This is a genomic window from Actinomyces bowdenii, assembly GCF_017592395.1.
Lineage (GTDB): Bacteria > Actinomycetota > Actinomycetes > Actinomycetales > Actinomycetaceae > Actinomyces > Actinomyces bowdenii.
The window spans coordinates 1-54,372 of the sequence record NZ_JAGFOU010000023.1 but is presented as its reverse complement, the minus strand read 5'-3'; the positions used below and the strand labels follow the sequence as shown (position 1 = coordinate 54,372).

General features: G+C 72.5%; 45 protein-coding genes. 14 read left to right on the top strand and 31 right to left on the bottom strand.

The features are described 5' to 3' along the window. Positions 1-132 (top strand): integrase core domain-containing protein (locus tag J5X07_RS10345; protein ID WP_208479285.1); only part of this gene is annotated, 132 nt, incomplete at its 5' end. 9 nt (positions 133-141) lie between these two features. After that, the gene (locus J5X07_RS10340; protein ID WP_208479743.1) at positions 142-1,263 is read left to right on the top strand and encodes a 1,4-dihydroxy-2-naphthoyl-CoA synthase; all 1,122 of its coding nucleotides are present in this window, start codon (positions 142-144) and stop codon (positions 1,261-1,263) included. 183 nt (positions 1,264-1,446) lie between these two features. Here the strand turns inward: J5X07_RS10340 and J5X07_RS10335 are convergent, their stop codons facing one another. The 3 genes from J5X07_RS10335 to J5X07_RS10325 all read right to left on the bottom strand — a co-directional run bounded on the left by J5X07_RS10335 (position 1,447) and on the right by J5X07_RS10325 (position 4,627). Beyond that, on the bottom strand, positions 1,447-2,298 hold the full coding sequence (locus J5X07_RS10335; protein WP_243896733.1) for an anti-sigma factor: 852 nt from the start codon (positions 2,296-2,298) through the stop codon (positions 1,447-1,449). Continuing rightward, complete coding sequence (locus J5X07_RS10330; RefSeq protein ID WP_208479742.1) at positions 2,295-2,849, bottom strand: sigma-70 family RNA polymerase sigma factor; 555 nt, start codon at positions 2,847-2,849, stop codon at positions 2,295-2,297. Before J5X07_RS10330 ends, J5X07_RS10335 begins: the two co-directional genes overlap by 4 nt. Positions 2,850-2,944: 95 nt before the next feature. Continuing rightward, complete coding sequence (locus tag J5X07_RS10325) at positions 2,945-4,627, bottom strand: cytochrome c biogenesis protein CcdA (RefSeq protein ID WP_185732009.1); 1,683 nt, start codon at positions 4,625-4,627, stop codon at positions 2,945-2,947. A gap of 206 nt (positions 4,628-4,833) precedes the next feature. Here J5X07_RS10325 and J5X07_RS10320 point away from each other — a divergent pair, with 206 nt between their 5' ends. Together J5X07_RS10320 and J5X07_RS10315 are read left to right on the top strand one after the other, a co-directional pair. Beyond that, positions 4,834-5,127: a hypothetical protein gene (locus J5X07_RS10320; RefSeq protein WP_124933554.1), complete on the top strand. Its 294-nt coding sequence runs from the start codon at positions 4,834-4,836 to the stop codon at positions 5,125-5,127. 259 nt (positions 5,128-5,386) lie between these two features. Next, positions 5,387-5,974 (top strand): YagU family protein, encoded by a 588-nt coding sequence (locus J5X07_RS10315; RefSeq protein ID WP_208479741.1) that lies wholly within the window; start codon positions 5,387-5,389, stop codon positions 5,972-5,974. A gap of 84 nt (positions 5,975-6,058) precedes the next feature. Here the strand turns inward: J5X07_RS10315 and J5X07_RS10310 are convergent, their stop codons facing one another. After that, complete coding sequence (locus J5X07_RS10310; protein ID WP_124933556.1) at positions 6,059-7,042, bottom strand: 1,4-dihydroxy-2-naphthoate polyprenyltransferase; 984 nt, start codon at positions 7,040-7,042, stop codon at positions 6,059-6,061. Further along, entirely contained in the window at positions 7,039-8,742 is a 1,704-nt protein-coding gene (locus tag J5X07_RS10305; protein WP_243896731.1) for an AMP-binding enzyme, read from the bottom strand. The genes J5X07_RS10310 and J5X07_RS10305 overlap by 4 nt, the downstream gene beginning before the upstream one ends. 96 nt (positions 8,743-8,838) lie before the next feature. Between J5X07_RS10305 and J5X07_RS10300 the strand changes: the two genes are divergently transcribed. Further along, positions 8,839-9,360: a PLD nuclease N-terminal domain-containing protein gene (locus J5X07_RS10300; RefSeq protein ID WP_208479740.1), complete on the top strand. Its 522-nt coding sequence runs from the start codon at positions 8,839-8,841 to the stop codon at positions 9,358-9,360. Between the two features lie 190 nt (positions 9,361-9,550). Here the strand turns inward: J5X07_RS10300 and J5X07_RS10295 are convergent, their stop codons facing one another. Then, entirely contained in the window at positions 9,551-10,381 is an 831-nt protein-coding gene (locus J5X07_RS10295; protein ID WP_341769453.1) for a hypothetical protein, read from the bottom strand. Beyond that, entirely contained in the window at positions 10,378-11,112 is a 735-nt protein-coding gene (locus J5X07_RS10290) for a histidine phosphatase family protein (protein ID WP_208479739.1), read from the bottom strand. Before J5X07_RS10290 ends, J5X07_RS10295 begins: the two co-directional genes overlap by 4 nt. A gap of 177 nt (positions 11,113-11,289) precedes the next feature. Here J5X07_RS10290 and dapD point away from each other — a divergent pair, with 177 nt between their 5' ends. From dapD to J5X07_RS10270, 4 genes are all read left to right on the top strand, one after another. Next, positions 11,290-12,273, top strand: a complete 984-nt coding sequence (gene dapD / locus J5X07_RS10285; protein WP_124933560.1) for a 2,3,4,5-tetrahydropyridine-2,6-dicarboxylate N-succinyltransferase — start codon at positions 11,290-11,292, stop codon at positions 12,271-12,273. Positions 12,274-12,422: 149 nt separating this feature from the next. Beyond that, positions 12,423-13,211, top strand: coding sequence for a succinate dehydrogenase cytochrome b subunit (locus J5X07_RS10280; protein ID WP_208479738.1), 789 nt, complete (start codon positions 12,423-12,425; stop codon positions 13,209-13,211). A 233-nt stretch (positions 13,212-13,444) separates the two neighbouring features. Then, the gene (locus tag J5X07_RS10275) at positions 13,445-15,322 is read left to right on the top strand and encodes a fumarate reductase/succinate dehydrogenase flavoprotein subunit (RefSeq protein WP_243896737.1); all 1,878 of its coding nucleotides are present in this window, start codon (positions 13,445-13,447) and stop codon (positions 15,320-15,322) included. Continuing rightward, positions 15,319-16,074 (top strand): succinate dehydrogenase/fumarate reductase iron-sulfur subunit, encoded by a 756-nt coding sequence (locus tag J5X07_RS10270; RefSeq protein WP_124933562.1) that lies wholly within the window; start codon positions 15,319-15,321, stop codon positions 16,072-16,074. Before J5X07_RS10275 ends, J5X07_RS10270 begins: the two co-directional genes overlap by 4 nt. Positions 16,075-16,168: 94 nt before the next feature. Here J5X07_RS10270 and J5X07_RS10265 read toward each other — a convergent pair whose 3' ends face one another. Both J5X07_RS10265 and J5X07_RS10260 read right to left on the bottom strand, forming a co-directional pair. Continuing rightward, on the bottom strand, positions 16,169-16,615 hold the full coding sequence (locus J5X07_RS10265) for a DUF2087 domain-containing protein (protein WP_124933563.1): 447 nt from the start codon (positions 16,613-16,615) through the stop codon (positions 16,169-16,171). A 262-nt stretch (positions 16,616-16,877) separates the two neighbouring features. After that, positions 16,878-17,741: a class I SAM-dependent methyltransferase gene (locus J5X07_RS10260; protein WP_208479737.1), complete on the bottom strand. Its 864-nt coding sequence runs from the start codon at positions 17,739-17,741 to the stop codon at positions 16,878-16,880. A gap of 173 nt (positions 17,742-17,914) precedes the next feature. On the opposite strand from J5X07_RS10260, the gene J5X07_RS10255 reads away from it, so the two are divergent. Together J5X07_RS10255 and J5X07_RS10250 are read left to right on the top strand one after the other, a co-directional pair. Then, entirely contained in the window at positions 17,915-18,433 is a 519-nt protein-coding gene (locus tag J5X07_RS10255) for a hypothetical protein (protein WP_208479736.1), read from the top strand. 89 nt (positions 18,434-18,522) lie between these two features. Beyond that, positions 18,523-20,658, top strand: coding sequence for a GDSL-type esterase/lipase family protein (locus J5X07_RS10250; protein WP_208479735.1), 2,136 nt, complete (start codon positions 18,523-18,525; stop codon positions 20,656-20,658). A gap of 88 nt (positions 20,659-20,746) precedes the next feature. On the opposite strand, the gene J5X07_RS10245 is transcribed toward J5X07_RS10250, so the two are convergent. Next, positions 20,747-22,168, bottom strand: a complete 1,422-nt coding sequence (locus tag J5X07_RS10245; RefSeq protein WP_124933566.1) for a citrate synthase — start codon at positions 22,166-22,168, stop codon at positions 20,747-20,749. Between the two features lie 522 nt (positions 22,169-22,690). Here J5X07_RS10245 and J5X07_RS10240 point away from each other — a divergent pair. After that, on the top strand, positions 22,691-24,373 hold the full coding sequence (locus tag J5X07_RS10240; protein WP_208479734.1) for an ATP-binding protein: 1,683 nt from the start codon (positions 22,691-22,693) through the stop codon (positions 24,371-24,373). A gap of 262 nt (positions 24,374-24,635) precedes the next feature. On the opposite strand, the gene dapC is transcribed toward J5X07_RS10240, so the two are convergent. From dapC to J5X07_RS10175, 13 genes are all read right to left on the bottom strand, one after another. Beyond that, positions 24,636-25,793: a succinyldiaminopimelate transaminase gene (gene dapC, locus J5X07_RS10235; RefSeq protein WP_208479746.1), complete on the bottom strand. Its 1,158-nt coding sequence runs from the start codon at positions 25,791-25,793 to the stop codon at positions 24,636-24,638. A 296-nt stretch (positions 25,794-26,089) separates the two neighbouring features. Further along, on the bottom strand, positions 26,090-26,428 hold the full coding sequence (fdxA, locus tag J5X07_RS10230; protein WP_124933569.1) for a ferredoxin: 339 nt from the start codon (positions 26,426-26,428) through the stop codon (positions 26,090-26,092). 121 nt (positions 26,429-26,549) lie between these two features. Beyond that, entirely contained in the window at positions 26,550-29,387 is a 2,838-nt protein-coding gene (locus tag J5X07_RS10225; protein ID WP_208479733.1) for a VanW family protein, read from the bottom strand. A gap of 14 nt (positions 29,388-29,401) precedes the next feature. Further along, a complete protein-coding gene (gene typA / locus J5X07_RS10220; RefSeq protein ID WP_124933571.1) occupies positions 29,402-31,324 on the bottom strand; it encodes a translational GTPase TypA in 1,923 nt (640 codons plus the stop codon). Positions 31,325-31,729: 405 nt separating this feature from the next. Beyond that, positions 31,730-32,509, bottom strand: coding sequence for a hypothetical protein (locus J5X07_RS10215; RefSeq protein ID WP_208479732.1), 780 nt, complete (start codon positions 32,507-32,509; stop codon positions 31,730-31,732). Between the two features lie 136 nt (positions 32,510-32,645). Next, positions 32,646-34,316 carry an ABC transporter family substrate-binding protein gene (locus J5X07_RS10210; protein ID WP_208479731.1) on the bottom strand — a complete coding sequence of 557 codons (1,671 nt, stop codon included), beginning with the start codon at positions 34,314-34,316 and terminating at the stop codon, positions 32,646-32,648. Positions 34,317-34,570: 254 nt separating this feature from the next. Next, positions 34,571-36,760 carry an ABC transporter ATP-binding protein gene (locus J5X07_RS10205; protein WP_424924125.1) on the bottom strand — a complete coding sequence of 730 codons (2,190 nt, stop codon included), beginning with the start codon at positions 36,758-36,760 and terminating at the stop codon, positions 34,571-34,573. Beyond that, positions 36,757-37,707 (bottom strand): ABC transporter permease, encoded by a 951-nt coding sequence (locus tag J5X07_RS10200; protein WP_208479730.1) that lies wholly within the window; start codon positions 37,705-37,707, stop codon positions 36,757-36,759. Before J5X07_RS10200 ends, J5X07_RS10205 begins: the two co-directional genes overlap by 4 nt. Positions 37,708-37,709: 2 nt before the next feature. Then, a complete protein-coding gene (locus J5X07_RS10195) occupies positions 37,710-38,669 on the bottom strand; it encodes an ABC transporter permease (protein ID WP_208479729.1) in 960 nt (319 codons plus the stop codon). 388 nt (positions 38,670-39,057) lie between these two features. Further along, positions 39,058-40,293, bottom strand: coding sequence for an MsnO8 family LLM class oxidoreductase (locus J5X07_RS10190; protein ID WP_124933576.1), 1,236 nt, complete (start codon positions 40,291-40,293; stop codon positions 39,058-39,060). A 135-nt stretch (positions 40,294-40,428) separates the two neighbouring features. Continuing rightward, on the bottom strand, positions 40,429-41,037 hold the full coding sequence (locus J5X07_RS10185) for a biotin transporter BioY (RefSeq protein ID WP_208479728.1): 609 nt from the start codon (positions 41,035-41,037) through the stop codon (positions 40,429-40,431). A 136-nt stretch (positions 41,038-41,173) separates the two neighbouring features. Next, the gene (locus tag J5X07_RS10180; RefSeq protein ID WP_208479727.1) at positions 41,174-42,247 is read right to left on the bottom strand and encodes an alpha/beta hydrolase; all 1,074 of its coding nucleotides are present in this window, start codon (positions 42,245-42,247) and stop codon (positions 41,174-41,176) included. A 20-nt stretch (positions 42,248-42,267) separates the two neighbouring features. Further along, positions 42,268-42,852 carry a P-loop NTPase family protein gene (locus J5X07_RS10175; RefSeq protein ID WP_208479726.1) on the bottom strand — a complete coding sequence of 195 codons (585 nt, stop codon included), beginning with the start codon at positions 42,850-42,852 and terminating at the stop codon, positions 42,268-42,270. Positions 42,853-43,111: 259 nt separating this feature from the next. Between J5X07_RS10175 and J5X07_RS10170 the strand changes: the two genes are divergently transcribed. Next, entirely contained in the window at positions 43,112-43,651 is a 540-nt protein-coding gene (locus tag J5X07_RS10170; protein WP_208479725.1) for an NUDIX domain-containing protein, read from the top strand. Between the two features lie 57 nt (positions 43,652-43,708). On the opposite strand, the gene J5X07_RS10165 is transcribed toward J5X07_RS10170, so the two are convergent. Beyond that, complete coding sequence (locus J5X07_RS10165; RefSeq protein WP_208479724.1) at positions 43,709-44,665, bottom strand: VOC family protein; 957 nt, start codon at positions 44,663-44,665, stop codon at positions 43,709-43,711. A gap of 196 nt (positions 44,666-44,861) precedes the next feature. After that, positions 44,862-45,947, bottom strand: a complete 1,086-nt coding sequence (locus tag J5X07_RS10160; RefSeq protein WP_243896729.1) for a patatin-like phospholipase family protein — start codon at positions 45,945-45,947, stop codon at positions 44,862-44,864. Between the two features lie 113 nt (positions 45,948-46,060). On the opposite strand from J5X07_RS10160, the gene J5X07_RS10155 reads away from it, so the two are divergent. Then, entirely contained in the window at positions 46,061-47,167 is a 1,107-nt protein-coding gene (locus J5X07_RS10155; protein ID WP_208479723.1) for an oxidoreductase, read from the top strand. Between the two features lie 377 nt (positions 47,168-47,544). Here J5X07_RS10155 and J5X07_RS10150 read toward each other — a convergent pair whose 3' ends face one another. The 6 genes from J5X07_RS10150 to J5X07_RS10125 form a co-directional block, all read right to left on the bottom strand. Further along, entirely contained in the window at positions 47,545-48,174 is a 630-nt protein-coding gene (locus tag J5X07_RS10150; protein ID WP_124933583.1) for a response regulator transcription factor, read from the bottom strand. Beyond that, entirely contained in the window at positions 48,171-49,382 is a 1,212-nt protein-coding gene (locus J5X07_RS13435) for a sensor histidine kinase (RefSeq protein ID WP_208479722.1), read from the bottom strand. The genes J5X07_RS10150 and J5X07_RS13435 overlap by 4 nt, the downstream gene beginning before the upstream one ends. Before the next feature lie 112 nt (positions 49,383-49,494). After that, positions 49,495-50,436, bottom strand: coding sequence for an ABC transporter permease (locus J5X07_RS10140; protein ID WP_208479721.1), 942 nt, complete (start codon positions 50,434-50,436; stop codon positions 49,495-49,497). Positions 50,437-50,490: 54 nt separating this feature from the next. Further along, positions 50,491-51,483 carry an ABC transporter ATP-binding protein gene (locus J5X07_RS10135; protein ID WP_208479720.1) on the bottom strand — a complete coding sequence of 331 codons (993 nt, stop codon included), beginning with the start codon at positions 51,481-51,483 and terminating at the stop codon, positions 50,491-50,493. A gap of 505 nt (positions 51,484-51,988) precedes the next feature. Continuing rightward, complete coding sequence (locus J5X07_RS10130) at positions 51,989-52,456, bottom strand: YchJ family protein (RefSeq protein ID WP_208479719.1); 468 nt, start codon at positions 52,454-52,456, stop codon at positions 51,989-51,991. A 2-nt stretch (positions 52,457-52,458) separates the two neighbouring features. After that, positions 52,459-53,877, bottom strand: a complete 1,419-nt coding sequence (locus J5X07_RS10125; RefSeq protein ID WP_208479718.1) for a M18 family aminopeptidase — start codon at positions 53,875-53,877, stop codon at positions 52,459-52,461. Positions 53,878-54,372: the final 495 nt, after the last annotated feature.

Here is a 54,372-nt window from a genome sequence, read left to right as displayed (position 1 = left end):
ACCAGCCAGACCCAGCGCGAGACCGCCTACCAGGACTGGCTGCACTCCTACAATCACCACCGCCCCCACACCGCCCTCGACGGCCAAACCCCCGCCAGCCGCGTCCACAACCTCACGGGGAAGTACACCTAGGCTGGGCCCATGTCTGAGGCCAGCATCGACGCCGCACCCCTCCACCCCGTGCCCGCCCGGGTCTCCGAGATCTTCGACCCGGCCCGCTGGCGGGAGGTCCCCGGCTTCCCCCATGCCGGCGCCGGACCCGCAGGCGCGAGCACCGGCGCCGCCGGCCCGGCCGGCGGGCGAGGCCCCGAGGCGGCCCTGACCGACGTCACCTACCACCGCGGCTGCGTGCGCGACGCCTCCGGTGCCTGGCTGCGGGACCTGCCAGTGGTGCGGGTCGCATTCAACCGCCCTGAGGTGCGCAACGCCTTCCGCCCCCGCACCGTCGATGAGCTCTACCGGGTCCTGGACCACGCACGGATGAGCGGCGATGTCGGCGCCGTCATCCTCACCGGCAACGGCCCCTCCCCTCGCGACGGAGGCTGGGCCTTCTCCTCCGGCGGCGATCAGCGCATCCGCGACCGGGACGGCTACCGCTACGAGTCCGACCCGGCGCAGGGCGACCAGGCCGAGGCGGGGGGTGACGTTGAGCCCTACTCCCATGAGGCGGATGTGGCCGCGGCCCGCGCCCGCGTGGACACGGCCCGCGCCGGGCGCCTGCACATCCTGGAGGTGCAGCGCCTCATCCGCACCATGCCCAAGGTGGTCATCGCCGCGGTGCCGGGCTGGGCCGCGGGCGGCGGGCACAGCCTCAACGTCGTCGCGGACCTGTCCCTGGCCTCGATCGAGCACGCCCGCTTCAAGCAGACCGACGCCGATGTGGGCTCCTTCGACGCGGGCTACGGCTCGGCCCTGCTGGCCCGGCAGGTCGGGGACAGGCGCGCCCGGGAGATCTTCTTCCTGGCCCACACCTACGATGCCGCCACCGCTGAGCGCTGGGGCGCGGTCAATGCGGCGGTGCCCCACGCCGAGCTGGAGGATCGGGCCCTGGAGTGGGCGGCGATCGTGGCGGGAAAGTCTCCCCAGGCCATCCGCATGCTCAAGCTCGCCTTCAACCTGGCCGATGACGGGCTGGCGGGCCAGCAGGTCTTCGCCGGGGAGGCCACGCGCCTGGCCTACATGACCGATGAGGCCGTCGAGGGCCGCGACGCCTTCCTGGAGCGCCGCGACCCCGACTGGTCGCCCTTCCCCTACTACTTCTGACCCGCGCCTGGGCAGCGCCGCCCCGTCTCCGGGCCCGATGGGGCGCGGCGGTGTCCAGATCCCTGACAAACGGCCCCCGGGCGCCCGCCGCGGCCGTCAAGAACCGCATGATTCCGCGGTTCCTGCCTCAGCCCCCTGAGTGCGGCACGGGCCTTTGTCAGGGATCTGGACAGGAACCGGGTTTCAGGTGCCCTGCGGCCCCGCGGCGCCCACGCGCAGCACCACGAGGGGCTCGCTGGTGGGCTGGTCCGAGCCGCCGGCCGGCTCCTGGGTGATGACGATCTCCTGGCCCGGCTCGGGCATGATGTCGAGGAAGAAGAAGCCGTCCCCCGAGTCGGGGTCGTAGACGCCGAGGGAGGCCAGCTCCTGCCCGTCGCGCAGCCAGACCTGGAGGCTGCGCTGCCCGGCGGCCTCCATCATCTCCGAGGGCAGGCTCAGTGCGGTCATGCTCTTGTCCTGCGACCAGGTCAGGGTGGCCACATGCCCGTCGGGCATGGTGTCGGTGACCCGCTGGACATCCTGGGCCTGGTTGAGGTCGGCGTAGTACTCGGTGGTCTCCATGGACTCCATGGCGCTCCACCGCCCCGTCCCGAAGCCGGCGCTGATGAGCACCAGGACGGCCGCCGCCCGCATGATCCAGGCGCGCCGGCGCCGCGGGCCCAGGGCGAGCACCCGCGCACCCTCCTGGGGGCCGGGGGCCTGCGGCGGCTCGGCCGCCGGCCGGGAGCCGTCCTGCGAAGGCACCGGCGATGCCCCCACCGGCTCACCGGGACGAGCGGCAGCGGGCCGGGCCGCCGGGCGGACGGGCTCCTGGCCGACAGCGGCCAGGAGGCGGGCGCGCAGGTCCTCCGGGGGCGGCACGGGCCTGAGGCTGGCGCCGAGCATGGCGGCCGCCTCATCGCTGAAGCCCTCGGCGGTCCCACCGCCCTCGATGCCCTCAGCGCCCGCGAGCGCCTCCGCCTCCTGCGGGCCGGTGCGGAGGCCGGGGTCCTGCCGGCCGGGCGCCCCCGCGCCGCTGCGATGATGGTCTGTCATGGCTCCACCCCCAGTTCCTTCCTCAGTCGTGCCATGCCGCTCCGGATGCGGGACTTGACAGTCCCCAGGGGGACGCCGGTGCGCCGGGCGATCTCCTGGTGGGTCAGGCCCGTGAAGTAGGCCAGCTCGATGGCGGAGCGGTGGGGCTCGCCGACGGCGGCCAGCGCCCGCCTGACCTCGGCGGCCTCGATGCGCTCCTCGACGCTGTGGAGGGTCAGGTCGGTGTCGGGCATGTAGCCCCTCCAGCGGCTCTCGCGGTCCCGGGCGGCCTGGGCGGCGCGCACCCGGTCGATCGCCCGTCGTCGCGCCATGGTGACCAGCCAGGCCCGGGCGCTGCCCCGCTGGGGCGAGAAGGAGGCGGCGGTGCGCCACACCTCCAAGAAGAGCTCCTGGAGCACCTCCTCGCTCTGCGCACGATCCACCACGATCTGGAGGACGAGGGCGAAGAGGCGACCCGACCACCGGTCGTAGAGCCGGGCGAAGGCCTCGGCGTCACCCGCCGCCACCTGCTGGAGGCACTCCCCGTCCTCATCCGCGTTCTCCTTGGTCACGCCGTGATCCTAGACCCCGCCGGTGGCGGGCCCGGGATGCGGGCCCGCCACCGTGGGGAGCGGGGCTCCTCACCCGAAGGTGAAAGCGGGGCTCCTCACCCGAAGGTGAAGGAGTAGAGGTGCAGGCCCTCGGTGGCCGTGATCTCGATGACCCCGGCCCGGGTGTCCTCGGTCCTCACCAGCTCCAGACCGTTGGGCACCCCCGAGACGTGCATGGTGCGCTCCTGGCCGTCCACGGTCCAGGTCAGGTCGCCCTCGCCGGAGACCACGAGGTTGACCTGCTTGCCGTGGTAGGACAGCCGCACGCGGCCGGGTCCGTCGACCGGCTCGATGAACTGGCCCTCGACGTTCCAGGTCCCCTCCAGGGCGAAGGTGTCCTCGGCGAGCCGGTCGGGGAAGGCCAGGGCCTGGCGCCCGGGGTCCAGGTCGCCGCCGGCGTAGGCCGAGACGCGGTTCGAGCCCAGGTAGAGCTCGGGGGTGCGCGGCCCGGTGGCCAGGGGGGCGTCGTCGGTGAAGATCGGGGCGGGCAGGGAGACGCCGGGGTCGGCCTCGGTCAGCAGCTGGCGGATGAGGCTCTCAGTGGTGGCCAGGCCGCCCTCCCCGTAGCTGACCTGGCGCAGCGTCCCGGTGGAGTCGGCCAGGTAGTGGGCGGGCCAGTAGTGGTTGTCGAAGTTGGTCCAGGTCACGAGATTGGAGTCGACGGCGACCGGGTAGGTGATGCCCAGGTCCTCCACCCCGCCGCGCACGTTGTCCACCTCCTTCTCGAAGGCGTACTCCGGGGAGTGGACGCCGAGGATCTGGAGGCCGGAGTCGGCGTAGGCCTCGTGGAGCCTCTCGATACCGGGGATGTTGCGCTGGCAGTTGATGCAGGAGTAGGCGAAGAAGTCGACCAGGGTGACCTTGCCCTCGCGGTCGGCGGCGCTCAGCGGCGCCTCGTCGGGGGTGTTGAGCCATGCCACGGCGCCGTCGATCTGGGGCAGCGCCCCGCAGTCGGCCAGGGCGTCGGCCCCGGGCACGCAGCCGCCCAGGCCCTCGCCCCGCCCCTGCTGGAGGAGCTCGTCGGTGCCGGCCTGCAGGGAGGCGGTGTAGTCGGGCAGGAGGCGCTGGAGGGCGGCGGGGGCGTTGGTGACCAGGGCGAGGGCCAGGCCGATCATGACCACGCCGGCGGTGACCCGGATGGCGCGCTGGCGGGTGCGGAAGGCCTTGATGCGCTCGGTGATGCCGCGCCCGGCCAGCGCGAAGGCCAGCAGGGGGACGGCGGTGCCCAGGGCGAAGGAGATGGCCAGGACCAGGGTGTCGGCGCCGATGCGCCCGGTGGAGCCCGCCACGGCCACCGCCGCCAGGACGGGTCCGGCGCAGGGCACGTAGGCGGCGCCCAGCACCAGGCCGAGGAGGAGGCCGTTGGAGGGGTTGGCCGAGCCGAAGCGCTGGAAGCGCAGGAAGGGCCTCTCCATGATCTCCATGACGCGGGGCACGATCATTCCCACACCGATGGCCGCGAGCAGGACGATGCCGGTCCAGCGGATGAAGTCCTGGGGCAGGTGCAGGAGGCTCAGGAGGGTGGATCCCAGGAGGGTGAAGACCGTGAAGCTGATGACGAGCCCGGCCACCACCAGGTAGGGCCTCAGCCGTGAGGGCGGGGGCGCCCCGTCCCCGCCGTGCGCCCCCTGGGCCCCCGACAGCAGGATGACGGGCAGGACCGGCAGGACGCAGGGGGAGATCCCCGTGATGAGTCCCCCGAGAAGGCCGATCAGGGCAAGGCTTGTCATGGCGTGCATCCTCTCGTTGAGCGTGTCGCGAGGGGTTCGGAGCCGGGGGGCCGCCGGATCACCATGAGGACCGGGACCAAGGGTATGACGATGATCACCACGCACTCGGGGCGCCGGGACGATCCAGGGGGCCACGGGCTCCGAATCACTCCTCGGACGGGCACGGGGCCCGCGCTCACATCTGAGAACCACGAAGAACTCACAAGGAGATTCCCATGCGACTGACCACCTCCACCACCAGGACCCTGGCCACGGCGCTTCTCGCGGCCGGGGCCTGCCTGGGCCTGGCCGCCTGCGGGGGCGCCTCGGACTCCGGGGACGACGAGCGGGTCGAGGCCACCCCCTACGCGTCCGAGTCGGCCATGAGCGACGACAAGATGTCCGACGGCGCCATGAGCGACGAGGACGGGGCGATGAGCGACGACAAGATGAGCGACAAGGACGGTGCCATGCACGATGACAAGATGAGCGATGGCGCCACTGACGGCGCGATGAGCGACGGCAAGTAGCACTCGCACCGGCTCCCCGAGCGGGGCCGGATCCCGTGCGCCGGCCCGGCGCCGCGGCTCACTGGGCCCGGCGGCCGGGCCGGCGCGGTGCCGATGGGGCACTGGCGCTGCGCCGGCAGGGCTCTGGACCCCGGGGCGGGTCTCATGACACAGTCGGCCGGGTCAGCTCGCGCCCTGTCGCGAGATCGACGGGCCCCGGGGACCCGGGGCCCGTCCGTTCCGGCGGCCCCTGGCCGCCCTCCCCCCTGGAGGTTCCACCTTGTCCAGTGCCCGCCCCTCCCTTCTGGAGACCACCGACCCGGCCCGCAGACGGCTCGACGTGGCCGTCGTCGTCGGCATCATCGGCGGCCTGTTCTCCGCCATCGTCAAGTTCGGCTGGGAGGTGCCCTTCCCTCCCCGCACTCCCGAGCGCAACGCGACCAACCCGCCCCAGACGATGCTGGAGTGGTTCGGGATGACCCCGGAGCAGTCGCACACGGCCGTGTCCTTCAACGCCAATGACGGCCTGCCGATCTACTCCTTCATCGTCCACTTCGCCTTCGCCATCGTCTTCGCCCTCGTCTACTGCGTGGTGGCCGAGTACTACCCGAGGATCAAGCTGTGGCAGGGCGCGGCCTTCGGCATCCTGGTGTGGATCGGGGCCCATCTGGTGGTCATGCCGCTGCTGGGCTGGGTGCCCTCCCCCTTCCCGTGGGTGGCCGGGGGCCAGACCTGGGCCGAGCACTTCTCCGAGCTGCTCGGCCACGTCATCTGGCTGTGGGCCATCGAGATCGTGCGCCGCGACCTGCGCAACCGCATCACCCACGAGCCCGACGCCGAGGTGCCCCTCAAGGACGCCACCCGCTGAGCGCCCCGGCAGCCGTCAGGGCATAGGGCCGGGGATGGCTCCGGCCTGGAGCAGGCCAAGGGGAGGCCCCGGGACCCACGGGCCTCAGAGCAGGACGGCGGCCAGGCCCGCCACCAGCAGCAGGCTGTAGGCCAGCTCCAGGAGCCCGGTGTCGCGGAGCACGGGGATGAGCGCGAGCCCCTGCGCCCCGCCGACCACCGGTCTGAGCGCCCTCCAGGCCATGACACCGTTGAGCGCCAGGAAGACCACCACGGTCAGACCGAGCACCAGGCCCCCGCCCGCCCCCCGGTCCGGGTTCAGGGAGCCGGCGGCCCAGGCCAGGCAGGCCGCCCCCAGCACCAGGGGTGCCGTGATCATGAGCACGAAGGCCCCCCGCGCCCGGGTCTGCCCCAGGCGCACCGCCAGAGTGCGCTTGCCGTGCGCGGGGTCGGTGCGGATATCGCGCAGGTTGTTGACCATGAGCAGGGAGCAGGCGATGAGGCCGATCCCGCAGGCCGCCGGCCACAGCCACGGCGGCACCGAGCCGGCCTGGACGTAGGCGGTGCCGGCCGTGGCCACCAGCCCGAAGAACACGAAGACGAAGACCTCCCCCAGGCCCGCGTAGCCGTAGGGGCGGGGGCCGCCGGTGTAGAACCAGGCCGCGGCCACGGCGGCCAGGCCCACGGCCAGCAGCCACCACTGCCCCGAGAGCGCCACCAGGGCCAGGCCCAGCAGGCCCGCGGCGCCGAAGCAGCCGAAGGCGGCGAGCTTGACGGTGCGCGGCTCGACCTGCCCGGAGGCGGTCAGCCGGGGCGGGCCGGTGCGCTCGTCGTCGGTGCCCCGCACCCCGTCGGAGTAGTCGTTGGCCAGGTTGGAGCCGATCTGCAGGGCCAGGGCCACGCCGGCGGCCAGCAGGGTGCGGGGCGCGGAGAAGGCCCCCAGGGCCCAGGCCGCGCCGGCCCCCAGGATGACGGGGGCGGCGGCGGCGGGCAGGGTGCGCAGGCGAACGACCTCGCTCCAGCTGGTGGCCGAGGGCTGCGCTGCGGGCCGGGCGTCACCGGGCCGGGCTGCGGGGCGGCCTGTGGTCATGGTGTCCTCTCATCGTCATGGGCCTGGGGGGAGCCCGGGGAGCCTACCCCGCCACCGGGGCCGCCCGCCCCCAGCCGCGCGGCCAGGCCGCGCCGATCGACCTTGCCCGGGCCCAGTCGCGGGAGGGCATCGACGAGGATGACCCGCTTGGGGGCGTGGGCGCCGTCGAGCCGCTGACGCGCGCCGCGCCGGAGGGCCTCGGGCAGGCCGGGGCGGCTGGCCGCCTGCGGCTGGGGGACCACGACGGCGGTGACCGCGGCACCCCAGCGGGGGTCGGGCAGGCCCAGCACGCAGCACTCGGCGACGCCGGGCAGGCGGGCCATCTCGGCCTCGACCCGGGCCGGGTCGACCTTGATGCCCCCGGTGATGATGATGTCGTCCAGGCGCCCCTCGACGATGAGGCGGTGGCGCCCATCGGGGCCCGGCTCCAGGCGGCCGCGGTCGGTGGTGGCCAGCCACCGGCGGGCGCGGCCCCCGCCCGACGGTGGCTCCGCGGGTGCCGCTGGCGCGGCAGGCCCCCCGGGCGTGATCGCGCGCGCCGGCCCCGCGGCCCGCGCGCCTTCCCCGGCGCCGGCGACCCCCTCCCCCTGGGGGCCATTCCCGGCCAGCAGGGTGCTGGCGCCCTCGGCGGCACCCCGCCCCCTCTCGGCATAGCCCGCGAACAGGGTGGGGCCGGACAGCAGGATGCGGCCCTGATGGAGGCGCACCTCAACGCCCTCCAGGGGCAGGCCGTCGTAGACGCAGCCGCCCGCGGTCTCACTCATGCCGTAGGTGGTCACCACCCGGATACCCGCCCCGCGGGCGCGGCTGAGCATCCCGGCGTCGGCCGCCGCCCCGCCCACCAGGACCGCCCCCAGCCGCGCCAGGGCCGCGGCGGCGCGTTCCTGCCCGGGGGCCAGGACGGCCAGGAGCTGGGCGGGCACCAGGGAGGTGTAGACCGGGGCCGGGCCGGCGGCGGCCAGGGCCCGGTCCACGCCCTCGGCCAGGGCCATGGGGTCGAAGCCATCCGTGGTGTCGACGACGGTGGGGGCGACGGTGGGGGCGACGGTGGGGGCGACGGTGGGTGCCTGGAGGAGTGGGCCGGCCCCGGAATCCTGGGACCTCACGGGGCCGCCGTGGGCCCCGGAGCCCAGGTCGGGCCCAGGGCCCCGGAGCGGCAGCCCCGCGATGAGGCTGCGCAGGATGACCTGGAGGCCCGCCACGTGATGGGCCGGCAGCGCGAGCACCCAGTGCCCGGGGCCCCCCAGGCGCTCATGGGCGGCGCGGGCCGAGGCGAGCATGGCGGCGGCGCTCATGGCGACAAGCCGCCCGGTGCCGGTGGTCGAGCCGGAGGTGCGCAGGAGCAGGTCGGTGCCGGGGTCGGCGGCGGGGCCGTGGGGGTCGAGCCGCCGGGCCAGGTCGGCGCGGATCCCGTCCGGGTCCTCCGCCGGGCCGATGGGCACGATGAGAGCCGGCCCACCCCCCGGGGGCGGGTCGGCCGGGCCGCCCCGGGCAGCCTGGCAGCCGGATGCGCCCGGGCCGCTCATGGCGGCCGGCGCATCGGGCCCACTGCCCTGATGCGCCCGGGCGCCCCCGGCAGGCCACAGCCCGCGGTCCCGCAGGCGCTCGGCGAGGGCCCGGCTCAGCCGGGCGACGTCGTCGGGCCGGGTTCCGCCGCGCAGCAGCAGCAGGGGGCGGGTCGGGGCGGTCGGGGCACTCATCGCGCCACAGCATGTCACCACGGGCCTCCGAGGAGTAGGAGGGCGCCGGAGCGGGCGGGCCGCCGACCCCCTGGCGGGTTCCTCTATGGTGTGCCCATGCGCATCGTGCTCATCGTCCTGGCGTTCGCCCTCGTCCTGTACTCGCTGCTGGACTGCGCCCGCACTCCCGAGGAGAGCATGCCCGCCCGGATGCCCAAGTTCCTGTGGATAGCGCTCATCATCCTCTTCCCCACGGTCGGGGCGATCGCCTGGATCATCGTCTCGCGGGTCAAGGCCGCCGAGGAGCGGGGCGGGTATGTGGAGCCGACCGTGTGGTCCTCCAAGGAGGGCACCGCCTTCCGCCGCCCCGACCGTCCGCGCCCGGTGGCTCCCGACGACGACCCGGAGTTCCTGCGCGGCCTGGAGCAGGGCATCCGCCGCCGTCGGCACCACCCGGAGCAGGGCGACCAGGCACCGGGGGGCGCGCAGCCCGGGCAGGCGGGCAAGGCCCCCGGCACCGGCGGCACCAGGAGCCAGGGCACGCCCGCTGCGGGTTCCGAGGGCCCGGGGGGCCCGGCCAACGGCGCAGGCCCGACCGGCGAGGAGCCCGAGGATCCCGCTGCCCCACCGGCGCCCTGAAGGGACGCCTCGGCACCCGCCCGCGCCGGGCGCAGCGCCTCGGCCTGAGGGCCCCACTGCGGTCCTCCGCCCTTCCTACCTGCACATCTTCAGCGCCACGTCGGGCCGCAGATCGGCGCCATCCCAACAACCAACCACCACCAGGCCCCCCGCCCGGGCCCCGAAGATGTGCAAGGGGCGAGGCACGGTGTCAGGGCAGGGCGGCTCCGCCGCGGGGCCAGGGGCCGGTGTCGACCTCATAGCCGTGGGCAGCGGCGTGGGCCAGCCAGTCGGCAGGCAGCCAGCTGCGGGAGACCAGCTGGGGGTGGTCGGGCAGGTGGCGCACCGCCCACAGGACCAGGACGAGCTCGGCCCACTGGGCGCGCAGCTTCCACCGCGCTGAGCCCGAGGCGTTGGTAGCGGCCATGACGATCTCGCCGGGGGCGGTGATCCGGGCCTCCTGGACCTGCTCGAAGGGCACTGGCATGATCCCCTCCCCCGTGCCCAGGTAGATGCCGTGGGTGGAGACCGTGAGGCGGGCGCGCGCCAGGTGCCGCCACTTCTCCACGGCGTCGGCCTCAGCCGTCCTCTTGCGCCGGTGGTTGAGGTAGGCCTGCCCGCCGAAGAAGGCGGCCGTCAGCGCCAGGCCCACGGGCCCCCCGGCCAGGAAGAAGCCCCGGGAGGGGTTGTAGGTGGCATCGCCCCGCCGCCACATGAGCAGCTCGGCGTCGCAGGTGGCGAGCATGGTCTCGTCAGCGGCGAGGACGCGGCGCACGGGGTCGATGCGCGGGGAGACGGGGCTGGGCCGGTAGCCGCGGCGGGTGGCGGTCAGGACGGCGGCGGTGTTCCACCACACGAAGTCCTGCCCGGTCCAGGGCCGCCGGGGGGTGGGCCCGCCCGCTGCGGCGGCCAGGTCGCGCGCGCCGGCGCGCACCACCTCGCCCCCGGCGGTCCCGACGCCGCTCGGGCCCCGGCTGCTACCGCCACTGCCGTGACCGCCGCCTGCGCCGCCCGTCGGCCGTGAGGGCGGCTGCTGGGTCACTCCGGGGCTCCCTGAGCGCCGGGCTCCCCCGCGGCGTCGTGCGGGGCCGCATAGAGGCCGGTGCCGGCGGCGGTGGCGGCCGAGGAGGTGCCGGGGACCATGTCGCGGGCCACCCGCAGCAGATCGCCGGCGGGCTCCCAGTAGGCCATGCCCACCAGCGTGCGCCCCTCGAAGGTCAGGGAGGTCAGGGAGGCCAGGGAGCACTGGCGGTGGCAGGGGTCGTGGGCCAGGGGCCGGCCCTCCAGGAACAGCCGCAGGGACCACACGGGCAGCTGGTGGGAGACCAGGAGGGCCTCGTGGCCGTGGGCGGTGGTCAGGGCGGAGACGACGGCGGCGCGCATGCGCGCGACGATGTCGCGGTAGGGCTCGCCCCAGGAGGGGCGCATCGGGTTGACGTAGTAGCGCCAGTACCGGGGGCTCGCCAGCAGGCGGCGGTCGTCATTGACGGCGAGGCCCTCGAAGTGGCTTCCGGCCTCGATGAGCCGCTCGTCGACGGTGGGGGTCAGGCCGAAGGCGGCCGCGGCCGGGGCGCCGGTCTCGCGGGCGCGCTCCAGGGGCGAGGTGATGACATGGGTGAGGTCGTGGCCGGAGGCGGCCAGGACGTCGGCGACCTGCTGGGCCATGCGGGAGCCGAGGTTGGACAGGTGGTAGCCGGGCAGGCGGCCGTACAGGACGCACTCGGGGTTGTGGACCTCGCCGTGCCGCATCAGGTGGATCGTCGTACGCGCCATGCGGTGATTCTCGCACGCCCGGGCTGCGGGCAGCGCAGTGGGCGCCGCCCGGGAGGCCGCGGCGGCGAGGCGGGCGGCCGCGCCCGGCCCCGGCGACCGCCTCCCGGCCCCGCCCCTCCGGCGCCCGGATGGCGGGCCGGGCGACGCCACGGGCGCGCCTGCCGTATCGTGGCCGCCATGACGATTCGCAGTGCATGGGGCCTCGGTCTGGCGACCGTGACCGAGGACGGCAACACCCTCGACGTGTGGTACCCGCGTCCGGTCCTGGGCGAGGAGCCCGAGGACGGCCACGCCGGCCTTCTGGAGACCCTCAGCGCCATGGAGCGCCGTGACGAGGCCCGCGGGGTGCGCACCGCCGTCGTGCGCACCTGGGCCGATCTCGACGACGCCCCCCTGACGGTGGCCGGCGCCTACCTGCGCCTCCACGTGCTGTCCCACCGCCTGGCCCAGCCCAACACCGTCAACCTCGACGGCATCTTCTCCCGCCTGCCCAATGTGGTGTGGACCTCGGCCGGCCCCTGCCCCGCAGAGGACTTCGAGGCCACCCGCACCCGCCTGCGCGCCGCCCTGGGCCGCCCCGTCCAGGTCAACTCGGTGGACAAGTTCCCCCGCATGACCGACTACGTGCTGCCCTCGGGGGTGCGCATCGGCAACGCGGCGAATGTGCGCCTGGGGGCCTACCTGTCCGAGGGCACGACGGTCATGCACGCCGGCTTCGTCAACTACAACGCGGGCACACTGGGCCGCTCCATGGTCGAGGGCCGCATCTCCCAGGGCGTGGTCATCGGCGATGGCTCGGATGTGGGCGGGGGCGCCTCCACTATGGGCATGCTCTCGGGCGGCGGGCGCCAGCGCGTGACCCTGGGCGAGCGGTGCCTGCTGGGAGCCAACTCCGGCCTGGGCATCCCCCTGGGCGACGACTGCGTGGTGGAGGCCGGCCTCTACCTCACGGCGGGCACGAAGGTCTCGGTCATGCCCCAGGGCGGCGTCGTGCCCGGAGCGCACGGCCTGTTCAAGGAGCCGCGCGTGGTCTCGGCCCGCGAGCTGGCGGGGGTCTCCAACGTCCTGTTCCGCCGCAACTCCCAGTCCGGCGCCGTCGAGGCCCTGGCGCGCGGGGGCAAGGGCATCGAGCTGAGCACAGCCCTCCACACCAACCAGTAGCCCACCTTCGACAATTTGCATGAGATCGGCCTTTTCCGGCGCTGGAGAAGGCCGATCTCATGCAAATTGTCGAAAGGAAGGGGGTTCGGGCACGCGCTGCTGTGATTTGCGATACACTTGTTGTCCGCGGGATCGATGGAGCGTGGGCCATGAGGAGCACCAGTCAGGAACCAGCAGCGCCTCCCCTGGGGGACTCCCTGCCCGCACGCTCCCACGCCTCCCGCACCTCCCACCCCTTCCCCGCCGCCCGGCGCCTGCCGCACGCCGTCCTGAAGACCACCATGGCGGTGACCGGCTCGATCATGGGGCTCTTCGTCCTGGTCCACATGATCGGCAACCTCAAGGTCTTCCAGGGCCCACAGGCATACAACGGCTACGCCGCCATGCTGCGCAGCTTCGCCTACCCGCTCCTGCCCCATGAGGGGCTGCTGTGGGCGCTGCGCGTCGTGCTGCTGGCCTGCATCCTGGCCCACGCCGCAGCCGGGACCGCCCTGTGGCGCCGCGCCCGCCTCGCCCGCGGCCCGCACCGGCGCCGGGGCCTGCTGCCGCGCTCCTTCGCCGCCCGCACCATGCTGCTCTCCGGCGCCGTCATCGGGGCCTTCGTCGTCGTGCACCTGCTGGATCTGACCCTCGGCCGCCTCGTGGCCTCCCCCGACTACCAGCACCCCTCCGGCCACGGCCCCCACCTCGAGGTCCACGCCTACGCCAACCTCGTGGCGAGCCTGTCGCGCCCCTGGATGGCGCTGCTCTACACCGCCGTCATGGTGGTCATCGGCCTCCACCTGGCCCAGGGCCTGTGGAGCGTCCTGCACGACCTGGGCGGCACCGCGCCCCGCCTGCGCCGCATCTGGCTGGCGCTGGCCCTCCTGGTGGCCCTGGCCATCACCGCGGGCAACGGCGCCCTCCCCCTGCTCGTCCTGACCGGAGTGATCTCATGAGCCGCCTGCGCTGGGTCCTCGACGCCGTCCGCCCCCACGGCACCGCCGAATCCGGTGAGCCCACTCCCGGGCCCGACGGCGCTCCCGCCACCGCGAGCGGCCGCGGCCCGGCGGCACCTCCAGCCGCCGCTCCCGCGGCCCGGACCCGCCCCGCGCCCCGCCCACCGGGCCCCGCCACCCCCGACTACCGCGTCGGGGAGGACCTCGACCCCCGCCTTCCCGAGGGCGACCCGATGGACGCCTGGCAGTCCCGCCGCGACTCCTACCGGCTGGTCAGCCCCGCCAACCGCCGTCGGCTCACGGTCATCGTGGTGGGCACGGGCCTGGCCGGCTCGGGGGCCGCCGCCACCCTGGGGCGCCTGGGCTACCGGGTGGAGTGCTTCAGCCTGCACGACGCCGCCCGCCGCGCCCACTCGGTGGCCGCCCAGGGCGGTATCAACGCCGCCCGCGCCCGCAAGGTCGACGGCGACTCCCTGCGCCGATTCATCAAGGACACCATCAAGGGCGGGGACTTCCGGGCCCGGGAGGCCGACGTCGTGCGCCTGGCCCAGGAGTCGGGGCGCGTCATCGACCACATGCACGCCATCGGGGCGCCCTTCGCCCGAGAGTACGGCGGACAGCTCGCCACCCGCTCCTTCGGCGGCGTGCAGGTCTCGCGCACCTACTACACCCGCGGGGAGACCGGTCAGCAGCTGGAGGTGGCCTGCGCCCAGGCCCTCCAGGAGCAGGTGGCCGCCGGCACCGTCAACCTGCACACGCGCACCGAGATGCTCGACCTCATCGTGGCCGACGGCCGCGCCCAGGGCATCGTCACCCGCGACCTGCTCTCCGGGGAGATCCGGGCCTGGAGCGCGCACGCCGTCGTGCTGTGCACCGGCGGCTACGGCTCGGTCTTCCACTTCTCCACCCTGGCCATGGCCTCCAACGCCACCGCCGCCTGGCGGGCCCACCGCGCCGGTGCCGCCTTCGCCTCCCCCAGCTACATCCAGTTCCACCCCACGGCCCTGCCGGTCAGCTCCCACTGGCAGTCCAAGACCACGCTCATGAGCGAGTCCCTGCGCAACGACGGGCGCATCTGGGTCCCGGCCCAGCCCGGCGATGAGCGCGCCCCGGGCGACATCCCCGAGGAGGAGCGCGACTACTACCTGGAGCGGCGCTACCCGGCCTTCGGCAACCTCACACCGCGCGATGTGGCCTCGCGCAACGCCCGCGAGCGCATTGAGTCCGGCCACGGCGTGGGGCCGCTGCGCAACTCGGTCTACCTGGACTTCCGCGACGCCCTGGAGCGGCTGGGGCGCGAGACCATCGCCGCGCGCTACGGCAACCTGTTCGCCATGTACCTCGACGCCACCGGCGAGGACCCCTACGAGGTGCCGATGCGCATCGCGCCGGGGGCCCACTTCACCATGGGCGGCCTATGGGTGGACTTCGACCAGATGACCACCATCCCCGGCCTCTTCGTGGGTGGGGAGGCCTCGAGCAACTACCACGGGGCCAACCGCCTGGGCGCCAACTCGCTGCTGAGCGCCTGCGTGGACGGGTGGTTCACCCTGCCCCTGGCCGTGCCCGACTACCTGGCGGGCCTGGTGGGCGCCCCGGTCCTGGAGGCGGGCGCCCCCGAGGCGCTCGACGCCGTCGAGCGGGCATCGGGGCGGGTGGCCCGGCTCCTGGCGGTGGGCGGCACCCACCGGCCGGTGTGGTTCCACCGCCGCCTGGGGGAGGTCCTCTACGCCGGCTGCGGGGTGAGCCGCAGCGAGGAGGGGCTGATCGAGGCCCTGGCCCGGGTGCGGGCGCTGCGCGAGGAGTTCTGGCGCGATGTGCGCGTGGTGGGCGGGGAGCACCGGCTCAATCAGGAGCTGGAGCGGGCGGGCCGGGTCGCGGACTTCCTGGAGCTGGCCGAGCTCATGGTGATCGATGCCCTGGATCGTCGCGAGTCCGCCGGCGCCCATTTCCGCGAGGAGTTCGCCACCGAGGGCGGGGAGGCCCGGCGCGATGACGAGGCCTGGCGCACCGTGTCGGCCTGGGTCAGCGGGCCCGACGGCGTCCCGGTGCGCCGCAGCGAGCCCCTGGACTTCAGCGTCGTCGAGTTGCAGGAGAGGGATTACCGATGAGGATCACCCTGGAGATCTGGCGGCAGGACGGGCCCCGGGCCGAGGGGCGCTTCGAGACGCATGTGGTGGAGGACGCCGCCCCGGAGATGAGCCTGCTCGAGCTGCTGGATCGGCTCAACGACCAGATCATCGAGGCCGGTGGGGAGCCGGTGGTCTTCGAGTCCGATTGCCGCGAGGGCGTGTGCGGGGCCTGCGGGTTCCTGGTCAACGGGCGCCCGCATGGGCCGGTGGACAACACGCCGGCATGCCGCCAGCACCTGCGGGCCTTCCCGGGGGTGGCCGCCCTGCGCCTGGAGCCGCTGCGGGCCGGGGCCTTCCCGGTGATCCGGGATCTGGCGGTGGACCGCACGGCCCTGGATGAGCTGGTGCGCGCCGGGGGCACGGTGGATGTCATGGCGGGCACGGCCGCGGATGCCGATGCGGTGGCCCAGCCGCGGGCCGATGCCGAGGCGGCGCTGGATTTCGCGGTGTGCATCGGCTGCGGGGCCTGTGTGGCGGCGTGTCCCAATGGTGCGGCGATGCTCTTCGCGGGGGCCAAGCTCGCCCATCTGTCGCTGATGCCGCAGGGCGCCCATGAGCGCTCCCGCCGGGCGCGGGGGATGGCCCGGGCGCTGGACGAGTATTTCGGGCCGTGCTCGGTCTACGGGGAGTGCGTGCCCACCTGCCCGGCGGGCATCCCCCTGGAGGCGATCGCGGCGGCGAACCGGGAGGTGCTGCGTGCCGCCTGGCGCGGCCCCACCCACGACGACTAACCCCCTTCTTTTCGACAATTTGCATGAGATCGGCCTTTTCCGGGCCCGGAGAAGTACGATCTCATGCAAATTGTCGAAAATAGGGGGCGGCGGGTCAGGGCTTGCGGGCAGCGGCGGCGAAGCGGCGCTCGACGTCGTGAGGAAGCTCGCTGATCACGTTGCCCTGCGCCTGCGGAAGCTCCTCGGCCACGCGGTAGATCGAGGCGCTGCGGGTCATGAAGCCGTAGTCGACCAGCTCGCGGCGCAGGTAGGCGACGTCGTCGTGCACGGGGCGCAGGATGTCGCCGACCTCGGCCTCGGTGTAGTCGCGGCCGGCCTCGAACAGGCTGAGGAGCTCCAGGAGGATGACGACGCGGGCCCGCCGCTTGGCGGGGATGGAGACCAGCCGCCCCTGGCGCAGGAAGGAGCGCAGGGTGCGGCGGTGGAAGCGCTCGGCCTCCTGGCGCTGGGAGAGCAAGTGGGCGCGGGCGGTCGTGTAGTTCTCGCCGGTGTCGGCCATGCGGGCGCGCACGAGCCTCTTGAAGTCATGATCGGTGGTCATGGTCAGCCCTTCGGGCGGTCGCGATCCCGGTCATCGCCGCCACGGGTGGAAGGACTCGGAGCGGGGTGCCGGAGGATTCGCTCCCCTTCGCGGGATCGCCGACAGGACCGGGCTGTCGTCCGCTCGGCGTTGGCTCGCCGTGACGGACATGGTAGCAGCCCGGTGCGGGCACCCCTCCCCCACTTTCGACAATTTGCATGAGATCGGCCTTTTCCGGGCCCGGAGAAGTACGATCTCATGCAAATTGTCGAAAAGAAGGGGATCAGGGCTTGCGGGCCACCAGGGCGATGCCGGCCATGTCCTTCTCCCAGTGCTTGAAGGTGCGGCGCATGCTCAGGACGCGGGCGCGCAGCTCCTTGTCACCCAGGACGTTGCGGGCGATGCGCAGGAAGCCGCCCACGCCCTCGTCGCGCAGGTTGCGCCCGACCTTGAGCAGGGCCATGGGGGCGGTCTCGACCCACTCGACCTCCAGGCCGGCCTCCTCCATGAGCCGCCTCCAGGCGGCGGGGGTCATGGGCCGGGCATTGACGTGGATGGAGCGGGCCAGGTCCTTGCGCAGCTCGGTGTAGCGCGCCTCGGCGATGTCGTCGGGGGTCGCGGCGAGCTCGTGGATGGCGTAGCGCCCGCCGGGGCGCAGGATGCGGGCGGCCTCGGCGACGATGGCGGCCTTGCCCTTGTCTCCCTGCATGGTGAGCATGGCCTCGCCGACGACGACGTCGGCGCTGGCATCATCCAGGCCGGTCTTGGCGGCCTCGCCCTGGCGGACGCTGCCGCGCCTGCCGACGACGGCGGCCACGCGCGTGGCGGCGTCGGGGTCGCGGTCGATCGCGGTGTAGGAGGCGAGGCCCGCCTTGAGGATCTCGGCGGCAGTGCGCCCCAGGCCCGGGGCGAGCTCGACGACGTCGGAGCCGGGCAGTCCCGCATGCCGGAGCATGGCGGCGGACAGGGCGGCTCCGCCGGGGCGCAGGACGCGCTTGCCGGCTCGGGCCAGCACCCAGTGCCCGGGGGCGGTGGACACGGGCCGGCCCGCATGGGGCAGGGGGAGGCCTGTCTGGTCGGAAGCGTGGGAGGGGGCGGTGGCTGGAGTGGTGCGGGCCGGGGCGGGGGCATCATCAAGCTCTGACATGTGCTAAGCCTAGCCTTACAAAGGTGTGCGGGGCGGGACTTGCGCCGCAGGCAGTCGTCTGCCGGTGCAGGACCGCGCGGGCGATGGGACTCCGCCCGACGACGAAGATCCACAACATCGACTATTGTCACGTGATCCTTGACACGTCGCAATCAAGTCGTTACCTTCAGACCATGGCCGCTTCACAGCCGCAGGGCCCCGACCGCGAACCGCAGCCACGGCGCTCGCGCCGGTGGGTCATCGCGAGTGCGGCCCTCGCAGGGATCACGGTGGTCCCACCCGGTCTGGCCTGGGCCTTCGGCCCCGGCGGCTACCTGGGCGAGAACGCCCGCAGACTACGAGCCCTGGAGAACGACCCCATGGGAGCCGAGACGATCCTCGGCCACACCGCCTTCCACACCGATAAAGCCAGACTCCCCGGATGGCTGGAGTGGAAGACATCCAGACTGTATTTAAAACGGTATTTCCATAGCGACCACCAACCTAGCTCCCTCGTGTCAGAATTTATTACTTACGCAGAAGGCCATGGTTGGACCAAAGACGAGAAGTTCTCCAACAGTAACCTATGGACTGCACGTCACACCGACCGAGACTCCGACGACTACATGCAACTCCATATCGTCATACTAGACAACGAAGATTCAACTAATACCCTCAAGGGCGCAATTCTCATCTCCCTGGGTTACAACTAACAGGGAACTATCGTCCAGAAAGGCAAGATTCGATGTGACGACTCACCCCCGATTCCATCATTCCCACCATCACTATCGCCCTAGTTTTGATGGCATTGTCTGCTTTTCCAGCAACTACACCGACCGCAAGAGCAGAGGCAACTACAAATACTCTGCACATCACCCTCCTAGGCGACTCCTATTCCGCCGGAACCGGCGCTGGTTCCTACTACGGCGAAGAAGGCTCCTACAGGAGCCACAACAACTGGGCACACAGGTATGTTGACTGGATCAACGATCAAGGCACGCCCGCCATCCTTACTAATCTTGCATTCAATGGTGACACAACACAGCAAGTACTAGGGAACGAAGGACAAGTCGCCAATATGCCCACGGACTCCGACGTCGTCATGTTCACGATCGGCGGCAACGACGTGCATTTCAGTGACATTGTCAAGCAGTGCTTCACCCTCGGCATCAGGGACGCTAAGACCTGCAAGCAGAAGGTCGATGAGGCGAACTCAGGGCTGGCGGGCGTGAGGACGAATACGGAGAAGATACTCCAAGAGATCGACAACAAGCTCCCCGATGGTGCCCAAGTCATCCTCGTGGGCTACCCTCGCCTGGCTACCGATGACGAGTACATCCTCCAGGACTCGGAGACCACGTACGATGCCGGCGCCGGCGTTCGAGGCCTCAGCGATGCCGCTAGAACAGTGCAGTCGAACCTCGTCAACAATTGGAACGCCGCGCACCCTGGACTCAAGGTCACCTACATCGACGGAGTCATCAACGCCTTCAGCGGGCACGAGCCGGACCCCTCAGTCAAGAACCGGAACGACTACCGCTGGCTCAACGAGTTCTTCGAGACAGAAGGCGTACTGGGCAAGGACGGGAAGACGGAATCAAAGGCGAGCAAGGACACGAACGTATTCTATCACCCGAACCTCATCGGCCACTCCCAGATCGCCGAACTGATTCAATCAAAGGTCGGTGTCCCCGACTCCGTGAGCCCCCAGGACCTCAAGGGAACCATCGACATCGTCTTCGTCGTGGACTCCACCGGATCCATGCAGGACGATGCCGCGGCCGCACGGAACAACATACGCTCCATCATGGAGCAGACCAGCAAGCGATCATCCTCCTACCGATTCGCCCTCGTGGATTACAAGGACCACCCACAGTTCAATCCGAACAACTACCTGGCGCGCACCGACGTCGACTTCACCACCGACCCCGCGGCGATTGAACGCGGTTTCGACTCACTGACCTTCGAGGGCGGAAACCTCTTCAACACCAACGCCACGGTCTACAGCGGCACGATGCAGGCACTGGGACTCACGTGGCGCGACGGGGCAAAGAAGATCGCCCTCGTCATCGGGGACGCCCCTCCCCGCAACCCAGAGCCCGGCACTGGATACACATCAGAATCTGTCGCGAAAGCGGCCTATGACGTCGACCCGGTGAGTGTTTACGGCATCAACACCAACGGGTCATTGAACTCCCCCGATTTCCAGTCACTGGTATCACAAAGTGGGGGCACCATCACAGACGCCGCCTCACCGGACGACATCACGGGGCTCATCAATCAGGCAATCGACGCCGAGCTCAATAAACCGTTCGCCTGGATTCAAGGACCCTATGTCGCCAAAGCGGGTGAGGCCATCGAGATCGACGCCGCAGCCTCCCACGCGACCAAGGGAGAGCTCACCAGGATCGAGTGGGACTTCAACGGCGACGGCACCTATGAGGAGACCTCCACCTCAACCCGCATCCAGCACACATTCACAGAGGCCTACAGCGGAGTCATCGGACTCCGCGTCACTCAAACCGATGGGCAGACGGCCACCGCAACAACCCGAGTGGATGTCACCGATGACGGCGACATCACTCCACATGAGAGCGACAACTGCCCAGACGTCAACAACTACGGCCAGAGCGACTATGACGGTGACGGCATCGGTGACGATTGCGACGCCGATCCCGGCTTCCCCACGCAGGACCTGCCGGGAGTGTGCGTCGTCGGGGAGACCTGCTCGAACAACCCCTCGAACACGCCTCCCAGCACCACCCCCGCACCGTCGCCCTCGGCCGATCCGCCCAGCAGCTCCGCGCCGGCCACACCGACCGGGACTGATTCATCCCCGGCCCGGGGGCAGAGCGGAGACCGGGCAGCTGTGACCGACACGGCTCTCTTCACACAGACAGCCCCGGCATGGCCAACGCCCGAGCCCCCGATGACATAGCACCCCAACCTTCGACAATTTGCATGAGATCGTACTTCTCCGGGCCCGGAAAAGGCCGATCTCATGCAAATTGTCGAAAAGAAGGGGGTCAGACGCGGGTGACGCGGTCCAGGCTGGGCACGCCGGTGCGGGTCGCCGGGTAGTACTCCTCGTCGTGGCGGCGGCGGTGCATGGCCACGTAGTGGCGCTCGGTGGAGCCGTTGTAGACCTGGCGGGGCCGGCCGATCCGCTTGGCCGGGTCGGCGATCATCTCCCGGAACTGGGCGATCCACCCCGGCAGGCGCCCCAGGGCGAACAGGGGGGTGAACATCTTGGTGGGGAAGCCCATGGCCTGGTAGATGAGGCCGGTGTAGAAGTCCACGTTGGGGTAGAGCTTGCGCGAGACGAAGTAGTCGTCCTTGAGGGCGGCCTCCTCCAGCTCCATGGCGATCTCCAGCTTGCGGTCGCCCTCGCCCCCGCCCAGGCGGGCCAGGACGTCGTGCGCCGTCTCCTTGACGATGGCGGCGCGCGGGTCGTAGTTCTTGTAGACGCGGTGGCCGAAGCCCATGAGCCGCACCCCGTCCTCCTTGTCCTTGACCTTGCGCACGAACTCGGAGGTGGACATCCCCGAGGTCTGGATCATGTCCAGCATGCGCAGCACAGCCTCGTTGGCGCCGCCGTGCAGCGGGCCGGACAGGGCCCCCACGCCGGCGGCCACGGAGGCGTACATGTTGGCGTCGGCCGAGCCCACCAGGCGCACGGTGGAGGTCGAGCAGTTCTGCTCGTGGTCGGCGTGCAGGATGAGCAGCATGTCCAGGGCGCGCACGACGGCGGGGTCGATCTCGTAGGACTGGTAGGGCATGCCGAAGGTCATGCGGATGAAGTCCTCGACGTAGCCGCGCTTGGGCTCGGGGTAGAGCAGGGGGAGGCCGATGGCGCGCCGCGCGATGTAGCTGATCATCGTGGGCATCTTGGCCAGCAGCAGGATGGTGGCCAGCTCGCGCTCGTAGGGGTCGTGCGGGTTGAGGGTGTCCTCGTAGTAGGTGGCCAGTCCCGCGATACCGGCCTGGAGGATGGCCATGGGGTGGCCGGAGGAGGGGAAGGAGGTGAAGAAGCTGAGGAAGTCCTCGTGCAGGAGGCGGTGGCGCGCGATGCGGCGCTCCATGCGCTCGAAGGACTCCCGATCGGGCAGGTCGCCGTAGATGAGCAGGTAGGCGACCTCGGCGAAGGTGGAGGACTTGGCCAGCTCCTCGATGGGGTAGCCGCGATAGCGCAGGATGCCGGCGGCTCCGTCGATGTAGGTGATCTGGGAGGTGCACGAGGCCGTGTTGGTGAAGCCGGGGTCGAGGGTGACCAGGCCGGTGGTGCCCAGCAGCTTGCCCACCTCCAGGCCGTCCGATCCGTCGGTGGCGAAGGAACGGGCCAGCTCCATGGTCTGGCCGTCAACGGTCAGGAGGCCGGGGCCGTCGGCGGCACGGCTGTCCTGAGCCTCGGGCTGCTCGGCGGGCGGGGTGGCGGGTGCGCTCGTCATGGTGCTCCTTGACTGCCTGCTCGGTGCCGGCACCGGGCCGGCGTATCGACGTCGTTCCGGGGTCTCGCGGCCCGGGCTGGTCCTACTGTACGGGCTCACGCGGGGAGCGCGCCCATCGTCCCACCCGCGCTCTCGCGCAGTCGACGGCGGAGCCGGGCCGGGGCGCCCGACGGCGGAGCGGGCCTGGCCGGGCAGCCCCCGGGACCGGGGCTCGACGCCGGCCACACGCGCCGGGTCGCGGGTCACTCACTGGCCGCCCACCGGCGGCCTCCTGACCAGCCGGCCCGTGTCCGCAGCCCCGAGGCGGAGCACCTCCTGGGACGCCGTCCGGCAGGCCACGCGGGGAGCGTGACCAGGCCCCGCCAAGAACTCACGAAGAACCCGAAAGAACTCGGCAAGAACTCGAAAGAACCCCACGATCCCTGCCATCACTGGGAAAAGTCCCCCTCCTCGGCTCCGGGGGCGACCCCCGGAGGCCTCACAGTTCTTGACGAGTTCTTTCAAGAACTTGATAATTACTCCATGCATCCGCTTGTTTTGGACGCCCTGGAGGCGGTCGCCTCGGGCAGCACCCCCGATAGCCAGGAGACCGCCCACCTGGACTTCAAGGAGGACCCCGCCCGGGCGCCCCATACCCGCGGCAACCCCGATGCACAGCGCATCCAAACCCTTCTCGACGCTGCGATCTGCTTCGCCAACGCTGACGGCGAGTCCTTCATCGTCCTGGGGGTTCGCGACAAAGCGCGAGGCCAGGAAGCCTTCACGGGGACGGACGCCTCACCTGAGGACATCGCGTCCAAGATCTTCAACCGCACCCGCCCGAACCTCACCGTCGAGGCCCAGGCCGAGGACTTCGAAGGGCACCGCCTCGTCATCATCCGAGTACCCCAGGGCCTGGCCCTCTACAGCCGCATGGACGGCGCCGCCTCGCGGAGGACAGGCACGCGCTGCCTACCCCTGAGCGACGACGAGCGCCACCACATCCACTTCTCGCGCACCAACCCCGACTACACGGCCACACCCACCACACAGGGCATCGAGGCTCTCGACGGCGTTGCCCTGGCGGAGGGGGTGCAGCACTTCAATACCCGGCACCCCGACGACGCCGTGGCCGCACCCGCGGAGATGCTGCGCCGCCTGGGGGTGGTCGATAACGAGGGTCGCCTGCTCACCGCAGCTCATATCCTCTTCGGGCAGCCCTTGGGAGCACACGCGGGTGCGCAGCACCTATGGCGCGCAGCGCCGGGGGCGGAGCCGGAGCGCAACGATCTGGATTCGCCGCTCATCGTGGCCATCCCCCAGGCCCTGCAACGCATCCGCACCCACTCAAATGCCGAGATTGCGAGGATCGAGTTGCCCACTGGCCAGGAGCGCCATATTCGCGACTTCCCAGAGCGCGCCGTTGACGAGGCGGTTCTCAATGCCTTCGCCCACCGCGACTGGACATTGAGGCGGCCTATCGTCATCGACCAATCACCCCTGACTCTCAACATCACCTCACCGGGAGGCCTTCCCGTGGGAGTGCGTAGTTCTCACCTGCTCACCGCGGCCTCAACCCCACGCAACCCCACACTCATGCATGCCCTTCACCGCCTCGGACTGGTCGAGGAGACCTCGCGGGGCTTTGACCGGATGTGGACCTCCATGCTGGCCTCTGGCCGGGATGCCCCGGAGATCGAGGCAGAGGAGTCGCATGTGCGCGTGGCCTTCACCGCCTCGGTGGAGGATCCGGGTTTCGTCCGCGCATTGGCCCTCCTTCCCGATGTCGTCGGGAGCGCCAATGCCCTCAACATCAACACGCTCCTGGCCCTCAAGCACCTCACGCGGGCCAGCGTGCTGACGCAGGCGGGAGCAGGTGGCCTCTTCCAGCTCAGCCAAGCAGAAGCCCGCACCGTTCTGATATGGCTGACCAGCATCGGGCTACTGGCTCCCGACGCGCACAAGCACACATGGGGCCTCACCCCTGAGGTCCGCACGATTCTGCGGGATCAGGAGGTGCCCGCCCCCACCGCCAGCGAGATCGAGTCGACCATCATCGACATGCTCGCCTCGGGATCGGTAACGAACCGAGAGATCGTCACGGCCACCGGGGCACCGCCATCCATCATCACCGGGATCCTGCGCCACCTGGCAGCCACCAATGTCATCGAGAAGGATCCCGACGGGCCTGCTCGGGGGCCGGCGGTGCGCTGGCGCTCGCGTTAGCCTCCACGCACGGAGAGCGGCCAGGCCCCGCCAAGAGCCCGTCAAGAACCCGAAAGAACTCGGCAAGAACTCGAAAGAACCCCACGATCCCTGCCATCACTGGGAAAAGTCCCCCTCCTCGGCTCCGGGGGCGGCCCCCGGAGGCCTCACAGTTCTTGGCGAGTTCTTTCAAGAACTCGCCAAGAACTGTGAGGAGCTCCAGTGGTCCCCACCGGTGAGCCGCGCGGCACGCGCCCCAGCAGCCGGGCGCCCGAGCCGCGCCTCAGCGGCGGAACAGCTCAGTGGAGCGCAGGCGCTCGGCGGCGGCGGCGACCCGCTCGTCGGTGTCGGTCAGCGACATGCGCACCCGCCCGGCACCAGCCTGGCCGTAGAAGTCCCCGGGCGCCACCACGATCCCCAGCTCGGCGAAGGCCCCCACCAGGTCGTAGGCACTCATCTCGGCCGGCCCGCCCAGCCACAGGTAGAGGCCCGCCACGGAGGCCGGGTCGTTGACCAGGCCCGCGGCCGCCGTCGCCCCCGCCAGGGCCTCGCGGCGCCGGCGGTAGACGGCCTTCTGGGCCTCCACATGCTCCTCATCGCCCAGCGCCGCGACCAGGGCCGCCTGCACGGGGGCGGGCACGAGCAGCCCCGCATGCTTGCGCACCTCGGTGACCGCCGCCACCAGGACCGGGTCCCCCGCCAGGAGGGCGGCCCGGTAGCCCGCCAGGTTGGACTGCTTGGACAGCGAGTACAGCGCCAGCAGGCCCTCGCGCCCGGCCGCTCCTCCCACCCCGGGGTCCAGGAGGCTGGGAACGCCCCGGCTCGCCCAGGGCTCCTCCCAGGCCAGCTCGGCGTAGCACTCATCGGAGACGACGACGGCGCCGCGCTCGCGCGCCCAGGACACGATCCGGGCCATCTGCTCCACGCTGAGCACATGCCCGTCGGGGTTGCCGGGGCTGTTGAGCCACACCATGGCCACCCGCCCCTGCTCGGGAAGGCTCCAGGTGGCGGGGTCGGCGTCGGTGTCCACGGGCACCGGGATCGCGCCCACGAGGCGGGCCCCGACGTCGTAGGTGGGGTAGGCGGCGCGGGGGTGGAGCACGAGGTCACCGGGGCCGGCCCCCAGCTGGAGGGGCAGGAGGGCCACCGACTCCTTCGACCCGATGGTCGGCAGGACCTCGGCCTCGCTGAGGCCCTCCACGCCGCGGCGCCGCGCCATCCACTCGATGATGGCGGCCCGGACCTGGGGCGTGCCCGCGGTGGTGGGGTATCCGGGGGCGTTGGCGGCCCCGGTCAGGGCGGCGCGGGCCACCTCGGGGGTGGGGTCCACGGGGGTGCCCACGGCCAGGTCGACGACGCCGTCGGGGTGCTCGGCGGCGCGCGCCCGGTAGGGGCGCAGGGAGTCCCAGGGGAAGTCGGGCAGGACCGAGGCGCGGGGCAGGACCCGGGCGGGACGGGAGGCGGAGGAGCTGGAGGCAGTGGCTGCAGTGGCTCTGGAGGCGGCGTTCACCGGGCCATTGTCCCTCCTGTGTCCACCTGGGTGGGCCCTGCGTCCTGCAGGCCGGACCCGGGCGGCCCGCCCTGCGCGCGGCCGGGGATGGAATGCGAGTGCGGGGTGCAGAATGCGAGTACCCCGCACTCGCATTCTGCACCCCGCACTCGCAATCTGCGGAAGAGGGAAGGGCGGTGAGCCCGATGGGCCCGGATCAGCCGGCTAGGCCCCGGATCAGCGGGTGGTCAGCCCTGGAGGTGCTGGTTCTGCGGCGGCAGGGCGGCGATCATGGGGTCGTCGTAGGGCTGGGGCCCCGCCATCTGGGCGCCACCGGGCGAGCCCAGGCCCTGGATCTCGAAGAAGTCGATGTTGGCCCGGGTGTAGTCCTCCCACTCCTCGGGCACGTCGTCCTCGTAGAAGATCGCCTCAGTGGGGCACACCGGCTCGCAGGCCCCGCAGTCCACGCACTCGTCGGCGTTGATGTAGAGGCTGCGTTCGCCCTCGTAGATGCAGTCGACGGGACATTCGTCGACGCAGGCGCGATCCTTGACGTCGACGCAGGGCTGGGCGATGACATACGTCATGGCTGCGTGTCCTCTCGATGCTGTTGTGCCGACGGCGCGCGGCACGGGTGTACGGACAAGTATCGTCTCCCGCGCCCCTGGACCCAAGAGCCCGCTGACGTGGGCATGAGCACTGCGCGCCTCACCCGCAGATGATGTTGTTGTCCGGGTAGTAGGCGGTGGTCAGGACATCGTCGGGCACGGCCTGGCCGTTGTGGCTGCGCTTGCGGGTCACGGTGATGTCGAAGCCCGGGTTGCCGCCGGTGTAGGGCTGGCACTGGGGGCCTGACTTGCGCTCGGTGACCACGGGGCGGAAGTTGTAGCGCTCGGACTCGGTGATGGTCACGTCGTAGTACTTCGTGGACCACAGCCGCACGTGGATCTGCTCACCATCGAGCCAGGCCTGGACCAGGACGCCGTGGGGCGTGGGGTTGGTGAACTTCACGTCGAGCTTGCCGGTCCACAGGGTGGCCTCACGGCCCGCGGGGTAGCGGTCGAAGTAGTACTGGTGGGGGTGGTGCTCGGTGTCGTCCATGCCCGCCTCGAAGCCGGCGTTGAACACGGTGGTGGCCACCTGGCTCAGCCCCCCGCCCAGGGAGTCGATGTGCTCCCCGTTGGAGATCACCCCGGCGTCGGCGAAGCCGTGCTCGTAGTCCACCTCGCCCAGGGCCTCCTCCAGGGAGAAGACCTCGCCGGGCTTGACCACGGAGCCGTTGATGAGCTCGGCGCCGCGCCGGAGGTTCTGGGTGCGGGGCAGGTCGCCGGCGTTGTAGGGCGTGGAGTACTCCCCCACGACCTCCTTGACCCCCCAGTCGGCCTCGGGGGTGGTGTCCTCGGGCTTGAGCACGCTCAGCGGCAGGGCGACGGTGCGCGAGGCGGGGTCGGTGCCCTTGGCGGCGGTGGTGGTCAGGGACTGGGTGAGGGAGTCCATGTCGATGCCCGTGCCCTCGGCGGGGGCCACGTACTGGGGCTTGTCCCCCGCCGCGCCCGTCTGCGTGCCGTCGATGGTCCAGGAGGCGTCGATGGCGGGCTTCTCCACCTCCCCCATGGTGCCCACGATGGTGTCGTGGAGCATGGTGGTGTCGATGCTGGCCGCCAGGCGCCCGCCGTCGGTGCTGATGGAGGTCATGGAGGCGGTCTGCTCGGGGGTCAGGGTGACGGTGGGGGTGGTGGCCTTGGACTCCACCTGGGTGCCCACGGCGGTGATGGCCATGTCGGCCGAGAGCATGGGGCTCAGGGTGGAGTCGACGAAGTCCTTGGCCTCCTGGTCGGTGATCGCCGGGACGGCCACCCCCTCGGCCAGGGCGATGCTCTGCTGCCCCAGCGGCCAGCCCCGGGAGAGCTGCTCGACGGAGGCCTTGACGTCCAGGCCCACGCCGTCCTGGGCGGGGGTGGTGGTCACCTGGGTGCCCTCCAGGGAGACGGTGGCGGAGACGGCGCCGTTGGCCATGGAGTCGATGCGGTCCTCCAGCGCGCCGGTGAGGGTCTCGGAGTCCACGCGCAGGACGGCGTCGCTCTGGGCCCCGCCCAGGCGCTGGGCGATGGTCAGGGGGTTGAGGGTGAAGCCGGCGACCTGGTCCATGGTGGCCTCGGCGTCCAGGGAGACGCCGGACTCGGCGGGGACGAGCTCGGAGCTGCCCTGCCCGACGGTGAGGGTGACGGGCTGGGCGAGCTGGGCGCCGATCTGCTCGCCCAGGCGGGTGCCGGCCTGCTCGGGGCTGAGCCCGGACAGGTCGACGCCGGAGACGGTGGTGCCCGAGGCGATGTGCTGCGTGGTCCACCAGGCCAGAGCGCCCCAGGCCAGCAGGATGGTGATGCCCGCGGCCGCGCCCACGGCCAGCAGGCGGCGACGGCGGGGAGCGGCCGTGACGGCCGCCGCGGCACTGGCGGCGTCGCCCCGGGCGCCGGCCCCATCGGCCTCCTGGGCAGGAGCATCGGCGGAGGCCTCATCGGCCCCGCCCTGGTTGGGGGCGGCGCCGAGGTCGTCGTCGGTGCTGTCAGCACCGGACTGCCCCGCGGGAATGGGCCAGGCGGGGGCGGTGGCCCAGTTGGCGGTGGCGGGGGAGCCGGCCGGGGCGGGCGAGCCCGGGCCCGACGGCGCAGCGCCTCCGGGAGCGGCTGGGGAGGCGGCGGCGCCGGCCGAGGACTCGGCGGCACCGGCCTGGGCGCTCTCGGCGCGCAGTGCGGGCCAGCGCGACTCCCCCAGGACGGTCTCGCTGGCGTCATGGCCCGGCTCGGACCAGACCCGCTCGGTGTGGGCGGCCACCGCGGGGGTGATGGAGGACTCGAAGCCCTCCCCCCCGGGGGCGACGGTGGACTCCTGCGGGGCGGGATCGGGGTCGCCGCTGGGCGCGGATGGGGCCACCGGCGGCATGGCCGGGGCGATGGAGGGCGGGAGCTTGCCGCCCCCGTGCTGGATCCAGCTGATCATGTGGGCGCCCTGGTCCTGCGCCGGGGTGATGCCGTAGGTCTCGGGGCCCGCCTCGGCGGGGGTCGCGGCCTCGTCCTCCGAGGCGGCCGCCGGCGGCCGGGCCACGTCATCGGCCGGGTCACTGCTGCCCTCGGCGCTGTCACCCGCGTGAGCGGGGCCGTCATTGTCCGGGCCGCCGCCCTCCTCATCACCGGCACCCCCGTGAGCGGGGCCGGCATCGGCGGCCGGCCCGGAGTCGCCGTCCGGGAGGCCGGCGTCCTCGGCGCCCGCCCCGGTGTCGGGCTCAGCGTCATCGGGGCTCGCGCCGGCAGGACTCGCGCCGGTGGGGGCCGCGCCGTCGGCAGCGGTGCTCCCAGCATCCTCCACGGCGTCCTGCGCGCCCTCGCTCACGGCGGCGACCTGGTGCCCGACGAGCCCGGGGCCCGTGGGATCGGGGGCCTCCTGGGGGCTGAGAGGGCTCTGGGGCACGGGGCGATCGGCCGCCTCGGGCTCGGCGCCGCCCTGACCGCCGTCGGGATGCCCGCCCTGGCTGCGCTGGTTCCGGCTCATGGGCTGGGCTCCTCTCAGGCCTCGGCCCGGCGGCGCCGGGCGGCGTCACGGAAGCGCTCCTGGGAGTTCAGGATCACCTTGCGGATGCGCACCGCCTCGGGAGTGACCTCCACGCACTCGTCGTCGGCGGCGAACTCCAGGGCCTCCTCCAGGGTCAGGCGCCGCGGCGGGGTGAGGCCCTCGAAGGAGTCGGCGGTGGAGGAGCGCATGTTGGTCTGCTGCTTCTCGCGCACGACGTTGACATCCATGTCCTCGCCCCGGGGGTTCTCCCCCACGACCTGGCCCTCGTAGGTCTCCTGGGTGGGCTCGACGAAGAACGTGCCGCGGTCCTGCAGCCGGATGAGGGCGTAGGCGGTGATGGCCCCGGCACGGTCGGAGACCAGGGAGCCGGTGGTGCGCGAGTCGATGGGCCCGGCCCAGGGCTCGTAGCCCTCGGCGATGGAGGAGGCGATGCCGGTGCCGCGGGTCTCGGTGAGGAACTGGGTGCGCAGCCCGATGAGGCCCCGGGCGGGGATGAGGAACTCCATGCGGATCCAGCCGGTGCCGTGGTTGGTCATGGTCTCCATGCGGCCCTTGCGCGCCGCCATGAGCTGGGTGACGGCGCCCAGGTACTCCTCGGGCACGTCGATGGTCATGCGCTCCACGGGCTCGTGCCGCTTGCCGTCGATGGTGCGGGTGACCACCTGGGGCTTGCCGACCGTCAGCTCGAAGCCCTCGCGGCGCATCTGCTCGACCAGGATCGCCAGGGCCAGCTCGCCGCGCCCCTGCACCTCCCAGGCGTCGGGGCGGGAGGTGGGCAGGACGCGCAGGGAGACGTTGCCGACCAGCTCGCGGTCCAGGCGATCCTTGACCTGGCGGGCGGTGACCTTGGCGCCCTTGGTGCGACCGGCCATCGGGGAGGTGTTGATGCCGATGGTCATGGAGATGGCCGGGTCGTCCACAGTGATGAGCGGCAGGGGGCGGGGGTCCTCGGGGTCCACGAGGGACTCCCCGATGGTGATGTCCTCGATGCCGGCGATGGCCACGATGTCACCGGCGTGGGCCTCCTCGGCGGGCTTGCGGTCCAGCCCCTCGGTGATGAGCAGCTCGGAGATGCGCGCGGCGGCCAGGGTGCCGTCGTGGCGCGCCCAGGCCACGGCCTGGCCCTTGCGGATGGTGCCGTTGTGGATGCGCAGCAGCGCCAGGCGGCCCAGGAAGGGCGAGGCGTCGAGGTTGGTCACATGGGCCTGGAGGGGGGCGCCCTCGTCGTAGGAGGGCCCGGGGATGCGCTCGATGATGGTGCGGAAGAGCGGCTCCAGATCGGGGCTCTCGGGCAGGGCGCCGTCGGCGGGGGCCTCGGTGCCGGCGCGGCGGGCCTTGGCCGAGGCGTAGATGACGGGCACGTCCAGGACGGCATCGAGGTCGATGTCGGGGTGCTCGTCGGCCAGGTCGCTGGCCAGGGACAGCAGCAGATCGGTGGACTCCGAGACGACCTCGGCCAGGCGGGAGTCGGGGCGGTCGACCTTGTTGACCACCAGGATGACGGGCAGGTTGGCGGCCAGGGCCTTGCGCAGCACGAAGCGGGTCTGGGGCAGGGGCCCCTCGGAGGCGTCCACGAGCAGGACGACGCCGTCGACCATGGACAGGCCCCGCTCGACCTCCCCACCGAAATCGGCGTGGCCGGGGGTGTCGATGACGTTGATGGTGATGCCGTCGGGGCAGCCGGCGGCGACCGCGGCGGGGCCCGCGTAGTGAACGGCCGTGTTCTTGGCCAGGATGGTGATGCCCTTCTCCCGCTCCAGCTCGCCGGAGTCCATGACGCGCTCACCGGTGGACTCGGTGGTGGCGCGCTCCCCGAAGGCGCCCGCCTCCCACAGCATCGCGTCCACCAGGGTGGTCTTGCCGTGGTCGACGTGGGCGACGATGGCGACATTGCGCAGGTCCTGGCGCAGGCTCATACAGGGCTCTTCCTCCGGGTCGGGCGGTCCCCGGCCCGGGACGCCTGTCGGGCGGCCGCCGGCGGGGCGGGGAACATGGCAAGGCTAGGGGACGGCGGGAGGGGCCTGCCATGGTCAGGCCTACACCCGTGCTGTGCCGCTCACCACGGGGCCGGCGCCCCGCCCAGCCCCCGTTGCACATCTTCAGGCCCCGGCCCATCCGCCATCCCCGGCTTTTCCGCATGATTCCAGTACCGGCCGGCATGGGTGCGGGCTGAAGATGTGCAGCGAGGGGGCCGCTGCACATCTTCGGCGCCCAACGGCAGGATTGAGCTGACACGAACCGCGGAATCATGCGGATCAACCAAGCGGTCGATTCTTGAAGATGTGCAACAGGGGGAGAGAGGGAGGGAGAGAGAGCGGGGGTCATAGGAGGATGGCCAGGGCCAGGAGCAGGGCCGTCAGGCCCGCGCCGGCGACGACACCCCGGTTGGTGCGCACCTGCGGGCGCGTCTGCACCTCCTCCGGTTCGGCGAGCCCGCCCTCGCTCTGGGGCTGATCCGGCCGGGGCCCGTCCCGGCCGCTCTCCCGGCGCGCGCCTGGAGGTGCCGGGGAGGCCAGGGCCTGCTCCCGGTAGAGCTCGATGAGGTCCATCGCCCCCGCGGCGTCGAGCTGGAGGCGGTGGGTGCCCTCCCCGGGGGTGACGAGCTCGGGGCGGGCCACGGGCCGCCCCGACTGGCCCGCCGCGCTGCCGCCCGGGAGCCCGCCCCGTCCCCGGGGGCGATCACTGCGGCCCAGGCGCTCGCGCTGCTCGACGTGGTAGCGCAGCCCGGCGGCCAGGCCCCCGCCCCTGGGGGCAGCGGCGGCGCGGATGCGCCTGCCGTCGTCCAGGACGATCTCCAGGCCCCAGCGCCCCGCGCAGCGCTCGATCCGCTCCCAGGGCAGGACCCAGGTGCGCCAGGCGTTGCGGACGGTGAGGCCATGGGCCTCCAGGCGCAGCGCCGGCATCCACCACAGCAGGACGGCCGCGCCGGTGAGCAGGGCGCTCCAGGCGATCACCTGCACCGCCACCCGGCCGCCGCCGGTGCTCCCCGAGCCGCTGAGATGGCCGGGAACGAGCACGGCGGCGATGACGAGCGCGCACAGGGCCGCCACCAGGACGGTCGCGGCGCGGGCGGTCCAGGAGCGGATGATGACGGTGGGCACCGCCCCATGATGCCCCACGCGCAGCGGGCTCCCGGGCCCACCGCTCACGGGTGGGGCCGGGAGCCCGCTGGTGTCCGTGGCCACCGGGGCGGAGCGCCGGGGCACGAGGGCCCCGGGCCCGGCCGGTGTCAGCCGATCACTCGGAGACGTAGCCGATGCGCTCGGGGCGGTAGGAGGCCAGGCCCTGGGCGCCGAAGTTGGCCAGGCGCTTGGGCACGGCGGTGAACTCGCGGCGCTCGTACATGGGGAAGTTGAGCACGTGCTCCCAGACGAGCTCGTCGACCTGGTTGGTCAGCTCCACGCGCTTGGCGTTGTCCATCTCGACGTCGATCTTGGCGATGAGCTCGTCGATCTCGGGGACGGACTGGCCCGAGTAGTTCGAGCCGCTGCCGGTGCCGTAGATCTGGCCGACATTGGCCATGGGGTACTGGGTCTTCTGCCAGGTGAAGGCGGTCATCTCGTAGTTGCCGGCCTGGACGTACTCGGTGAAGTACTTGTCATTCTCGACCGTGTTGAGGCTCAGGGTGATGCCGACCTCCTTGAGCTGGGACTGCAGGAGGGTCGCCTCGTTCTCAGTGGTGGGGGTGCCCTGGGGGATGACGAAGGAGATCTCCAGCTTCTTGCCGTCCTTCTCGCGGACCTCCCCGCCCTCGGGCAGCATCCACCCGGCCTCGTCGAGGAGCTTCTTGGCGGCCTCGACGTCGTAGGACCAGGGGCCGGAGTTGTCCTTGTAGCCCTCCTGGCTGGGCATGAAGAAGCGGTTGCCCAGCATGAGCTCGGCAGGGTCGTCGATGGGCAGCCCCGCCAGGTCGGAGGCGGCGATGGCCTCGCGGTCGCAGGCGCGCATGATGGCCTGGCGGACCTTCTCCTCGGACAGGGGGCCGCTGGCGGCATTGAGGGTGAAGTGGCGCCACTGGAGCCCGCCCGCCTGGCGCACCTCGGCGTCGGAGCGGCCGACGGCCTGGGTGTAGGTGTCGGCGTTGATGATGTACTGGATGACGTCGATCTCCCCGTTGGCGAAGGAGGTGGCCTCAGCCGCGGCGTCCAGAACCCGGAAGGTCACCTTGTCCAGCTTGGGGGTCTCCCCCCACCACTTGTCATTGGGGGTGAGGGTGACCACCTGCTGGGCGGCATCCCAGGACTCGACCTTGAAGGGGCCGGCGAAGATGTCGTTGTTGAAGTCCTTCTCCACGGAGGTGTTGAAGGTCTCGGCATCCTTCATGAAGTCGGCGGGGAAGCAGGTGGAGAGCACCCCGGTCCAGTCGGGGTAGGGGGACTCGAAGAGCACCTTGAACGTCGTGTCGGACTCCTTCTCCACCTTCTCCACCTTCTCAATGCCGTCGGTGGAGGCCCAGGAGTAGTCCTCGCTCTTGGCCGCGGCGTAGAAGGCCTCGAAGTCCTCGGGCACGATGCTCTTGCCCGAGCCCCACACGGCCTTGGGGTTGAGCTCGATGCTCACCACCGTCTTGCCGTCGACCTCCTCGGCCTCGGCCGAGGCCAGGAAGTCGGGGTTGGGGGTGGCCTCGCCCTTGTCGTCATAGTCGAAGAAGTAGGGGAAGACGAAGTTGTAGATATTGCGCAGATTCACGTCATTGCCCGCCACCGTATTGACATTCCAGTTGGCGATCGGGGCAGTGATCGCGAACTTCAGCTCCCCTCCCTGCTCGATCTTGTCGGGCTCGACGGCGTTGATGCCCTCAGCACCCCCGGAGCCCGAGGAGCCGTCCGTCTTGGAGCAGGCCGCCAGGGCGAGGAGGGCGGCAGTGGAGGCACTGCCCGCCAGGAACATGCGGCGGTTGATCTTCATGGGGATCTCCGTTCATCAATCGTTGATGCTGGTCCGGGCAGGTGGGTTACCCGCCCCGGGGGATGAGGTAGTGAATCATACAATTGTTTCCATAGTGATCACGCCGCGCTCGGATAGTGATCAGTAGCGGGCCGGGCCGCTCCGGAATCGCTCCCGGGATCCACCCGACTCCCACCCCCGGCCCGGGGTGGATGGGGCGGCTCCCCGGCCCCGGGCCGCCGGGATGAGGCGGGGTGCCGGGACCGGGGCGGGGCTCAGAACACCGCCTGGTGCTCGGGGAAGTAGCAGGCGGCCTCATGGTCCGGCCCCATGGAGCGGTGCCCGGGCATGGCCCCCAGGCACCGGGCCTGCTGGGACTCGTCGAGCAGGGCGAGCTTGGGGCAGCGGGTGCGGAAGCGGCAGCCGCTGGGCGGGTTGGCCGGGCTGGGCAAGTCGCCCTCCAGGATGATCCGCTCGCGCCCGCGCTCCTTGGCCGGGTCGGGGATGGGGATCGCGGAGAGCAGCGCCTGGGTGTAGGGGTGGGCCGGGGCCTCGAAGACGGCGTCGACGTCGCCGATCTCCACGATCTTGCCCAGGTACATCACCGCCACGCGGTCGGCGATATGCCGCACCACGGACAGGTCGTGGGCCACGAAGAGGTAGCTCAGCCCCTGGGTGGCGCGCAGCTCGTCGAGCAGGTTGATGACCCCGGCCTGGATGGAGACATCCAGGGCCGAGACCGGCTCATCGAGCACCAGGAGCCTCGGCTCCAGGGCCAGGGCGCGGGCGATGCCGATGCGCTGGCGCTGGCCGCCGGAGAAGTTGCGCGGGTAGCGGTTGGCGTGGCTGGGCTCCAGGCCCACCAGGCTCATCAGCTCCTCGATGCGGGCGGGGATGTCCGCCTTGGCCCAGCCGTTGTGCCTCAGCGGCTCGGCGATGATGTCGAAGATCGGCAGGCGCGGGTCCAGGGAGGCCATGGGGTCCTGGAAGACGATCTGGAGGTCCCGGCGCACGCGCTTGCGCTCCTGGCGCCCCAGCTCGCGCGTGTCCTTGCCCAGCACCACGATGGTGCCCTCCTGGGGGGCGCTGAGGGCGAGCACCTCCATGAGGGAGGTGGTCTTGCCGCATCCCGACTCCCCCACCAGCGCCAGGGTCTCGCCCTCGCGCACATCGAAGGAGACGCCGTCCACGGCGTGGACCGTGCCCACGCGCCGCTTGAACACCGCCCCCTTGAGCAGGGGGAACTCCTTGACCATGCCGCTGACCCGCAGCACCTCCTCGCGCTCGGCGCGCGGCAGGTCCAGGGCGGCGGGGGTCTTGAGCGAGGGGACGGGGAAGATGTCAGTGTAGTCCAGCCTCCGCTCCAGGATGTGGGCGGACTTGATGCAGGCGGCGCGGTGGCCCGCCGTCACGCCGTCCTCGGGCAGCTCGGTGGCGCCCACCCGCAGGGAGTCGGCCGTCGGCAGGTCGGCCATGGCCACGAGACCGGGCTCGGCTGAGGCGCAGCTCTCATCGGCCAGGGGGCAGCGCGGGGCGAAGGGGCAGCCCGGCGGCAGGCTGAGAAGGGAGGGCGGGTTGCCCTCCAGGGTGGCCAGGGCGGAGTCCTTGCGGGCGTCGAGGCGCGGCAGGGCCCCCAGCAGGCCGATGGTGTAGGGCATCGCCGGGCGGTAGAAGATCTCATCGACGCTGCCGGTCTCCACGATCCGGCCCGCGTACATGACGGCCACCCGGTCGGCCAGGCCGGCCACCACGCCCAGGTCGTGGGTGATCATGATGACGCCGGCGCCGGTCTCCTTCTGGGCCGTGCGCAGCACGTCGAGGATCTGGGCCTGGATGGTGACATCCAGGGCCGTGGTGGGCTCGTCGGCGATGATGAGGTCCGGGTTGTTGGCGATGGCGATGGCGATGACCGCGCGCTGGCGCATGCCCCCGGAGAACTCGTGCGGGTAGTTCCTGGCCCGCACCTGCGGGTTGGGGATGCCCACCAGGTCGAGCAGCTCGACGGCGCGCTTCCAGGCATCGGCCTCGGAGATCTGCTGGTGGATCCTCAGCGCCTCGACGATCTGGCTGCCCACCGTGTAGACGGGGGTCAGCGCCGAGAGCGGGTCCTGGAAGACCATGGACAGCTGCACGCCGCGGATCTGGGACATGTAGGCGTCCGAGCGGCCCAGGATCTCGGTGCCGTGCAGGCGGATGGAGCCCGAGACCTCGGCGGAGTCATCCAGCAGTCCCATGACCGCCGTCGAGGTCACCGACTTGCCCGAGCCGGACTCGCCCACGAGGGCCAGGACCTCGCCGCGGGCCACGGAGAGGTTGACCCCGCGCACCGCGTTGACGCGGCCGTCCTCGGAGGGGAAGGAGACCTTGAGGTCGGCGACCTCCAGCAGCGGCGCGCCGGCGGAGGGGTCGGGCAGGGCGGCGGAGGCGTCGGCAGCCTTCTCAGCGCGCTTCTTGGAGATCATCATGCCTTGCCTCCGGACTTGGACGAGGGGTCGATCGCGTCGCGCAGGCCGTCGCCCATGAAGTTGACGCACAGGAGCATGAGGACCAGGACGGCGGCCGGGAACAGGAAGATCCACGGGTAGGTGGTGGCCGAGCGCTGCCCCTCGGCGATGAGCGTGCCCAGGGAGGTGTTGGGCGACTGCACCCCGAAGCCGAAGTAGGACAGGGTGGTCTCGCTGATGACGGCGTAGGCCACGTTGACCGTGGCGTCCACGATGAGCAGGGAGGCGATGTTGGGGATGATGTGCCGGGCGATGATGACCGGGCTGGGAACACTCATGAAGCGGGCGGCGGTGACGTAGTCGAGGTTCTTCACACTCAGCGTCAGGGAGCGCACCACGCGGGCGGTGAGCATCCATCCGAAGCCCGCCAGCAGGACGATGAACAGGGTGATGGATCCGCGCTGGGCGCCGAAGCGCTGGGAGAGGATCGCGATGATGAGGAAGGAGGGGATGACCAGGAGCATATCGGTGGCCCACAGCGCCGCCTTCTCCCACCAGCCGCCGAAGTAGGCGGCCGAGGAGCCTACGATCGCGGCGATCCCGGTCTGGAGCAGTGCCACGCACAGCCCGATGATCATGGACTTGCGGGTGCCCTCCACCACCATGGCGAAGACGTCGCGCCCGCCCTGGGTGGTGCCGAACCAGTGCTCGGCGCTGGGCGGCTGGAGGAAGTGGCCGGAGTCCACCTCGCTGTAGCCCCAGGGGGTGAGCAGGTTGCCGAAGGCCGCGAAGGCCACGATGAGGAGGAGCCCCACCAGGCCCGCCACCGCCGAGCGGTTGCGCGCGAAACGGCGCAGGATGATCTGCCTGCGGCTCAGGCGCCTGGTCTCGCGGGAGCCGTCATCCGGCGTCCCGGTCTGGTCGGCCTCCGCGGCGTCGGCGGCGGCGACGAGGATGTCAGCGGCCATGATCAGCTCACTCTCACTCGCGGGTCCACGATGGCCACGAAGATGTCGGACAGCAGCGCGCCCGCCAGGGTGCAGGTGCCGGTGAAGGCCACGACCGCCACGGTGCCGTTGATGTCCATCTGGGAGATGGCGTTGATGGAGTACTCGCCCATGCCGTGCCAGCCGTAGACGCGCTCGGTGATGGCGGCGCCGGTGAAGAGGGTGGCCAGGGCGAAGGCGAAGTAGGTGGCCATCGGGATGAGCGCGGTGCGCAGGGCGTGGCGGGTGACGGCCGCGCGCTTGACCAGGCCCTTGGCCCGGGCGGTGCGCACGTAGTCGGCGCCCAGGGTGTCGAGCATGAGGTTGCGCTGGAATCGGGAGTAGGAGGCGACCGCCCCCAGGGACATGGACAGGGTGGGCAGGAGGAGGTGCTGCGCCCTGTCGGCGAAGCCGCTGCCCTCACCGACGAACTCGAAGATCTGGTAGCCGGTGGCGGCGTTGATCCGCACGGCGATGACCTGCAGGAGGATCGCGATGACCATGGCGGGCATGGAGATGACGATCATGGAGGCCAGGGAGAAGGCGCGGTCGGCCAGGGAGTACTGGCGCGTGGCCGTCCAGGCGCCCAGGGCCACGCCGCCGACCATGCCCAGCAGGGCGCCGATGATCACCAGGCGCAGGGAGACCCCGACCTTGATGCCGATGAGGGCGTTGACATCCTCGCCCTTGGGGGTCTTACCCCAGTCCCAGTGCAGCAGGACCTGCTGGAGCCAGGTGGTGTAGCGCTCCCACACGGGCATATCCGGGTGGATGTTGTATGCCATGAGGGAGGAGTTGATGGCATCCCAGTTGAGCTTGGGGTCCTCCCGGTTCCACAGCGCTGTGGGATCGAGGGAGACCGAGGCCATGAGATAGGCCAGGGAGGTCGCTATGAACAGCAGGAGCGCGTAGTTCGCGATCCGCCGCGCTAGATAGGGGAGCATATGGTCTTCTCTTCCGGGATACCCCCGGGCTCCCCGCATAGCAGACGGGCAGGCCCAGGGGTGTGCGGACATCACCACCGGACCCGGTGCACACCTTCGCGACACCGCGTCCGGATGGATTGGAGAACCATACCCTCAGAGTGAAACCTGCCGTACACCTGGGGTGTGCTGCGGGTGACAGAAGTTATCGCGCTGGAACACTCCGTCTCCGCCCCGCGCCCGCCCCACCACTGGCGCCACGAGGGCGCGAGGCGCTGCCCGGGGCCGCTCGCGGGGATCAGCAGCGGGCGCCTCCCCGCCCCCGCAGGTGCGACCAAGACCACCACGGACCACCAGGACCACCGCGGACCACCGCGGACCACCGCGGGCAGCCCGGACAGCCGCGGGCTCAGCCGGCGGCCGGCCGGGCCATGGCCTGGGCGAGCAGCTCGTAGGAGCGGCGCCGCGCCGCGGCGTCGTGGACGTGGCAGACCACGAGGATCTCGTCGAGGTCCCAGCGGGCGGCCAGGTCCCGCAGGCCGGCGGCGACGTCGTCGGGAGCGCCGACGTAGGACAGGGCCATGGCGCCCTCCACCATCGCCTCCCGTCCCGGCGCCAGGGCGCGCCAGGCCCCGGGGGCCGGGTCGGGCGGGTCCAGCGGGCCGGGCCGGGCGCCGATGATCCGGGCCGCTGCCGCCATCGCCGTGGAGAACAGCAGGTCCGCCTCCTGGGCGGTGGGGGCGACGACGGCGTTGACCGCCGCCGCGATCCGCGGGCAGCCCTGGCTGGTGGGGGCCTGGGCGTCGAAGACCGAGCGGTAGCTGGTGATCGCGGCTCCCGCCTGGGAGGGGGCGAAGTGGGAGGCCACCGCGAAGGGCAGGCCCAGGCTGCCGGCGACCCGGGCGCCGTTGACCGAGGAGCCCAGGATCCACACGGCCGGCGCGGTCCCCTCACCCGGGATGGCCCGCACGCGCGCGGGCGCGGCGCGCAGGGGGCCTTCCGGTGCGGTGCCCTCCGGTGCCCCCGCCGTCGGGGTGCCGGCACCTGCCGCGCCGGGCTGGATGGCGCAGGAGCGCTGCCCGCCGGGAGCGGCCGCCGGGGATGTGGGGGATGTCGCGGACGCCGAGGGCGCCGCGGCCTCTGCGCCCAGCAGCAGGGAGCCCGGCACGGCGCCGTCGCCCTCCTGCGGCACCGCCCCCAGGTAGGTGAGGATCTCCAGGATCTCCTCGACGAAGTGGCGGGGGGAGGCGTTGCGCCGTCGCAGGGCCGCCGCGGTGAGGCGGTCCGTTCCGGGCGCGCGCCCCAGGCCCAGGCCCACACGGGAGGGGTGGAGGGTGGCCAGGGTGCCGATCTGCTCGGCGATGACCAGCGGGGCGTGGTTGGGCAGCATGATCCCGCCCGAGCACACCCCGATGCGCTCCGTGGCGGCCAGGACCTGGCCCATGAGGACCGTCGTGGCCGAGGAGAGGTAGGTGGTCGATCCGTGGTGCTCGGCGAGCCAGTAGCGCCGGTAGCCGGCCGCCTCCGCGCAGCGCGCCAGGTCGACCATCTCCTCCAGGGCGTCGCGGCGGGTCCTGCCGGCGCTGACCGGCACCATGTCCAGAACGGACAGGACGGGGCCGCCGCTCCTGTGGGACTGACTCATGACGGCACTCTAACCCCGCCGTCGCCCACCGGCCGGGCGGGACCGCCGGGCCGGGCCGGCGTCGTCCACCGCCCAGCGGGAGCCGGGAGCCGGGGGGCGCGGGGTGCGGGGTGCGGGGGGACCAGGAGCCGGGGGTCAGTGGAGCCGGCCGCGGAAGGGCAGCAGGCTGGTGGCCGCCATCGCCTTGATGACGTCGCCCACGAGGAAGGGCACCAGGCCCAGGCCCAGGGCGGCGCCCCAGCCCATGCCGGTGGCGGCCTTGAGCCAGATGACACCGGGGATGTAGACGATGGAGGAGGCCACGAGCATGACCGCGAAGGCCACCAGGGTGCGGTGCAGCGGTGAGGCCTCGGCGCTGCGGGCCCACAGGCGCGCCGCCCGGCCGGCGAGATCGGCGACGAGGGCGTAGCCCAGAACGTAGCCGAAGGTCGCTCCGACCCCCGAGGTCCACCCGGCCAGCACCGGGGCGCCCGCGGCGGCCAGGGAGGCCAGGAGCAGGGAGGCGGCCACGCCGCGGCGCGAGCCCAGGATCACACCCACCGCCAGGGCCGCGAAGGTGCCCAGGGTGATCGGGACGGGGGTGAAGGGCAGCGGGATGGCGAACTGGCCGATGAGCGCGATGGCGGCGGTGCCGGCCAGGATGAGGCAGGCCTCGCGCGCGATGACGCGCAGCGGGCTCAAAGGACGGGCTCCGGCGTGCGCGGCGAGCCCGCCGGCGGCGGATGAGGCGTTCTTCGTCGTCATGCCACAACCCTAAGGGCAGGTGGCGCCCAGCGCTTGGCCATATTGCTCCGAGAAGCACCAGCCGCTCTTGTAGGAGGCCCACAAAAGCGGTGAGGCGCTGCCGCCCCGGCGAGCGCTGCGTCAGAAGAGCGCTGCGTCAGAGGCGGGCGGCGATCCAGGCCAGGAGGTCGGCGGTGACCTGGCCGCGGTTGGTCTCATTGAGCAGCTCGTGGCGCGCGCCCGGGTAGAGGGTGAGGGCCACCTCGCGCACGCCGGCATGGCGGTACATCGTGGCCACGCGGCGCACCCCGGCGCCCATGGCGCCCACCGGGTCGCGGTCGCCCGAGGCCAGGAGCATCGGCAGGCCCGGCGGCATGGAGCGCGCATGCTCGCGAGTGCTGATGGCGGCCATCCCAGCCAGGAGGTCGAGGAAGAAGCCGGAGGTGGTCACGAAGCCGCACAGGGGGTCGGCCACGTAGCGGTCGACCTCCGCCGGGTCGCGGCTGAGCCAGTCGACCTCGGTGCGGTTGGGGGCGAAGTGCCTGCGGTAGGGGCCGAAGGCCAGGGCGTGCAGGAGGCGGCTGGGCCTGCTGCCACCCCGCATGCGCGACTCGGCCGAGGCCAGGGCCATGCCCGGAGCGGTCAGCGTCCCCGCTCCCGAGCCGGCGCCCAGGAGGATGAGGCCGGTGAGCTCCTGCCCGCGGCGCGCGGCCAGGTCCCGCGCCAGGAAGGAGCCCCAGGAGTGGCCCATGAGGATGACGGGCACGCCGGGGTAGGTGGCCCGGATGCGATCCAGCAGCATGGACAGGTCGGCGACCACCAGCTCCCAGCCATCGCGCTCGGCCAGGTGGCCCCGGGCCTGATCGGCAGTCGTGAGGCCATGGCCGCGGTGGTCGTCGGCGTGGACGGCGTAGCCCGCCTCCACCGCCGCGGCGGCGAAGCGCCCGTAGCGGGCGGCGTGCTCGGCCATGCCGTGGACGACCTGGATGACGGCCCGGGGCGGGGCCGGTGAGCCCTGCGGCCGGGCCGCCCGCGGTCCCGCCTGCTGGACGGCGTCCCCCGGGTCGGCGTCGTCTGCGCCCTGCGCGGGCCCGGCGGCGCCGGCAGCCCCGGGCGCCGGTGCACCGTGGCGCTCCAGCCCCTCCAGGGGCGCCACGCCGTCGGGCAGCCAGGAGTGGATGGCCAGGCGCGTGCCGTCAACCGCCGTCATATGGGTGATCTGGGTGTGCATGGGTCCTCCTGCCTCCGAGGCTACCCGTCAGCGCCCCGGCACCGGCCCAGGCCGGCCAGGAGGCGGTCGAGCTCGCCCGGGCGGCGCAGGCGCAGCACACCGGGCCCCTGGGCGCAGGCCTCCAGCTCGCGCACGAATCGGCGCTTGCGCGAGAAGGTCCGGGCGTGCCACAGCAGGATCGACTCCGGCCCCAGCGCCCTTCCCCAGGACTCGGTGTTGCCGTTGCAGATCCGCTCCTGGTCGCGGACCCGACGGGCGGTGCGGCGCACGAGCCGCCCCAGGGAGACCACTCGCGGGTAGTCCAGGGCGACCACCACCTGGGCGCGTTCCAGGACGCTGTCCCGCCAGAGGCCGTAGGCGGAGTCGAGCACCCACTCATCCTGGGACACCAGTGCGCGGACCAGGGCCAGCTGCTGGTCCTGCGGGCGTTTGACCCACGCCCCCTCATGCGCCGGCAGGAAGCCGATCCCCTCATCGGCCAGGTGCAGCGGCAGGCCCAGGGCGCGGGAGAGGCGGGCGGCCGCCGTGGACTTGCCCGAGCCGGTGACTCCATGGAGGAGGATGCGCCTGGCGCGGCCGACCTCCTCGATACTCGCGCGGGGCATGGGGCTCCTGGGGGTCGGGTTCGAGACGGGCGGCCAGGCTACGTGGCCGGGTCGGCGGGCGGCCACCGGGCGGGGCGTGCCACAGGCCGAGTTCGCGATCTCGTACCCTCGCGCTCGATCTCGTCGGTCAGGGCTACGAGACGGCGGGCTGACGTACGAGACAGTGGGCGAGGGTCACGAGATCGTGGGCGAGGGGCGGATGACGGGACCGCAGGACCACCCAGGCACGGCCCCGGCGTCGACCATCTAGTGTGGCCCCGTGCCCGCTCATTCCTTCGCCCTCATCCCGGCCGCCTACATCCTGCTCCTGCGCCCCTGCCCCGAGGGCGGGGCCGACCAGGTGCTCCTCCAGCTGCGGCAGCACACCGGGTACATGGACGGGTACTGGGCCTGCGGGGCCGCCGGCCATGTGGAGGACGGGGAGAGCGTCGTGGCCACCGCGCTGCGAGAGCTGGGCGAGGAGCTCGGGGTCAGCGCCGAGCCCACCGCCCTGGAGCCGCTGACCGCCATGCACCGCAGCAACGATCCCGGCGGGGCGCCCCGGGAGCAGCGGGTGGACTTCTTCTTCACCCTGCGCTCCTGGTCGGGCGCGCCCCGCATCCAGGAGCCGGGCAAGACCGCGGCCCTTCAGTGGTTCGCCCTCGACCGCCTGCCCGAGCCCACACCCCCGCATGAGCGCCGAGTGCTCGGCCTCCTGGCCGCCCACCTGGGCGGCGGGGCAGCGCTGCCCGCGGTGATGACCATGGGCTTCGAGCCCGGCGAGCGCATCGACCACGACGACAGGCCCCTGACCCCCTGAGGGACCCCATCGGGCCCTTGCGCCCCCGCCTGCGCGGCCCGGGCGGGGGCGTCCGGCTCAGGCCACGGCCAGGTGCAGGCGGTTGCCCCAGGGGTCCTCGGTCAGGATCGCGGCGCCGTCGTCAGCCACCCGCGCCCCGTGGGAGACCAGGCGCTCGCGCACGCTCGACAACTCCCGGGCGTCGGGCACGAGGATGTCCACCCTCCCCAGCCCCAGGCCGGGGCCGCGCCGGCCGGCGCCCCGCGAGTTCCACACGTTCATCGCCATGTGGTGGTGGTAGCCCCCGGCCGAGACGAACAGCGCACTGCTGCCCATCTGGGAGGTGATGTCGAAGCCCAGGGCGTCGACGTAGAAGCGGCGCGCGGTGCCCACATCCCCCACCTGGAGGTGGACATGCCCCACCCGGCCACCCACGCCCAGGCCGTCCTCGGCGTCGATCTCCCCGGAGGCCGACGGCGTCGGCAGCGCCCGCGCCTGCTCGATGGCCCGGCCGATGGCGGCGGCACCGAGGTGCTGGGCCAGGAAGGCGTTGGGGTCGATCCCCAGGGTGTCCATGCGCACACGCCCGTTGACCCACTCCCAGGTCTCGCGGGGGCGGTCCCAGTACAGCTCCAGGCCGTTGCCCTCGGGGTCGTGGAAGTAGAAGGCCTGGGAGACCAGGTGATCGCCGGGGCCCTCGAAATGGGCGGGGTGGCGCACCCACATGCGCACCAGCGAGGCGGCCAGCTCGGCGGGGGTGTCGAACAGGACGGCGGTGTGGAACAGACCCGCGGCGCCGCGGGGCGCGGGGGCGAGCCCCGGGGCGTCCACGAGCACGACGACGGGGCGCCGCCCCAGCCCCAGGACGGTCCGGCCCGGCTCGGCGGCCAGTGGCGAGAGGCCCACGCCGCGCACGTAGAAGTCCTCCATGGTGCGCCGATCCTGGACCAGGAGCTCGACGGCGCCCATCGAGGTGGCGTCCGCCAGGCGGCCGTCCCGGCTGACGGGGGCGGGGCCGGGCGGGGGCGGGGCCATTGCTGGATCGGACGGCGGATCGGATGGTGGATCGGATGGTGGATCGGATGGTGGATCGGATGGTGGATCGGATGGTGGATCGGATGGTGACGGCATGAGGACTCCTTCGGATATTGACTCATCAACAATCTGCTGACGCAGGAATTCCGTCGGGCTCCTCACATCCCAGCGCGGCAGCGGGCGGTTGCCCCGGGCCTCAGCCCGCCAGGAAGGCCTCGATGGCGGGCAGCTCGCCGCGGGCCTGGGCCAGCCCCGCCTCGAAGGCCGAGACGATGCGGTCGTAGCGCAGCTCGCCGTTGGCCACGGGCATGCGCTCGGGGCGGAAGAGGTAGGCCCGGCCCTCACGCTCCAGCTCCTCGAGCTCGGCCACGGTCCGGTTGTAGTTCGCGGGGCGCTCGATGATGCCCCGGGCCAGGGCCGGGTAGCGCGCGAAGAGCCCGCGGTAGGCGCCGGGCCGGCCCACCGGGGGCTTGACGTAGCCGCGCGGGCGGGTCATCACCACCAGGAAGCGCTCGTAGCCATCGGCCCGGGCGGCGTCCAGGGCGAAGCCCCCGGTGGGCCCCAGGGCGCCGTCCATGTAGGGCACGCCGTCGATGCGCACCATCGGCATGAGCACCGGCATGGAGGAGGAGGCCCGGGCCCGCGGCAGCAGGTGCGCCATGGTGGGCATGTCCTCCAGCCCCCAGTAGACGCTGCGCCCGGTGTCGCAGCGCAGGGCGCCGATGCGCACGGTGGAGGCCGAGGCGCTAAAGGTGGGCCAGTCGAAGGGCAGGGACTCCTGGGGCTCCGAGGTGTGCTCGTAGATGTACTCGGAGTTGAAGTAGCCCCGGCCCCGCAGGAAGCTCCCCCACCCCCCGATCCGTGGGTCGGCGGCCAGGGACACGAAGGCCTCCCGGGTGCGCCAGGTGTCGCGCGAGACGAAGTTGCAGGTGTGCGTGCAGCCCGCGGAGATGCCGCCCACCCAGGGGAAGGACAGCCCCGCCTCCAGCATCACCCGCACCAGTGCGGCGGTGTAGGCCCCGCGCATGCCCCCGCCCTCGAAGATCAGGGCGACGTCGCGGGGCCCGTGGGTGATGGGGGCGGGCCGGTGCCCGGGGCTGCCGAAGGGCACCCGCGGCCCGGGGGGCGCGGGTCGGCTGCGCTGGGGATGCGCGGCGTCCGGGGCGCCCGGGGCACCGGGGGTGTCCGGGGCCCCCGGGGCACCCGCTCGGGGACCCGCCGGGCCGGTGCCCGGCGTCGGGGGCGGTGAGGGTGAGTCGGTGGGGCTGGTGGGACTCGGCATGGCTGCACCTTATGCCCGCCTTCCCGTTATTCCCGCTCGCGGCCCTGTCCGCTGCCCGCGCACCGCCGCCCCGGCCGGCGACGGCGCCCGGGCGGCGGCGTAGCGTGACGGGCATGAGCTCTTCCCACGCCGGCCCCCGCATCCTGGAGCCCCTGGAGATCCGCGGCACCCGGGCGCGCAACCGCCTGTGGCTGCCGCCCATGTGCATGTACAGCGCCGAGGCCGGCGACGGCCGGGTCACCGACTGGCACCTCACCCACTACGCCAGCCGCTCGGCGGGCGGCTTCGGCACCATCATCGTGGAGGCCACCGCGGTCACCCCCGAGGGCCGGCTCTCGCCCCAGGACCTGGGCCTGTGGGATGACCAGCAGGTCGAGGGCCACCGCCGCCTGGTCCGGGCCATCGCGGAGGGCGGCGCCCTGCCGGGCATCCAGCTGGGGCACGGGGGCCGAAAGGCCGGCACCCCGGCGATGCGCCCGGCCGCCCCGGGGGCGCGGCGCGCCACCCTGGAGGGCTGGGAGCTGCTCGCCCCCTCCCCCATCGCCCACCCCGGGCATGCCCAGCCCGCCGAGCTCGACGCCGTCGGGATCGAGCGCCTGGTCGCGGCCTTCGCCGCCGCGGCCCGACGCGCGGCGCAGGCCGGCTACGAGGTCATCGAGATCCACGGGGCGCACGGCTACCTCATCCACGAGTTCCTCTCCCCGCTGTCCAATGAGCGCGGCGACGACTACGGCGGCGATGCGGCCGGGCGGCGGCGCTTCGCGCTGCGCGTGGCGCAGGCGGTGCGCGAGGCGATCGGGGATGAGCGCGTCCTGGGGGCGCGCCTGTCGGCCACCGACTGGCTGGAGGGCGGCCTGACCCTGGAGGACACCGCCGCGCTGGCGGGCGACCTGGTGGCGGCGGGGGTTGATGTCCTGCACATCTCCAGCGGGGGCAATGCTCCCGCCGAGGTGCCGGTGGCCCCCGGCTACCAGCTGCCGCTGGCCGAGGGCGTGCGCCGGGCGGTGCAGGGGCGGGCCCAGGTGGTGGGCGTGGGCCTCATCCAGCAGGCCGCCCAGGCGGAGCAGGCGCTGGTGAGCGGGCAGGCCGACGCCATCGCCGTGGGCCGCGCGGCCCTGCGCGACCCCTACCTGCCGCTGCGCTGGGCGGCGGACCTGGGGGCCCGGGGCTGGGACGAGGCCCCCTGGCCCATCCAGTACTGGCGCGGGACCTGGCAGTAGGGCGGGGCGGCCCGGCGCTGCCCCTTCCCGCCCGGGGGCGCCACGGAGGTGGTTGGGATCTCGAGGTCAGCCCCGGGGGCGCCCCTTCACGCCCGGGGGTGCCCCAGCACCAGCAGGCCCACCAGCAGGCCTATGCGGAGCGCCCCTTCACACCCGGAGACGCCCCTTCACGCCCGGGGGCGCCGGGTCCGCCCGGGGGCGTCCGGGCCGTCCCCGGCGGCGGGTCTGCGGCTGGCCGGCCCGGGCCCTGCGCGGTTTTCCCACTCTGGACGCGGATTCGACTCTTGCAGGGGTGGCAAACCGCGTCCTGAAGGGGAAAACCGCGTCTTGAAGGGGAAAACCGCGTCCTGAAGGGGCGATCCGCGGAGGGGCAGGGCTCAGATCCACCCGCGCTCGCGGGCGATCATGAAGGCCTCGAAACGGTTGCCAGCCCCCACCTTGCCCATGGCCGAGGACAGGTAGTTGCGGGTCGTGCCCACCGCCAGGTGCGCGGCGGCCGCGATGTCCTCCACCGATCCCCCGCGCCCGGCCAGCTCGAGCAGCTCGGACTCACGGCCGGTCAGCGGGGAAGCCCCTGCCGTGATGGTCAGGGCCGCCAGGTCGGGGTCGATGAACCGCCCGCCGGCGTGCACGGCGCGGATGGCCTCGGCGAAGCGCTGGGCGGTGGAGGTCTTGGGCAGGAAGCCCTGCACCCCGGCCGCGAGCGCCCGCTTGAGGGCGTGGGGACGGGCGTGGCTGGTGATGACCAGCACCCGGGCGGCGGGGGTGAGCGCGCGGATGGCCACCGCGGTCTCGACGCCGTCCATACCGGTGAGCTGGAGGTCGCAGACGCACACGTCAGCAGGCGCACGGCCTCCCTCCTGCCTCATCCCGCGGCGCCACCACTCCACCAGATCCTCCCCCGAGCCGAGCACGGCCAGGACCTCCAGATCATCCTCCAGTCCCAGGAGGGTGGCCAGGGAGGAGGCGATGAGGGACTCGTCATCGGTGATGGCGATGCGGATCATGCGGACTCCTCCTCATCGGCGGTGAAGCGCAGGTGGGAGGTGAAGGCCGGGGGCCGGTGGTCGATGATGATCCGGGAGTCCAGGGCCTCGGCCCGACGGCGCAGCGCCTCCAGGCCGCTGAGCGGCCCCAGCCGCCCCGCGACCCCGTCGTTGCCCACGCTCACGCCATCGGCGCCGATGGTGATGGTCACCTGTGTGGCCGAGGCGTGGCGCAGGACGTTGGTGGCGGTCTCGCGCATGAACCAGGCGGCGGTCTGCTGCTGAGCAGCGGGCACCTGGTCGCACTGGCCGCGCACGGTCACCTCGATGCCCGCCGTGCTCAGCAGGGAGCGGGCCCCGGCCAGCTCGGTGGGCAGGTCGATGACCCGGTAGCCCTGGACGACCTGGCGCATATGCGCGGTGGAGCGCCGCATGAGGCTGCGCAGCGCCTCCAGCTCGGAGACCGCCCGGGCATCGCCGCGCTGCGCCAGGGCCAGGGCGAGCTCGGTCGTCAGGCTCATGGCGGCCAGGTCCTGGCCCATGGTGTCGTGGAGCTCCTGGGCGATGCGCAGGCGCTCCTCGGTGGCGGAGAGCTCGGCGGCCAGGGTCCTGGACCTCTCGGCCTCCCGCAGAATCCTGACGGCCCACAGGCTCCCCGTGGTGGCGCTGGTCATGATCGGTGGCGTGAGGAGGATGCAGACGGTCTGCACGGGCTCCACGTGCAGGGGGTAGGTCACGATGGTGACGGCAAGGGCCAGGGCCGTCATCGCGGCCCACCGGTGCCTCATCCGGGGGATGTGGACCAGGCTGACAACGGTGATGGGCGCGTAGATGCCGATGAGCACGATCCCGGCTCCCCTGGCATCCAGCGGGGGCAGGAGCCCGGCGATGACGGCGCCATGGAGCAGCAGCCACGTCCCGCACACCACCAGCGCCAGCACGCTGCAGGCGCGCAGCCATCGGCGATGATCGGCGCGTGGACGGGCATTGAGGCCGGGGTGGAGCTCCAGGGCGAGCACGCCGGCGATCAGGAGGGCCACGAGCAGTGCCACGGTCACGGTCACCAATGGCGCGAGGCCCTCCTGCCCACGCCCCGCCGAGATCATGGCCAGGAGGTTCACCAGGGTGACCAGGATGAGCAGGGCGTGGAGGGACCAGCGGTTGTAGAGGCTGTAGCGCTCCAGGGGGGCCATGCGCCTCCATGCCGCCAGGCCGGGGAACCTGCTCACCGGTGGGACCTCGCTCTCCGCTCGTCGCTCTCCTGCTGCTGATGATGCACCGCTGCTGGGCGGTTGCTGGGCGGTGCGCACCGGGACTGTACCGGCCGCCCGGCTCCTGGGCTCAGCGGTGGGTCTGCCAGCGCATGGCCCGGGGGACGACGGCGAGCAGCGCCACCGCCCACAGGGCCAGCATCCCGAGCATCGGCCAGGCCTGCCCGACCGCCTCGCCGGCGCTCGCCGCCGGGCGCCCGGCGGCGAGATCGGCCGGGGTCAGGCCGGTCCAGGCCAGCCAGGCCAGGTTGTCCAGGAGGGCGAAGGGGGTGCGGTCGACCACCTCCAGGATCCTGTCGGGCAGCAGCATGCGCATGGGGGACAGGCTCACCATGGCCAGCGCCATCACGGGCAGGGAGGAGATCTGGGCGGCCTCGGCGTCGCGCGTGAAGCCGGAGGTCAGCAGGGCCAGGGCCACGGCGATGGGCAGCCCGAGGCCCAGCCCGACCACCATGAGGAGGGGGGCCAGGGCGGCCCCGGCGCCCATCACCATGGCCAGGAGCACGAAGACCGGCAGCAGGACCAGGCTCAGCACGCTTCCCGGGATGGCGATCGCCGTGAGGATCTCGGTGTCGGAGGCCTGCCCCGTGCGCAGGCGCTTGAGGACGCCCTCATCGCGTCGCGTGGTGGCCATGGACAGCACCGAGTAGAAGGGGACGAAGAGCAGAGTGAAGATGAGGAAGGAGCCCGCAGCCGTGCCCGCGGGCACGGGCGTGCCCGGGACCTGCCGGTCGAGCAGCATGTAGTAGCCCAGGGCGAAGAGCAGCGGGAAGACCCCCGCCAGGACGATGAGGGTGGTGTTGCGCCGGAACTGCTGCCACTCGGCCCGGGCCAGGGCGCCCGTGCGCCGGACGGCCCCGCCGACGCGGGAGCGCAGGCCCTGCTGGATCTCCAGGCCCTCCGGGACCTGCGGGTCGGGGCCCGAGGACGGGGCCCGATCCGCGGGGTCGCTGGCGGGCCCAGTGGTGGTCTCGGGCAGGGCGGGGTCGGGGATGCCTGCGGTGGTGGTCATGAGGGTGGTCCTTCCTGTGTGCTTGAGGTCCTGTGCGCGGGTCCGGCCCGCGCCTCAGTCCTGGTCCACCACGGGCCCGGTGCGCCCGGTGACTCCCAGGAACACCGTCTCGAGGGTGGCCGGGCGGGCGGCGAAGCCCTGCAGGACCAGCCCGTGGCGGTCCGCCCAGCCCAGGAGGGCCAGGGTGTCGCGCTGAAGGGCGCTGGTGGTCACGGTCACGGCGCTCCCGCCCCCGGCACCACCGGCGCGCCCTCCCCCGGCGCCCGCGGGAGTCGTGGCCAGGGTGGTCCCCGGCAGGGAGGGCAGCGGTGGGGCGCCGTCGGGCAGGGTGAAGACGATCTGGCTGGAGGAGGTGGCCACGAGCTCGGACAGGGTGCCCTCCAGGGCGATCCGCCCCTGGTGCATGATGGCGATCCGGTCGCTCAGGCGCTCGGCCTCCTCCAGGTAGTGGGTGGTCAGCACCATGGTCAGACCGCGCGAGGTCAGGCCGGCCAGCAGGTCCCACACGTCCCGGCGGGACTCGGGGTCCATGCTCGTGGTGGGCTCATCGAGGAACAGCAGCTCGGGGCGCCCGATGAGCGCGCAGGCCAGGTCGAGGCGCCGCTGCTCGCCACCAGACAGGGCCCCCACCTTGACCCTGGCCCGGGAGGCGAGGCCGACGTCGTCGAGCACCTGGGCCACGGGCAGCGGGGTGGCGCAGGTGCCGGCCCACATGGCCAGGGCCTCGGAGGCGGTGAGCTGGCGGGGCAGGCCGCCCGACTGGAGCATGGTGCCGGTGCGGGGGCGGATGCGGGCGCGGTCGCGCCGGGGGTCCAGGCCCAGGACGCGCACGCTCCCCCCGGAGGGGGCCGCCAGCCCCTCCAGGATCTCCAGGGTGGAGGTCTTGCCGGCGCCGTTGGTGCCCAGGAGGCCGAAGACCTGGCCCCGGGGTACCTCCAGGTCGATGCCGTCGACGGCGGTGAAGGCCCTGGAGCCCGACCCGTAGATGCGGGTCAGGCCGTGGGCGACGATGACGCGCTGGGGGCCGCGGGGCGTGGTCGTGGTCATGGCCCCAAGGGTTCCGCCTATCGGGGCGCCCCGGTAGTCGCAGCCGTCATGAGGACAGGTGCGCCTCATCATCGGCTCGGCATGACGGATGTCATGAGGCTTCTGGTGAGCACGGTCCCGCCCGGTCCGCCCGGCCCCGGCGCTGCCCTTTCCCGCCCGGTCCGCCCGGCCCCGGCGCTGCCCCTTCACGCCCGGTCCGCCCGGCCCCGGCGCTGCCCCTTCACGCCCGGTCCGCCCGGCCCCGGCGCTGCCCCTTCACGCCCGGGGGCGCCGGGTCCGCCCGGGGGCGTCCGGGCCGTCCCCGGCGGCGGGTCTGCGGCTGGCCGGCCCGGGCCCTGCGCGGTTTTCCCACTCTGGACGCGGATTCGACTCTTGCAGGGGCGGCAAACCGCGTCCTGAAGGGGCGATCCGCGTCTTGAAGGGGAAAACCACGTCCTGAAGGGGCAATCCGCGTCTTGAAGGGGAAAACCACGTCCTGAAGGGGCGATCCGCGGAGGAGCAGGGCTCAGCGGGGCAGGGCCTCCAGGTAGAGCCAGCGCCCGGCGCGGCGCACGAAGCGGGAGCGCTCCCGCAGCTCGTCGACGGCGATGCCTCCCCGCCCATCGGCCGCCCGGTAGCGGGCGGTGAACTCCACGATGCCGGCCTCATCATCCGGCTGCCCGGCCACGACCTCCTCGATGCGCAGCCCCAGCCACTGCGTGCTGGGGTGGCAGTAGGGGCCGGGCGGGCGGGTGCGCGGGTGCCAGGTGCGGAAGATGTGGTCCTCATCCCCGAGGGCGAAGGCCGAGTACCGCGAGCGCATAAGCGCCTCCGCGGTGGTGGCGGGCCGCCCGTCGTGGATGGGCTCGCAGCAGGCGCAGTAGGCCTCCCCACTGCCGCAGGGGCAGGGGTCGGCGCCCCTCGCGCCCGCGCTGCGCACCGGCGAGGCCCCGGCCGCCGCGGGGGCCCGGCGGGCCCTGCTCGGGCGCGCCATGCTCAGGCCCCCAGCCAGTAGGCGTGCAGGGCCCGGGCCAGGAGGGGCCCGTCGGACACGGCGCACATCTCGCGCTGGGAGTGCATGGACAGCAGCGCCTGACCGACGTCGATGGTGGTCATGCCCAGGCGCGTGGCGGTGATGGGGCCGATGGTCGAGCCGCAGGGCACCGCGTTGTTCGACACGAAGTCCTGGCTGGGCACGCCGGCGGCTGCGCAGGCCCGGGCCCACACGGCCGCGCCGAGCGCGTCGGTGGCGTAGCGCTGCTGGGCGTTGATCTTGAGAACCGGCCCCCCGCCCAGGACCGGCCGGACCATCGGGTCGTGGAGGTGGCCGTAGGCAGGGTGGGCGGCGTGGGCGGCGTCGGCCGAGACGCACAGGGATCGGGCCAGCATGGCGGCCCGGGCCTCGCCCTCCACGCCCAGGGAGTGGGACAGGCGCTCGAGGATGCTCTCCAGGAAGGGCCCGCCGGCGCCCGAGCGGGTCTGGGAGCCGACCTCCTCATGGTCGTTGGCCACCATGAGCAGGGGGCCGGCGGGGGCCGGGGCGCCCGGTGCAGCGAGCTCCTCCAGGGCGCGCAGGGCGGCGTGGACCGAGGAGAGGTTGTCCAGCCGGGAGGAGGCGAGCATCTCCCCGCGCGCGCCGAATCGGGCGGGCGCCTGGGTGGGGTAGGTGACGATGTCGTGGAGGGCCAGGTCGCCGGGCTCGATCCCGGCCAGCCGGCACAGGTGGTGCTCGGGGGCGTCGGGGCGGGCCCACGGGCGGAGCGCCTCGGGGCCGGCTCCCGGGGCCGGCAGCGACCACAGGGGCATGAGGTGGGCCTGGCGGTCCAGGTGGAGGGAGTCGTTGACGCTGCGGTCCAGGTGGGGGGCCACCTGGGCGACGCGCGCCACGGGGCCGGTGCGCACGAGGTGGACGGCGCCGTCGCGGGTGACCAGGCGGCCGGCGAGCCCGAGCTCGCGATCCAGGAAGGAGTTGAGCAGGGGACCGCCGTAGACCTCCACGCCCAGGGCCTGGATGCCCTCGCGCACGACGGCGGCCCGCGGCTTGAGCTTGAGGGCCGGGGAGTCGGTGTGGGCGCCGACGATCCTCCACCCCGCGTCAGCCGCCAGCGCCTCGGGCAGGATCCAGGCGATGATGGCGCCGTCGCGGATGACGTGGCCGCGGGCGGGCGCGCCCTCCCAGGCCTCGGTCTCGCGCATCGGCTGGAAGCCGGCCGCCTCCAGGCGGCGCGCCGTCTCGGCGGCGGCGTGGTAGCTGGAGGGGGAGGCGGTCACGAAGCTGATGAGGGAGTCGGTGTAGGCCTCCTCGTCGTGCAGGGGGCCGGGGCCGGCGAGGGCTGCGGGACCAGGGCTGGCGGCGCCGGCGGTGCTGGCGGGCTCAGTGGGCGAGGTGGTGGGCTCGGAGTCGGGGGTCGTCATGGGCCCAGTGTGTCACTGCGTCACTACGTCACCGCGCCCCGCACGGCCGGGACGCGGCGCCGCCATGCGGTGTCATGCGGTGTCATGCGGCCCAGCCCAACCGCCCAGCCACACCGCCCCCGGCACCCCCACACCGCCCAGCCATGCCGCCCCCGGCACCCCCACACCTCCCAACCACACCGCCCAGCCACACCTCCCGGCCATGCACCCCCTTAGCACGGGCAGGCCCCTCGCAACGGGGCAGGCACAGCGCCGCGCAGCCAGACGCACTTACCTGGAGGTTGTCGACGCCGTCGGCGCGGGCATGGCCTGGGTGGTGCGCCAGGAGGAACAAGGGGCCCGGGAGACTCACGTGCTCCGGGAGGGCCGGGTGCGTCTCGTAGTGTGGTGGCAATTCCTGCGGGCCTGGCCGGCGAGGGTGGCTGGGGTGGGCATCGTGGGAGCCCAGCTGTTCGACCAAGAATCACTAGGAGTGTCCCACGATGCCCAAGAACC

Bases quoted from the DNA above. Each gene is read 5' to 3' on its own strand.
- J5X07_RS10340 (WP_208479743.1), top strand. From the start codon at position 142: ATGTCTGAGGCCAGCATCGACGCCGCACCCCTCCACCCCGTGCCCGCC.
- J5X07_RS10335 (WP_243896733.1), bottom strand. From the start codon at position 2,298: ATGACAGACCATCATCGCAGCGGCGCGGGGGCGCCCGGCCGGCAGGAC.
- J5X07_RS10325 (WP_185732009.1), bottom strand. From the start codon at position 4,627: ATGCACGCCATGACAAGCCTTGCCCTGATCGGCCTTCTCGGGGGACTC.
- J5X07_RS10320 (WP_124933554.1), top strand. From the start codon at position 4,834: ATGCGACTGACCACCTCCACCACCAGGACCCTGGCCACGGCGCTTCTC.
- J5X07_RS10310 (WP_124933556.1), bottom strand. From the start codon at position 7,042: ATGACCACAGGCCGCCCCGCAGCCCGGCCCGGTGACGCCCGGCCCGCA.
- J5X07_RS10305 (WP_243896731.1), bottom strand. From the start codon at position 8,742: ATGAGTGCCCCGACCGCCCCGACCCGCCCCCTGCTGCTGCTGCGCGGC.
- J5X07_RS10300 (WP_208479740.1), top strand. From the start codon at position 8,839: ATGCGCATCGTGCTCATCGTCCTGGCGTTCGCCCTCGTCCTGTACTCG.
- J5X07_RS10290 (WP_208479739.1), bottom strand. From the start codon at position 11,112: ATGGCGCGTACGACGATCCACCTGATGCGGCACGGCGAGGTCCACAAC.
- dapD (WP_124933560.1), top strand. From the start codon at position 11,290: ATGACGATTCGCAGTGCATGGGGCCTCGGTCTGGCGACCGTGACCGAG.
- J5X07_RS10280 (WP_208479738.1), top strand. From the start codon at position 12,423: ATGAGGAGCACCAGTCAGGAACCAGCAGCGCCTCCCCTGGGGGACTCC.
- J5X07_RS10275 (WP_243896737.1), top strand. From the start codon at position 13,445: ATGGACGCCTGGCAGTCCCGCCGCGACTCCTACCGGCTGGTCAGCCCC.
- J5X07_RS10270 (WP_124933562.1), top strand. From the start codon at position 15,319: ATGAGGATCACCCTGGAGATCTGGCGGCAGGACGGGCCCCGGGCCGAG.
- J5X07_RS10265 (WP_124933563.1), bottom strand. From the start codon at position 16,615: ATGACCACCGATCATGACTTCAAGAGGCTCGTGCGCGCCCGCATGGCC.
- J5X07_RS10260 (WP_208479737.1), bottom strand. From the start codon at position 17,741: ATGTCAGAGCTTGATGATGCCCCCGCCCCGGCCCGCACCACTCCAGCC.
- J5X07_RS10255 (WP_208479736.1), top strand. From the start codon at position 17,915: ATGGCCGCTTCACAGCCGCAGGGCCCCGACCGCGAACCGCAGCCACGG.
- J5X07_RS10250 (WP_208479735.1), top strand. From the start codon at position 18,523: ATGGCATTGTCTGCTTTTCCAGCAACTACACCGACCGCAAGAGCAGAG.
- J5X07_RS10245 (WP_124933566.1), bottom strand. From the start codon at position 22,168: ATGACGAGCGCACCCGCCACCCCGCCCGCCGAGCAGCCCGAGGCTCAG.
- J5X07_RS10240 (WP_208479734.1), top strand. From the start codon at position 22,691: ATGCATCCGCTTGTTTTGGACGCCCTGGAGGCGGTCGCCTCGGGCAGC.
- fdxA (WP_124933569.1), bottom strand. From the start codon at position 26,428: ATGACGTATGTCATCGCCCAGCCCTGCGTCGACGTCAAGGATCGCGCC.
- J5X07_RS10225 (WP_208479733.1), bottom strand. From the start codon at position 29,387: ATGAGCCGGAACCAGCGCAGCCAGGGCGGGCATCCCGACGGCGGTCAG.
- typA (WP_124933571.1), bottom strand. From the start codon at position 31,324: ATGAGCCTGCGCCAGGACCTGCGCAATGTCGCCATCGTCGCCCACGTC.
- J5X07_RS10210 (WP_208479731.1), bottom strand. From the start codon at position 34,316: ATGAAGATCAACCGCCGCATGTTCCTGGCGGGCAGTGCCTCCACTGCC.
- J5X07_RS10205 (WP_424924125.1), bottom strand. From the start codon at position 36,760: ATGATGATCTCCAAGAAGCGCGCTGAGAAGGCTGCCGACGCCTCCGCC.
- J5X07_RS10200 (WP_208479730.1), bottom strand. From the start codon at position 37,707: ATGGCCGCTGACATCCTCGTCGCCGCCGCCGACGCCGCGGAGGCCGAC.
- J5X07_RS10195 (WP_208479729.1), bottom strand. From the start codon at position 38,669: ATGCTCCCCTATCTAGCGCGGCGGATCGCGAACTACGCGCTCCTGCTG.
- J5X07_RS10190 (WP_124933576.1), bottom strand. From the start codon at position 40,293: ATGAGTCAGTCCCACAGGAGCGGCGGCCCCGTCCTGTCCGTTCTGGAC.
- J5X07_RS10185 (WP_208479728.1), bottom strand. From the start codon at position 41,037: ATGACGACGAAGAACGCCTCATCCGCCGCCGGCGGGCTCGCCGCGCAC.
- J5X07_RS10180 (WP_208479727.1), bottom strand. From the start codon at position 42,247: ATGCACACCCAGATCACCCATATGACGGCGGTTGACGGCACGCGCCTG.
- J5X07_RS10175 (WP_208479726.1), bottom strand. From the start codon at position 42,852: ATGCCCCGCGCGAGTATCGAGGAGGTCGGCCGCGCCAGGCGCATCCTC.
- J5X07_RS10165 (WP_208479724.1), bottom strand. From the start codon at position 44,665: ATGGCCCCGCCCCCGCCCGGCCCCGCCCCCGTCAGCCGGGACGGCCGC.
- J5X07_RS10160 (WP_243896729.1), bottom strand. From the start codon at position 45,947: ATGCCGAGTCCCACCAGCCCCACCGACTCACCCTCACCGCCCCCGACG.
- J5X07_RS10155 (WP_208479723.1), top strand. From the start codon at position 46,061: ATGAGCTCTTCCCACGCCGGCCCCCGCATCCTGGAGCCCCTGGAGATC.
- J5X07_RS10150 (WP_124933583.1), bottom strand. From the start codon at position 48,174: ATGATCCGCATCGCCATCACCGATGACGAGTCCCTCATCGCCTCCTCC.
- J5X07_RS10140 (WP_208479721.1), bottom strand. From the start codon at position 50,436: ATGACCACCACCGCAGGCATCCCCGACCCCGCCCTGCCCGAGACCACC.
- J5X07_RS10135 (WP_208479720.1), bottom strand. From the start codon at position 51,483: ATGACCACGACCACGCCCCGCGGCCCCCAGCGCGTCATCGTCGCCCAC.
- J5X07_RS10130 (WP_208479719.1), bottom strand. From the start codon at position 52,456: ATGGCGCGCCCGAGCAGGGCCCGCCGGGCCCCCGCGGCGGCCGGGGCC.
- J5X07_RS10125 (WP_208479718.1), bottom strand. From the start codon at position 53,877: ATGACGACCCCCGACTCCGAGCCCACCACCTCGCCCACTGAGCCCGCC.